Origin of the sequence: Dactylosporangium sp. NPDC050588 (assembly GCF_040654975.1) — a bacterium.
In the GTDB taxonomy this organism is placed as follows: Bacteria; Actinomycetota; Actinomycetes; order Mycobacteriales; family Micromonosporaceae; genus Dactylosporangium; species Dactylosporangium maewongense.
The window spans coordinates 1-52,844 of record NZ_JBFAJA010000094.1 but is presented as its reverse complement, the minus strand read 5'-3'; the positions used below and the strand labels follow the sequence as shown (position 1 = coordinate 52,844).

Below are 52,844 nucleotides of genomic sequence, written 5' to 3'. Positions count from 1 at the left end.
TCGGCGACGATGCGGTGGTGGCAGGCGAGCGCGATCTCCAGGCCGCCGCCGAGCGCGGAGCCGTTGATCGCGGCGACGACCGGCCGGCCGAGCGTCTCGAGGCGGCGCAGCGCCTGCTTGAGCCGGCGCGTGTCGGCGTCGAGCGCCGCGGCGTCGGTGACCCGCACCAGCGACTCGAGGTCGCCGCCGGCGAAGAACGTCTGCTTGGCGGAGGTGAGCACGACGCCGGTGATGTCGTCGCGCTCCCGTTCCAGCCGGTCCACGGTGGCGACGAGGCTCTCGCCGAACTCGTCGTTCATCACGTTCGCGGAGCGTCCCGGGTGGTCGAGGGTCAGCAGGACGATCCCGTCCTCGCCGCGCTCCCAGCGGATGGTGTCAGCCATGTCTGTGTCCCCCTACAGGCGTTCGATGACGGTTGCGATGCCCATGCCGCCGCCGACGCAGAGCGTGGCGAGGCCGTAGCGGCCGCCGCGCCGCTCCAGCTCGTCGGTGAGGGTGCCGAGGATCATGGCGCCGGTCGCGCCGAGCGGGTGGCCCATGGCGATGGCGCCCCCGTTGACGTTGACGATGTCCATGCTGAGTCCCAGGTCGGCGACGAACCGCAGTACCACGGCCGCGAACGCCTCGTTGATCTCGACGAGATCCAGGTCGTCGACGCCGAGGCCCGCCTTCGCGAGGGCCTTGCGGGCGGCGGGCGCGGGGCCGGTGAGCATGATGGTCGGGTCGGCGCCGCTGACGGCGGTGGCGACGATGCGGGCGCGGGGCGTCAGGCCGGCGGCGGCGCCGACCGCCTCGTTGCCGATGACGACGAGCGACGCGCCGTCGACGATGCCGGAGGAGTTGCCGGCAGTGTGCACGTGCTCGATCCGCTCGACCCAGTGGTACCGCTGCAACGCCACCGCGTCGAAGCCGCCCATCTCACCGATCATCGCGAACGACGCCGGCAGCTGCCCGAGACCCTCCAGTGTGGACGCTCGCAGGTGCTCGTCCCGGTCGAGGACGACGAGGCCGTTGCGGTCCCGCACCGGCACGACGGACCGGGCGAAGTAGCCGTTGGCCCAGGCCTTCGCGGCCCTGGTCTGCGACTGCAGCGCGTAGCGGTCGACGTCCTCGCGGCTGTACCCGTCGAGGGTGGCGATCAGGTCGGCGCCGATGCCCTGCGGCACGAAGCCGGTGTCGTAGTTGGTCTCCGGGTCGAGGGCCCACGCGCCGCCGTCGGAGCCCATCGGCACCCGCGACATCGACTCGACGCCGCCGGCGAGGACGAGGTCCTCCCAGCCGGAGCGGACCTTCTGGGCGGCGACGTTCACGGCTTCCAGCCCCGACGCGCAGAACCGGTTGAGCTGCACGCCGGCGACCGTGTCGGGCAGCCCGGCGGTGAGGGCGGCGGTCTTGGCGATGTCGGCGCCCTGGTCGCCGAGCGGTGACACGACGCCGAGCACGACGTCGTCGATGCGGGCCGGGTCCAGGCCTGGCGCCCGGCGCAGCGTCTCCTCGATCAGGCCGCTGATGAGCGACACCGGCTTCACCGAGTGCAGCGCTCCGGTGGGCTTGCCGCGGCCGCGCGGCGTGCGCAGCGCGTCGTAGATGTACGCCTCGGATGCCATGACCACTCCTCGCCTAAACGCTCTCGGATGCGAATCCCGCCTAACTTTCTGTGCCGGTGCGCTCAGTTGTCAAGCGTTGTCGTGGCGGCGTTAACCTGTACCCTGTGCGAACAGCAGCGAACAGCGCGGAGCCCGCCACGCCGGCGAAGCGGCCGAAGGACCGCAAGGACCGCATCGCCCTGGCCGGCGCCGAGCTGTTCTGCGAGCGGGGCTACCACGGGGTGTCCGTCGACGAGATCGCCGCGGTCGTCGGCATCAGCGGACCCGCGGTCTACCGGCACTTCCCGAACAAGTACGCGATCCTCGTGCACGCCACCCGGGACCTCGTCAACGCGCTGCTCGCCGCCACCACCGAGGGCACCCTGGACGAGCTGCTCGCCGCGGTCGCCGGGATCGCCGTGGCCAAGCGCCGCGCCGCCGGGCTGTACCAGTGGGAGCGGCGGTACCTCACCGGGGAGCACCGCCGCGAGTTCGGCGCGGGCCTCACCGAGCTGGTCGGCCGCCTCGCCGGGCCGCTGCGCGCCATGCGGCCCGAGCTGGCCGCGGGCCAGGCGGAGCTGCTGGTCAACGCCGCGCTCAGCGCATTCGGCAGCGTCACCACGCACCGCGTGGCGGCCACCGGCACCGACACCGCGCGGCTGCTGACCCGGGTCGCGTGGACCCTGCTGCGCGCCGACCCGCCGCAGCTGCCGGCGGGCGGCGTGGACGCACCCGCGGTGATCAAGCCCGCGTCGCGCCGCGAGCTGCTGCTCATCGAGGCGATCCGGCTCTTCCACCGGCACGGCTTCCACGCCGTCTCCGTCGAGGACATCGGCCGCGCGGCGGGCATGCAGGCGTCGAGCGTCTACCGGTACTTCCCTAGCAAGGCCGACCTGCTCGCGGCCGCCTACTACCGCGCCACGGACCGGCTCACCGGCGCGACGAGCACGGCGATCGCGGAGGCGAGCGACCCCACCGACGCACTGCGGCGGGTCGTGGCGGCGTATGTCGACTTCGCGTTCGGGCAGAGCGACCTGGTCGCGGTCTACCTCGCGGAGAACAACAACCTGCCCGACGCCGACCGGCACCAGCTGCGCGGGGCGCAGCGCCTGCACGTCGAGGAGTGGGTGCGGCTCGTCGGCGCGGTCCGGCCGGAGCTGCCGGTCGCCGACGCAAGGGTCCTCGTGCACGCGGCGCTCAACGTGGTCACCGACATCGGCCGCCTGGGCGGCTTCGACCGCACCCCCGGCTACTCCTCGCAGACGGCCGGTCTCGCACTGGCGGCTTTGCACGCCTGAATCACGGTTCACGCGCCTGACGTCGGATCTCTTCCCAATAAGTTAATCGGGAGTTACAGTCCCTCCAGAGCTGATCCGTCGGCCGAGGAGGCTGAGTCCGTGACCGCCAACCTGGACCTCGCGACGCGCTGCGCGGACATCGCCGCCGGCACGAGCATTCCCGCACTACTGCACCGCAACGCCACCGAACACCCCGACCTGGTGGCGCTGAGCACCTTCGGCACCGATGACTCCGTCACCTGGCTGGAGCTGCGTGACCGGGTCGCCGCCGTGGCCCGGGGGCTGAGCGCCCTCGGCCTCTCCCCCGGCGACCGCATGATCATGAGCCTGCCGAGCCGCATCGAGCACTGGGTCGCCGACCTGGCCGCCGTGCACCTCGGCGCCGTCCCCTGCACCGCCTACGCCACCCTCAGCGCCGAGCAGCTGCGGTACATCGCCCAGCACAGCGGCGCGAAGGTCATCGTCGTCAACGGCCTGCCCGAGCTGCGACGCTGGCAGGCCGTCCTCGGCGACCTGCCCGCCGTCGAGCACGTCATCGTCGTCGAGGAGGACTCGGTAGAGGCGGGGACGACGGCACTGTCCACAGTGGCCTCCGACGGCGCCGCGCTGCACGCCGCCGACCCGTCGGCGTTCGAGGAGGCGTGGCGGCAGGTGCGCACCGAGCAGCCCGTCACGCTGCTCTACACCTCCGGCACCACCGGCGACCCCAAGGGTGTCCTGCTGTCGCACCGCAACGTCGTCTACCAGTGCGGGGTCCTCGAAGGGGCGGTGGAGGTGCCCGACCACCCGCGCACCCTCGCGTACCTGCCGCTCGCGCACATCGCCGAACGCGTCCTGGGCATCTACAACCTGCTCTACCGCGTCGGGCACGCCACGATCGTCACCGACGGCAAGCAGCTCGTCGCCGCGCTCCGCGCGGTCCGGCCGCACTCGTTCTTCGGCGTCCCCCGCGTCTGGGAGAAGATGGCCGCCGGCGTGCAGGCCCAGCTGGCCACCGCCGACCCGGCGGTCCGGGCCGCGTTCGAGACCGCCAGCGGCCTGGCCCGGGAGAGCTTCCACGCCCGGGCCGACGGGAAGGCCCTGGCCGAGGACCAGGCGGCGCAGCTCGCCGCGCTGGATGCCAAGGTACTGGCACCGATGCGCGCCCTGCTCGGCCTCGACGAGATGCGCTGGGCCGGCAGCGGCGCCGCGCCGATCCCCGTGGACGTGCTGGTGTTCCTGGCCGGCCTCGGCGTCGACGTGCTCGAGGTGTGGGGCATGACGGAGACGACCGGCACCACGACCATCAACACCCCCACGACCTTCCGCCCCGGCACCGTCGGCCGGGCCAACGCCGGCATGGAGGTGCGCCTGCTCGACGACGGCGAGATCCAGGTCCGCGGCCCGCTGGTCTGCCTCGGGTACCTCGACGCCGACGGCTCCACACAGTCCATCGTGGACACCGACGGCTGGCTGTCCACCGGCGACGTCGGCGCCGTCGATGCGGACGGGTTCCTCACCATCACCGACCGCAAGAAGGAGCTCATCATCACGTCCAGCGGGAAGAACATCTCCCCCGCACAGATCGAGAACCTGCTGCGCGTCAGCCCGCTGATCGGCCAGGCCGTCACCATCGGCGACCGGCGCCCGTACATCACCGCGCTCATCGTCCTCGACGAGGAGGTCGCCCCCGTCTGGGCCGCGTCACAGGGCCTCGCGGACGTCGGCCTCGCCGCGCTCGCCGCCGACCCGGCCGTCCACGCGGCGGTGTCGGCGGTGGTCGCCTCGGTCAACGAGCGCCTGTCCCGCCCCGAGCAGATCAAGACCTTCCGCATCATGCCGTCCGCGTGGACCCCCGAGACCGGCGAGCTGACCCCGTCCCTGAAGCTCCGCCGCCGCATCGTCTCCTCGAAGCACGCCACCGTCATCGAGGAGATGTACGCCTGACCCTTGCCCGGCGCGGCGGTGGCGATCACCGTCGCGCCGTAGTGCTTGGCCATCACCACCGCGGCCTGCCCGGTGCCGCCGGCCGCGGCGTGGACCAGGAGGGTCTGGCCCGCGGTGAGGCCGCCCAGCGGCCGGAGCGCGGCCAGGGCGGTCGGCCAGTTCACGAGCAGGCCCAGCGCCTCGTGGTCCTGCCATCCCGGTGGGACGCGCCCGCGGTCAGGACGCGGGGGTGCCGAGGAGGGAGCGGGTGACGGACTCGGCCTGGGAGAGCATCTCGTCGAGGGCGGTGGCGAGGTGGGCGTCGGTGGGGTGGGTGCCCTCCTCGGCGGCGATGAGGACGGCGCGGCGGAGGAGTTCCTTGGCGAACGAGGCGGTGACGCCCGCCGCGGCGGCGGCCGCACGGTCGAGCGCGGGCTCCGTGAAGGGGAGGTTCCGGGCGTACAGGCGCAGCAGGCGGCGACGGGAGGCCTCGTCGGGCAACGGGATCTCCACCGCCAGGTCGACGCGGCCGGGGCGCTGGGCGAGGGCGGGTTCGAGGACGTTGATGCGGTTGGTGGTGAGCAGGAACGCGACGTCGGCGTCGTCGCCGAGGCCGTCGAGGGTCTCCAGGACGGTGAACAGCAGCGGCTGCGGGCCGTGGTGCAGCTCGCGGCTCTCGGCGACCAGGTCGCAGTCCTCCAGGACGACGAGCGCCGGTTGCAGCGCGCGGGCCATCCTGGCCGCCTCCGCGACGAACGCGATCGCCGGGCCGGCCAGCAGGACGACGGTGACGTCCGGCAGGGCGGACAGCAGGTACCGGACGGTGTGGGTCTTGCCGGTGCCGGGCGGGCCGTAGAGCAGCAGGCCGCGCTTGAGGTGCTGGCCGGCGGCGCGCAGGCGGTCACGGTGCTCGGCGATGCCGGCGACGTGCCGGTGGACGCGGGCGAGCACGCCGTCGGGGAGGATGATGTCGGCCTCGGTGACGTCGGGGCGGCGGTGGAACGAGATCTGGCCGACGCCGCGCTCGTACGCCGAGCCGCCCAGCGACAGCACCTGCCCGCGCAGCACCGACCGTTGCAGCATGAGGGTGCCGACCTCTTCGATCAGGCGGGCCGCGACGCCCTCGGCCGCGGTGACGACCTCCATCCGGGCCATCGCCTGGCCGACGCGCATGTCGGGCGAGCGCTGCAGGACGGCGACGGGCGCACCGTCGTACATGAGCAGCCGCAGCCCGAACGACACCGCCTGGCGCGCCGTGTCCGGCCCGGTGGCGACGCTGGCGTAGTCGACGGCGGCCACGCCGAACTGGTTATACCGCCCGGCGTGCTGCAGGATCTCGCTCAGGGACTGGTGCCGGCGCTGCTCGCCGCCGCCGATCCCGATGAGCGCGTGCCGCCCGCCGCGACGCTGCACCTCGTCGAGCGCGATGTCGAGGTCGACGAACTGGTGCCCGGCGAGCTCCTCGGTGACGACGGGCAGCCGCCGCGGGTCGCTGCCGAGGTGATCGGTCAGGACCGGGACGAGCTGCCCGTCGGTGTCCTGCCGCTCCCGGTGGTCGCTGACGACCTCCTCCAGGAACGCCTTGAATGCCGTGACGAAGTCCCCCGCGCGTTCATCCACCGCCGCATTCTCCCCCATCAGGAGCCGCGGCGGGGCGTTCAGCTCGTGGCGCGGTGCAGTTCTTCGCGGCCGACGTGCAGCTCGACGACGTCGTCGGTCACCCCGCTGATCTGGTTGCCGGCGGCGTAGACGTCGTTGGAGAGGAATCCGGTGCCGTCGATGCGCGCGTACCCGGTGCCCATCAGGTGCTCGGCGATCCCGGCGATCGTGTCGGGGCGGATGTCGGTCCCCGGCCCCTGCACCGCCGCCACGACGCCGATCTGCTCCCCGGCCTCGTCGACGACCGGCATGCCCACACCCACCCGCAGGAACGGCTGGGTGTCAATGACGATCTCGTCTCCCGCTGACGCACCTGGCTGCATGCACCAGATGTTCCCCACCAGGATGATCCGAAACACCGGACATCGAAATCCTCGACAGGGTTAGTATACTGAGTATTATACGGGGCATGATATCGAGGAAGTCGATCCGATGAGCGTCCGGCACGCGCTGCTGGCGCTGCTCAGCGAGGGTCCGAAGTACGGGCTGCAGCTGCGCGAGGAGTTCGAGGCGCGCACCGGTGAGGTGTGGCCGCTCAACGTCGGGCAGGTCTACACGACCCTGCAGCGGCTGGAGCGGGACGGGCTCGTGGAATCCGACGGCGACGCCGAGCCCGGGCCGCAGCGGGGGTTCCGGATCACCGACGACGGGGCGGAGGAGCTCGCCGGGTGGCTGCGCACCCCGCCCAACCTGGAGTCGCCGCCGCGCGACGAGCTGGTCATCAAGGTGCTCGTCGCGGTCCGCCTGCCGGGCGTCGACGTGCACGAGGTCATCCAGACGCACCGGCGGTACCTGGTCGAGCTGATGCAGCAGTGGACCCGGCTCAAGGAGGAGGAGGCCGACCTCGACCTCGGGCTCGCGCTCGTCGTGGACGCCGAGCTGTACCGGCTCGACTCGGTCGTGCAGTGGCTGGACACCGCCGACGGCCGACTGAAGCGCGCCGCGCTCGAGCCACCCAGGGAGCGGCCCGCGACACCGCTGATCCGGCGCCGGACGGGGGTCCGTCGATGAGCGACGTGCTGCGCCTGGACGGCGTGTCGAAGACGTACCTCGACGGCAGCGACGAGGTCCACGCCCTGCGCGAGGTGTCACTGACGGTCGAGGCCGGCAAGATGGTCGCGGTGATGGGGCCCAGCGGCTCGGGCAAGAGCACCCTGCTCACGATCGCCGGGGCGCTGGAGTCGCCGACGAGCGGCGAGGTGCACGTCGCGGGGCAGCCGCTGAGTGGGATGTCGCGCGACGACAGGAGCCGGCTGCGGCGGCGCGCCATCGGGTACGTCTTCCAGGACTTCAACCTGCTGCCCGGCCTGACCGCGGCCGAGAACGTGGCGCTGCCGCTGGAGCTCGACGGCGTCCCGGCGGGCAAGGCCCGCGCCGCCGGCCAGCGGGCGCTCGACGACCTGGGGCTCGCGGACCGGGCGGCCCGCTTCCCCGACCAGCTGTCCGGTGGGGAGCGGCAGCGGGTCGCGATCGCGCGGGCCGTCGTCGGTGACCGGCGGCTGCTGCTCGCCGACGAACCCACCGGCGCCCTCGACTCGGCGACCGGCGAGACGGTCATGCGGATGATGCTGGCCGCCTGCAAGCGCGGGCTGGCCGCGGTCATCGTGACCCACGACGCGCAGCTCGCCTCGTGGGCGGACCGGGTCGTGTTCATCCGCGACGGGCGCATCGTCGACCGGACGGCGCCGCGCCCCGGGCCCGAGTCCCTGCTGGCCGGCGAGGCGGCCCGATGAGCCCGACGAGCGCTGTCGTGGCGGAGCGGCCGCCGCCGGTGCTGGGCAAGGGCCACGGCGGCATGCCCGCGCGCCGAGCGGTCGTGCGCTGGGCGTGGCGGCTGTTCCGCCGGGAGTGGCGCCAGCAGTCGCTCGTCCTGGTGCTGCTGGTGATCGCCGTCGCCGCGACCACGGCCGGGCTCGGCTACGCCGGCTCCGCCGGCGATCCGCAGGCCGCGACGTTCGGCACCGCCAACCGCCTGGCCACGATCGGCAGCACCGGCGCCCAGGCCGACGCCGACCTCGCCACGCTGCGGACCTCGTTCGGCACCATCGAGGTCATCAACCATCAGAAGATCCCGGTGCCCGGCTCGGCCACCGCGTACGACCTGCGCGCCCAGGACCCGGACGGCCCCTACGGACGCTCGATGCTGCGCCTCACCGCCGGCCGCTACCCGCAGGGCGCGGACGAGGTCGCGGTGACCCCGCGGGTGGCGAAGACGTTCGACCTGCGCGTCGGCGGCACCTGGGACCAGGGCGGCCGGCGTCGCACGGTGGTCGGCCTGGTCGAGAACCCGCTCAACCTGCTCGACCACTTCGCGCTCGTCGCGCCCGGTCAGGCCGGCGCCGACGCGCAGACCGCCGTGCTGATCCGCTCGACCGAGCAGCAGTTCCGCGACGCCCGCAAGCCGGACGGGATGTCGGCCCAGTTCCGCGGCACACAGACGGACCCGGGCACCATCACGGTCCTCGTGCTCGCCACCATCGGCCTGCTGTTCGTGGGCCTGCTCGCCGTGGCCGGGTTCACCGTGCTGGCCCAGCGGCGGATGCGGGCGCTCGGCATGCTCGGCGCGATCGGCGCGAGCCACCGGCACATCCGGCTGGTGCTGGTCGCGAACGGCGCCGTCATCGGCGCGACCGGCGCGCTCATCGGCGCGGTGGCCGGGCTCGCCGGATGGACCGCCTTCAGCCACCGGCTGGAGCCGCTGATCGGGCGCCGCATCGACCGCTTCGACCTGCCCTGGTCCGCGTTCGCCGCCATGCTGCTGCTGGCGGTCCTCACCGCCGTGGGTGCCGCCTGGTGGCCGGCCCGGGCCGCCGCCCGCGTCCCGGTCGTCGCCGCGCTGTCGGCGCGTCCGGTGCCGCCCCGGCCGGCGCACCGCTTCGCGCTGGCCGGCCTGGCGCTGCTCGCCGCCGGGCTCGGTGCGCTCTTCACGTCGCACCACGAGGAGCCCCCGTACCTCATCGGCGGCGTCCTCGGCGTCGCCACCGGCCTGCTCCTGCTCGCCCCGCTGGGCGTGGCCGCAGCCGGCCGGCTGGCGCGGTTCGCCCCGCTGGCGCCCCGGCTGGCGCTGCGCGACCTGGCCCGCTACCGGGCCCGCTCCAGCGCCGCGGTCGCCGCGATCACGCTCGCCGTCGGCATCGCGGCCGCCCTCGCGCTCGCCGCCGCCGTGTCCGTCGCCAAGGCGGCCGCGCCGGCCGGCGGCAACCTGCCGGCCGACCAGCTCGTCGTGTGGCTCGGGCCGTCCGGCCTCGACGGACCCGTGCCGACGACGACACCGGACCAGGAGGCCGCCGCCCGGCATCAGGTCGACGCGATCGCCGCCGCGCTGCACGCCACATCGGTGCTCCCGCTCCAAGCGGCGATGGACCCGAACGGGCCGCGGGCCGGCGACTCCGGCGGCGGGCGTCCGGTGTCGCAGATGGGCATCCCCCGCCACGAGACGGTCGGCGGGCGCACGAGGACCCATTACAGCAGCGACGAGGCCGACCCGCTGGTCGTGGCGACGCCGGAGGTGCTGCGCCACTACGGGATCGACCCGGCGAGCATCGCCGCCGACACCGACATCGTCACCTTCCGCGCCAGCTACGACGGGTACGACCTGTTCCCCACCGACCAGCACGACTGGCGCCCGAAGGTGCAGCACGCGGACCTGCCGGCGTACCCGTCGCTGCCCGGCTCGCTGATCACCGGCCACGCCATGGCCACGCTGCGGTTGCAGGCGGTCCCGGGCGGCTGGCTGGTCCGCGCCCCGCGGCCGCTCACCCAGGCCCAGATCGACCGGGCCGAGGAGACGGCCGAGCGGTCCGGGCTCACCGTGGAGACCCGCCCGACGGGCGCGGACGTGGCCCGGGTGGCGCTGTTCGCGACCGCCATCGGGATCGCGGTCGCACTCGGCGTGCTCGCCGTGACGGTCGGCCTGATCCGCAGCGAAACCGCCCGCGACCTGCGCACCCTGACCGCGACGGGCGCGCCGCGCCGCACCCGCCGGGCGCTGACCGCCGCGACCGCCGGTGCGCTCGCCCTGCTCGGCGCGCTGCTCGGCACGGCCGGCGCCTACCTGGCGCTGCTCTCCTGGCACCACCGGGCGCTGCACTGGCTGGGCCACCCGCCGTCGGTCGCGCTCGCGACGATCCTGGTCGGGCTGCCGGCGGTCGCGTACGCCGGCGGCTGGCTCCTGGCCGGGAAGGAGGCCCCGGCCCTGTCCCGCCAGGCACTCGACTGACGCTCCGCCGGCCCGCCTCCGAGGCGCTCTAACGGGCGGCGGTGACGGCGCCGACGAGGCGGGCGGCGGTGACGGCGAGGCGGTGGCCCTGGTGGCGGGCGGCGGCGAGGGTGGCGGCGCTCGGGGCGCTCTCGGCACCGGGGTGGGCGATGCCGTAGGGGTTGCCGCGGGCCGCGTGGATGGCCGGGTCGGTGTAGCCGGGCGGCACGATGAACGCGCCCCAGTGGTAGAAGGTGTTGTACAGCGCGAGCAGCGTCGACTCGTTGCCACCGTGCGGGTTGGCGGCGCTGGTGAAGGCGGTCGCGGCCTTGTCCTGCAGCCGGCCCGCCGCCCACAGCCCGCCGGTGGTGTCGATGAACTGCTTGAGCTGGGCGGCGATGTTGCCGTAGCGGGTCGGCGAGCCGAAGGCGCATGCGTCGGCCCAGATCAGGTCGTCGTGGGTGGCGACCTCGACGTGCCTGGTGGCGTCGAGGTGCGCCCGCCAGGCGGGGTTGGCGTCGACCGCCGTGTCCGGGGCCAGCTCCGGCACGCGCCGCAGGCGCACCTCGGCGCCGGCGTCGGCCGCGCCGGCCGCGATGGCCTCGGCGAGCGTGTGGACGTTACCGGTGGCGGAGTAGTAGACGACGGCGACCTTGGCACCCATGACGGTCCTCCAAGTGGAATGTTTTCCGCTTACGGTCACGAGACTAAGCGGAATGAGTTCCACTTACAAGGGATGGGAGGATCGTCACGTGCACCCACTGCCCATGGCCGGCCAGCCGCCCGCGGAGCGCGCCGACGCCGCCCGCAACCGGCAGCGGCTCGTCGACGCCGCGCTGCGGATCGTCGCGGCCAAGGGCGTCGCCGGGCTGGCGCTCGACGAGGTCGCCCGCGAGGCCGGCGTGGGCGTGGGCACCGCGTACCGGCGCTTCGGGGATCTGAGCGGCCTCGCGTACACCTTGATGGAGGGCCACGAGGTCCGCTTCCAGGAAGCGTTCCTCGACGGTCCCCCACCCCTCGGCCCGGGCGCGCCCCCCGCCGCCCGCATCCGCGCGTTCCTGCACGCGCTGCTGGACCTGCAGCGCGACCAGTGGGAGCTGCGGCTGCTCGCCACGAGCACGGCGCAGGGGTGGGGCAGCGGCCCGTACAAGACCTATCATCTGCACCTGGTCACCCTGCTCGACGAGCTGGACCCGGCCCGCGACGCCGCCTACACCGCCAGCGTCCTGCTGGCACTGCTGCAGCCCGCCGTCCTCGACCACCAGCAGCGGGTGCTCGGCCTGACCCCCGACCGCATCAGATCCGGCCTGGACACCGTCCTGGACGCCCTCCTCGGCCACGGGTGACGCCGCCGGCGGCACCGGGATCGGCGCGGGTGACGCCGCCGGCGGCACCGGGATCGGTCTCGAAACGTCGCTGAGGACCTTCTGACGCCGGCCCCACGATCCGACCCGATGCCACGGCATGCAGCCGGAAGGATGGACGACCTGTGTGGACGATGCCCACGGTGACCGCCGGGCCCGAACGGCTCCTGCTGGAGCACATGCTCGACCGCGCCCGGCAGGCGCTCATCGACACCGCGCGCGGGCTGACCGAGGACCAGGCGCGGCAGCGACTCGTGGCGTCGCTGACGACGCCGATCGGACTGGTCAAGCACGCCGCGACCGCCGAACGCATCTGGTTCCAGCGGGTGCTGCTCGGCCTGGACGCGGCCGAGTGCGACGGGCCCGCCGCCGGCGGTGACGGCAGCTTCGTCGTCGCCGGCGACGAGACCCTGGCGGACGTGATCGCCGAGTTCGAGCGGGCGAGCGACCGCTCCCGCGCGATCGCCGCCGGCTTCGAGCTCGACGACACCAGACCCCACCCCGTCGCCGGCGACGTCAGCCTCCGGTTCGTCTACCTGCTGCTGATCGAGGACCTCGCCCGCCACGCCGGCCACGGCGACATCCTCCGCGAGCAGCTCACGCGGTCCGCAGCGCGTCCGTCGGGTTGAGGCGGGCGGCTCTGACCGCCGGGTAGACGCCCGCGACCACGCCGATCAGCAGCGTCGCGGCGAAGCCACCGCCGACCGCCGACAGCGGCACGAGCGGGTGCCAGCCACGGTACGCGGCGACGGCGTGGGTGACGGCCGCGCCGAGGATGACGCCGGTGAGGCCGCCCAGCAGGGACAGCAGGAGGGACTCGGTCATGAACTGGACGGTGATGTGGCGGCGGGCGGCGCCCAGAGCACGGCGCAGGCCGATCTCGGTGCGGCGCTCCAGGACCGAGATGACCATGACGTTGGCGACGCCGACGCCGCCGACGAGCAGGGTCACCGCGCCGAGGCCGAGCAGCAGTGACGTGATGGAGTCCGCGACGAGCAGCCGGGAGGCCAGGGCGTCGGAGGGGCGGCTCACGTTGACGCTGTTCGGTTCGGCGGGGTTGACGGCGCGGGCCAGCATCCCCGCGACCGGGACCGTCCGGGCGGTGTCCGCGCGGACGTACAGGCGCGTCGGGTGGCCGTCGTAGCCGAAGTACGACGCGGCCACCGGCAGGCCGATCAGCGCGGCCCGGTCGATCTCGGGAGCGAGCTCGAACGGGCGCAGCACCCCCGCGACGGTGAACCAGTGCTCGCCCAGCCAGACGCGCGTGCCGGCGTCGACCTGGGCGATGCCGAGCGCCGTCGCCGCATCGTGGCCCAAGACCACGACGGGATACCGGGCGGTGGCGTCGTTGAGGAAGACGCCGGTGGCCAGGCGGCCGTCGAGCGTGTCCAGCAGCGACGGTTCGGTGGCGCGGACCTCGACGCCGCCGCCGCGGTAGGCGGGCACCAAGTCGGTGCGGAACACCTGCAGGCGCGGCACGCCCGCGGTCGCCGTCACCTTCAGCACGCCGTCGGTCCGGGCGGCGCCGGTCGCCGAGGACGTGGGCAGCTTCGCCTCGTCGCCGCCGATGCGGGTGCCGTTGGCGACGGTGAGCAGGTTGGTGCCGAGATGGTCGATGCGGGCGAGGAGGTCGGCCTGGCTGGAGCGGGTGATGCCGAGGACCCCGACGATGGCGGCGACGCCGATCGCGATGCCCAATGTGGACAGTGCGGCGCGCGTGGGGCGGCTGCGCATGCCGATGCTCGCGAGCGGGAGCAGGTCGGCGGCGCGTACACGGGATCTCATCCGGACCGTCCAGTCAGCGTGTCGGCGACGATCCGGCCGTCGCGGAGGTCGACCCGGCGCGGGCAGGCCTCCGCGACGACGGCGTCGTGGGTGATGACGAGCAGCGTCACGCCGTCCGCGTGCAGTTGCCGCAGCAGCACGAGGATCTGCCCACCGGTCCTGCTGTCGAGGTTGCCGGTGGGCTCGTCGGCGAGGACCAGCGCGGGACGGCCGACGAGCGCGCGGGCGATCGCGACGCGCTGCCGTTCGCCGCCGGACAGCTTGCCGGCTGGGTGGTCGACGCGGTGCGCGAGGCCGACCCGGTCGAGGGCGTCGGCCGCCGCCCGCCGTCGCGACGACGCGCGCACGCCGCGGTACAGCAGCCCGTCGGCCACGTTGTCGGCCGCGGACCGGTGGTCCATCAGGAAGAACTGCTGGAACACGACGCCGAGCGTGTGCGCCCGCAGGCCGGACAGCTGCCCGTCCGTCAGGTCCTCCACGGCGTGCCCCGCGAGGCGCACCGAGCCGCTCGTCGGCCGGTCCAGCCCGGCGGCGAGGTTCAGCAGCGTGGTCTTGCCGGAGCCCGACGGTCCGACCACGGCGACCATCTCCCCGGCGGCGACGGTCAGGTCCACGCCCCGCAACGACTCGACGGGCGGGGTGCCGGGGTACGTGCGCGCTGCCTGTACCAGAGCCAGAACGGCATCGGTCATGTCACAGGCACCTCGACGCGCATGCCTTCGGTGAGCTCGCCGCCGGTGATCTCGACCATGCCGGCGTTCTCGTCGAAGAGCCCGGTCGTGACCGTGATCAGGCGCCGGCCGGACCCGTCGACGACCGCGACCCGGTAGCCGCCGTCGGCGGCGGCGAGCAGCGCGGTGACCGGCAGCCGCAGCACGTTCCTGCGCTGCGACCCGGTGATCGACACCTGGACGGGTGCCTGGTCGAGCGCGGGCGCGCCGGACGGCATGGTCACGGTGACCACCATCGACACGGTGGCCGGCCCCGGCGGGCCGTTGTTGCCCTGCTCGGGCGCGGTCGCGACGGTGCCGACCTCGCGGACGGTCCCCGGGACGGGGGCGTCCAGTCCGGGCACGTTGACGGTGACCGGGTCGCCGGCGTGGACGCTGCCCTGCCGGCCGGCGCTCAGCGCGACGCGGACCACGCGGGCGGTCGTCGTCGCCGACAGCATCGGCTCGCCCGGCCCGGCGGACGCGCCGACCTGGACGAGGGCCGCGCCGACCCGCACCGCGCCGGGCAGAAACGCGACCTGCCCGAGCGGCAGCCGGCCGGTGCGCTGCGCGACGGGCAGGCCGCGGGCCGCCTGCCAGCGCCGGACCGCGGTCGCGGTGGCGTCGCTGAAGTGCCGGTCGACGGTGATGCCGTGACCGGGGTCCAGGCCGAGGGCGACCAGGTTCTGCTCCAGCTGGAGCACGTCGACGCCGTCGCTCATGCCCGCGGCCAGCTCCCGGTACGCCGGCACGGCGCCGTAGAGCAGCGTCGCCGGGACGCCGGCCACCGCGTAGAGGTCGGCGCCGCGGACGACAGCGGTCCCGGGCGCCGGCACGGCGGTGACGACGCCGCCCGGCAACTGGTTCACGACGGTGTACGCGCCGTCGAAGCCCAGCACGCCGGCGACCTGGACGCGGGCGGCGACGTCGCCGCGGGTCACCGGTGCCGTCGTCGTGCGCACCTGGGGCGCCGCGACGGTTTCGGGCTTCTGCGGGCGGGTCATCGCCCAGCCGGCCACGCCCGCCGCCAGCAGCGCGCTGCCGGCCGCTACCACTCGTGCCCTCATGAGATCGCGATCTTCTTGTCGTAGATGCTCTTGCAGGCGTCCAACGCGGTCAGGACCCGCTCGCTCTTGCCCTCGTTCTCCAGCGGCGTGCCGACGAGCGGGAACGTGCCGTCCGCCTTCGGGTCGGGGAAGCCGTCGATGCCGTGGTCCCGCATGCACTTGGCGAACGCCTTGAGCTTCTCCATGTCCGCGGCGCTGGGCGGCTCGGCGGAGCGGGGCGTGCCGAGCGCCGCCATCTCGTCCATGATCGCCTTGCACTCGGGGACCTGCTCGCTGAGCGCCCTCAGCTGCTCCTTGACGTCCCGGCCGTCGCCCGGCCAGGCGAGGCGGTCGCCTTCCATCACCGGGTCCGGCATGTCGGGGTACCCGTGGTCGCGGGCGCACTGGGCGAGGCGACGACCCACGTCGAGGGCCTGCTGGGTGTTGATCACGGTGGGGTCCTGCTTCTCGGCCGCCGGTGAGCAGCCGGCCAGGAGCGCCACCAGTACCAGCGCCAGGAACGGTCTCGATGTCATGTGCTCACGGTCGCCGTTCACCGGCATCACCCGCGTCTGGCCGCAGACCGATCTTCGGGGTCTGTCGTGCGACAGATCCGCGACCGCCGCGACGCACGTACGCTCGGACGATGCAACGCCTGCTGGACGCGTCGCTCATCGCTGTGCTGGTCGCCGCCACGTTGCTGTGGAGCGACGCGCTCCTGCTGTTCGGTGAGCCGGACTTCAAGGTGCTCGCCACGTTCGGCACCGTCGCCGCCTGGCGGCTGCACACGCTCTGGTGGAGCCTCGCCGCGATCCCGTCCGCGGTCGCGATCGTCCTGCGGCACCGCTGGCCCCTCACCGCGACGATCCTGGCGATCTGCGCGGCCGAGGTGCACCTCCTCGACCCGGTCCTCAAGTCGCCGCCGACCGACGTCGCGGTCTTGATCACGATGTACGCCCTGACCAGCTCCGACCACCGCCGCCAGACGGTCCTGGCGGCCCTGGTCGCGACCGAGGCGCTGCTGCTGTCCGGCGCGCTGGCGCAGGGGATCGGCCTCGCGCCGGACCCCGCCCGCCCGCTGACGTCCGTGGCCGACCACCTCGGCCGGGCATCGAAGGCCTTGTACGCCGCCGTCCACGGCGACGCGCTGCCCATGCTGGTGCGCGCGCTGCAGTCCGCGGCCGTGCCCGCGCTGCTGCTCGCCGCCACCTGGGCCGTCGCCGACAGCGCCCGCACCCGGCGGCTGCACGTCGCGGTCCTGCAGGCCCGCGCCGACGACCTGGAACGCGAGCAGGAGCAGCGCACCGCCCTCGCCGTCGCCTCCGAACGCGGCCGCATCACCCGCGAGCTGCACGACGTCGTCGCGCACGGCCTGTCGGTGATGGTCGTGCAGGCCCAGGGCGCCAAGGCTCAGCTGCACCGCTCCCCCGAGCGCTGCGACGCCGCGCTCACCACGATCGTCACCACCGGCCGCGCCTCCCTCGCCGAGATGCGCCGCCTGCTCAACCTGGTCCGCGCCCCCGCCTCCCTGTCCCCGCAGCCCGGCCTCGCCACGCTCCCCGAACTGATCGACCGCGTCCGAGCCAGCGGCGTGCCGGTCACCTTCAGCGTGTCCGGCGCCCCGGCGACCCTGCCCGCCGTGATCGAACTGGCGGCCTACCGGATCGTCCAGGAGGCTCTGACGAACACGCTCAAACACGCCACGCCGGGCGCCTCCTGTACGGTGGAGCTCACCTTCGACCCCTCCGGCCTGCGGATCCTCGTCTGCGACGACGGCCGCTTCATCGCACCCCTGACGCCCGGCAACGGCCTGCGGGGCATCACGGAGCGGGTCACCGCCCTCAACGGCGTCCTGACCGCCGGCCCGTCCCCCGACGGCGGCTTCGAGGTGTCGGCGTTCCTGCCCCTGGCGCTCGTCGCATGATCCGCGTCCTGCTCGCCGACGACCAGTCCCTCGTCCGCGCCGGCTTCCGCATGATCCTCGACGGCACCGACGACCTGGTCGTGGTCGGCGAGGCCGCGGACGGCCTGCAGGCCCTGTCGGTCGCCGCGTCGGTGTCCCCGGACGTGATCCTGATGGACGTCCGCATGCCCGGCGTCGACGGCATCGAGGCCACCCGCCGTCTCCGGACCGCCCTCCCCCCGTCCGCCCACCTCACGTGATCATCCTGACCACGTTCGACCTCGACGAGTACGTCTACGCGGGCCTCCGCGCGGGCGCCGCCGGCTTCCTGCTGAAGGACGCCCTCGACACCGAACTGACGCAGGCGGTCCGCGCCGTCGCCGGCGGCCACAACGTCGCCGCCCCGACGGTGACCCGCCGCCTGGTCCAGCACTTCGTCTCCACCGACCCCCGCCCGTCCGACCTCGTCCCCATCGACGTCCTGACCGCCCGCGAACGCGACGTCCTGCACCTGATCGCCGAGGGCATGTCCAACCAGGAGATCGCCACCCGCCTCACCATCTCCGAAGGCACGGTCAAGACCCACGTGAGCCGCATCCTCGCCAAACTCGGCCTCCGCGACCGCATCCACGCCGTCATCTACGCCCACCGCACCGGCGCCGCCTGACCCTTGCGTACGCTCGAAGGCCAGCGCAGGGCGGTCCCATCCCTCACCAGCCCGCCTTCGCCAGTGCGGCTGACAGTCGCGGGGCGATCAGGTCCGTGTCGGCCAGGGCTCCGATGTGGTCGTGGCCGTCGAGTTCGATGAGCTCGAAGCCGGCTCGACGCAGCTCGTCGGCGTGGTTGCGGATGTTGCGGGCGATGGCAGCCCCGCCCACGAAGTCGTACATGCGGCAGTCCGGTTCGCAGTCGCGGCTGCCGTACCAGAGGATCTTGGGTCCGGTCATGGCGGTCAGCGCGACCGTGTCGTCGCGTCTGCCCCATTCTCGGTAGAGCAGCCGGCCGAGGTGGTGGTCGGCGGCGCTGTCGGGAAGTCCGGCCTGGATGAGCGCGGCGCGCGCTCCTTCCTCGAACCCGAGCCAGTAGTCGCAGCTGGCGAGGAGCGGGAAACCCCCGATCATGAGGCCGATGACGCGGTCGCTGATCGGCCCGAGGAAGGCAGCCAGAGCAGCCATGCCGGAATAGCCGGCGAGCACGAAGTCCGTCACGCCGGCCGCGTCGGCGACCGCGTGCAGGTCGGCGATCTCGGCGTCCAAAGGGTACTGGGCCCAGGATGCCGGCTCCCACTGGCCGCCGGCCTCCGGCTCGGGCTCCATGACACCGACGACCTGCCGTGGCTTGTACCGGACGACTCGGTGCTGGTCGCTCAGCGCCGCGCCGAGAGCCGCGAACTCGTTCCGAAGCCTGGCCGGCATGATGATGGCAGGACCGTCGCCCGCCACGTCATACCACAGCTTGTATCCGTCATGGGCGGCGGCGATCGGCACTGGGCCCTCCGGCATAGGTTTCGCGGATCAGGCGATCAGGCTAGTGCTGGGAAGCTGACGCGGTCCATGTCAAGACGGGATTCGGTGAAGGGTCGAAGTCGTCAATCTGCGTCAGCGGACCACGGCGTGAGCCATCACCCAGTGTCAGCCGATACCTGCCTGAGCTTGATCTTCAACCTTGGGCCGATTGGCATCGACCCTGGCTGATCATAGGCCGGTGCGGTCGTTGCCGGCGTTGTCGCTGGTCGCGGAGCACCGGCGTGGTCACAGTGCGCTGTATGACGCGCTCGCGGCCGGGCGGGTGGACGTGCAGCGACTGCGGACCGCGGTGGCGTCGGTGCCGTTGCCGCGCGGCTGATGGCCGGATCGTGCTCGCGGTGGATGTCACGTGCTGGCTTCGGCCGGAAGCTCAATTTCGGCACCTCCGCGCGACAAGCACCTGTCCCGCGAACGCACCGAAACCCACCCAGGCAGGACCCGGACGGCCACCCGGCCAACCGAACCGCCAACCCACCCACCGCTACGACGTCCACACCGTCACCAGCAACGGACCCGGCAAACCGAAACCCGGAAAGAAGAAGTCGACCATCCCTCGGCCACACCGCACAGGTCAAAGCTCAGGTTAGGTCCACCACAAACCCACATCGAAGGACCACCGACATTCGCGAACGCGCCGGAAAGACTGAAGCCCGTCAACGAAACGAGAAGGGCTTCGAATCATGAACCAGGCAGTCGTGCGTCGCGTCACCGGGCTCTGCGGGATCCTCACGGCGATCGCGCTCATCGTCGAGGTGCCCCTGTACTTCATCTACGACGGCCCGCCGCCGGACTGGAACGTGCTGACGCGCATCCTCATCGGGATCCTCGCGTTCGTCGCGTTCACGGGCCTCGTCACCGGCCTGCGCGAACTGGTCCGCCGGGCCGCGCCCGATCACGAATGGGCGGCGTCGCTCGTATCGGCGGCAGGCCTGATGTACATCACGGTCACGCTCGTCTCCATGGGCCTCGAGGCCGGTGCAGTCATCGCCGCTGACACGGCCATCGACCCGACGATCGACGTGTCCGGCACGTACATCCTGTATGGCACAATCGGCCGCACCACCCTGGCGCTGTTCCTGGCCGCGCTCGGCTCGCTCGTCCTGCGTACCGGCATCCTGCCCCGCTGGACTGGCGTCACCGCCGTGACGCTCGCCGTCGTCAGCGCCGCCTTCATCCCGTCCATCTACTTCGGCAACGACCCGGCGAACTTCTACGCCGCCAACGGTTGGGGGAGCACCGCCACCGTCGGCGCACTGCTGAGCTACTGGCTGCTCGCCTTCGGCATCAGCGTCACGCGCAGCGCGCGCCGGTAAGCCGGACACGCGGAGAACGACCGTTGCGCCAGCCGCAACGGTCGTCGCGTTCGTCGTCTGCGGCGGGCGGCACCGGCGGGGCTCCCGGCGTGCTCCGGCGGCGTCGGTCAGGCGTCGATGTTGCGGCGGCGCTCACCTTCTACGAGTCCGTCGTCGGGCTCGACGCCGTCCAATCGCGACGACGTCTCGGTCGCCCTGCGGTCCGTGCGACCAGACCGACGATTTTGGTCGGGCGGCTTGCCGACAGCGCGTCGCGTTGACCCGGGCGTAGTCGGTGCACAGAGTGCCGGCAACAGGTTCGCTCATGCTGCGGCGTGCTCCACCAGGGCGGTCACTGCCGGATGCCACAGCCGGTCGATGGCGCCACGGAGCACCAGCCGCCGGGCCAGGACCGGCCGCAGCGGTACCAGCACCAGTCGCGGGTCGAGCATGGCGGCGGCGAGCCCGGGCACGATCGACACACCGATCCCGGCCCGAACCATCGCGAACAGGGTGCCCAGTTCCCGCACCTGGTGCGTCGGCGCGAACGGGACGCCGCTGCGGCGGTGCGCCTCGCGGACGTGCCGCTCGCAGCCGCCGCGCGAGAGCAGGAACGCGTCGTCCTGCAGATCGGCGACGCCGACGGCGTGCTCGCCGGCGAGGGGATGGTCGCGACGCAGTACCGCATGGAACGTATCCTCCGCGAGGACATGACCTGGTCCGGGTGGTGGGTCCACGACGACGGCCAGATCGACGGTGTGGTCGGCGAGCCATTCGGCGACCTCGTCGTCCTCACCCTCGAACAGTGCCACGTCGACGCCGGGCAGTTCGTCCCGCCAGCGGGCCAGCAGCCCCGGCATGAGGCCCTGGCACACCGTCGGTGGCGCGGCGAGCTTGATCGAGCCGGCCGGTCGGCCGTCACGCTGGGCGGCCAGCATCCCGATCGCCGCTGCGGCAACCACCGCCGCTCGGGCGTGTCCGGCGATCTCCGCACCGAAGGCGGTCGCACGAACCCCACCCTGCCGGATCAGCACCGGATGGCCGAGGGTCCGCTCGAGCGTGGCGATCGTGTGCGACACCGCTGACTGGCTGATGCCGAGCGTCGCCGCGGCGCCGCTGAAACTGCCGTCGTCGAGGACCGCGACGAAGGCGCGGAGCTGTGCCAGATTCATGAGCACTCCTCATAGTGCACTGCGTGCCACTTGTTGGACTCATGATGTGGCGCGGACGCATGATCCGTCCATGCGCAACGTCCGCTGGCTGCCCTCATTCCTGGCGCTCTCCCTGATCTGGGGGTCTAGTTTCCTGTTCATCAAGGTCGCGGTCACCGCCGGCGTCGAGCCGGTGTGGCTCGCGTTCTGGCGCTGTGCCTTCGGAGCCATGGCCCTGGCGGTGTGCTGCCTGGTCCTGCGGGCGCCACTGTCCCGGGACCCTGTCGTGTGGGGCCATGCCTTCGTCGTCGCCGCGCTGCTCAACGCCGTGCCGTTCGCGCTGTTCGCGTACGGGCAGACGCAGGTCACCACCGTGCTCGCCGGCGTGTTCAACGCCACGACCCCGCTGACGACGTTCGTCTTCGCGCTGGTGCTGGTCCCCGCGGAGCGGCCGACCACCCGCCGCATGATCGGCCTGGTCGCGGCGTTTGCGGGAGTGCTCGTCGTGCTCGGCGTCTGGGACGGGCTCGACGGGGCACCGCTGCTCGGCACGCTCGCCTGCCTCGGCGGGACCGTCTGCTACGGCGCCGGGTTCGCGTACACGCGCCGATTCCTCTCCGGCCGGGCGGAGTCGGCAGCGACGCTGTCGGTGATGCAGATCGGCACCGCGACACTCCAGCTGGCGCTGGTAGCCCCGCTCGTCGGCGGCGCGCCCAGCTGGCCCGGCCCGCAGGCGGCCCTCGGGCTCGTGACGCTGGGGGCGGTCGGCACCGGTGTCGCCTACATCCTGAACCTGCGCATCATCCAGGCCGCCGGCCCGACCGTGGCGGCGTCCGTCACATATCTCGTCCCGCTATGGTCGACGCTGTTCGGCGCGGTCCTGCTCGGCGAGCCGGTCGGGCCCACGATCCTCGCGGGCGCGGCCCTGGTGATCGGCGGCGCGATGCTGACGGCCGCACGGAGGGACACCCCATCCACGGTCGGCGCCGACCAGGAGGCCCCTCCTCACCACGTGCCACCTCCGACGCCCGCTCCCGCCACGTCCCCCGCACGGCCGTGACGGGTGCTGCTTCAGCAGTGTCGGTGATCTGCTCGATGGCGTCGATCTGTTCGATCAGGGCGGTCAACGCGGCCAGGGCGGCCAGGTAGGCGCGGTCCGCCGACCGGGGAACGGGCCGCTCGACATCGAGGGGTGTCAGCAGATCGGCGATCACCGTGTTCTCGCCGCGTGTGCCGGGGACCTGGCGTTGGCCCAGGGCCACCCCGTGGTCGTGAGTGACCGCTGCGACGAGGAACACCTGCCCGGCCAGGGTGCGGGTGCCGTGCAACAGCTTCCCGTCGATCGCGGCGGCGGGCAGCAGCCCAGCCGGGCCGGGTGGGTCACCGCTCGCGTGGCGGCGCGGCGTTGCTCACGCTCGACCGGCACGCGGCTGATCTACCCCTTGTGGAAGGCAAGCAGACCGCGTTCGACCATGATGTCGTCGTGCCGCTGGTGATCGCCGGCCCCAACGTCCCTGCCGGCACGAGCCGCCCCCAGATCCTGGGACGGGGGCCGTGACGCGGCTTCCGGACCGTGCCGACCGTCGCCGTGGGCGGCAACACCGTCGGTGACCTGTTGCACCGGCAGCTGCTGCCGGTCACCGACGACCTCACCGGCGAGCTCGTCGCCCGCAGCGGCCACCTCGTCCCCCTGGACCGGCCCGACGCCGTAGCGGAGCTGATCCTCAGAGAGCCGCCAGGAGCTTCCTGGTGATGTCGTCGAGGCGGGCGGCGTCGCCGGGGTCGGCCGCGAACGGGATGCGCCTGCCCTCCAGCACCGCCGTGAGCCCGGCGGGCGGTGCGTCGAGGAACGGCAGGATCTGCGCGACCGCCTCGGCGACCGGCTTGCCCGAGTTCCGGAGCCCTTCGACGTGGGCCGCGGTGGCCGCGTCGTACTCGCCGGCGAAGCTGGTGGCGACGACCCCTGGATGGTTCAGCACGTAGGGGATGCCGTACTCCTCGGCGAACCGCGCCCCGAGAAGGTCACAGAGGGCGGCACTGTGGCCGAGGGCGCCGGTGCCGGGATAGTCGTGGCGCAGCTGCAGGTCGTCCCAGCGGACCGGGCCGGTGAGGCCGACGCCGCCGAAGTTCAGCACGACCGGCTGCTCGGCGCGTTGCAGCAGCCCGGCCAGGCCGTGGCTCAGCAGGTACCGGCTGAGGTAGTAGAGCGCGAAGTTGCTCTCGAGGCCGTCCGCGGTCTCGACACGGGTCGAGCGGTGAAACCGTGCCCCGAGGATCAGCACGTCGATCGCCGCGTACCGCTCGGTGATCCGGTCGATGACGCCGCGGTTGCCGGCGACCAGGCTCAGGTCGGCGCGCAGGAACATCACCCTGTCACCGGCGCCGGCCTCGTCCGCGGCCCGCAGGAACGCCGTGCCCTTCTCCTGATTGGTCCCGATGGCCACGACGTGGTGGCCGCGGCCGAGGTACGTCCCGGCGAGCGCCCGCCCGATCCCGTCGGTGCCGCCCGTGATCACCGTGGTGGCGGTGCGAACGGGCCGCAGGACCTTCTCGAAGCAGAACGAGTACGTCTGCGTCTCGTACGGCGGGAAGATCGGGATACGGGTGTAGCCGGTCTTCTCGTAGAGGCGGACCGCCTCCGGCTGGCGGTCGCCGGTCTGCAGCAGGAGCCGGCGCCCGCCGAGCCGCACAGCGGCCTCCTCGACGGCCGCGAGCAACGCGGTCGACACGCCCGTGCCGCGGTGCGCGGGGACGATGTACATGCGCTTGAGCTCGAGGTCCTCGCCGAGGCGGCGCAGCGCCGCGTGCCCGACCGGCTGTCCGTCGGCGGTGTAGACGACGCCCGTGTAGACGACGTCGCCCGCGTCGACCCCGTTGCGGTCGTTGAACCGGTCGGGATAGCGCAGCGCGACCTCCTCGGCCATTGCCTCGCGCAACGCCACCGCGGCCGCGTCGTCCCAGTCGACGCTCTCGATGTGCACCGTCCGATCTTGCCACGAGAGCGACGTAATTTACTAGTTAACCCATAGGCTTTGACGCCAATCTGGCCGGCGCCTACGCTGCGCCTGTGACCGTCGCAGACACGCAGGCCGCGCCGGCGCGGATGGGACGGTCCGACCTCGGGCTCCTCGCGTGCTGCGCCGGCGCCGGGTTCGCGACACTGCTCGACTCGGTGGTCGTCACCTACGCGGTGCCGTTGCTCGGCACCACCCTCGACGCGCCGACCAGCGGCGTGCAGTGGTTTCTGTCCATCTACTCGCTGACGTTCGGCCTCGGCCTGGTGCCCGGCGGGCGGCTCGGCGACGCGCACGGCCGGCGCACGCTGTTCATCGTCGGACTCGTCGTGTTCGCGGCCGGCGCGCTCGCCGCCGCGGCCGCGCCCGGCATCTGGTGGGCCGTCGCCGGGCGCGCCGTGCAGGGCCTGGGCGCCGGGATCGTCAGCGCCCAGGTGCTCGGCATCGTCCAGGACCGGTTCACCGGGCTGCGGCGGGTCCGGGCCCTCGCGGCCTACAGCGCCGCGGGCGCCGTCGCCGCAGTGATCGGGCCGCTCGGCGCCGCGCTCGCGCTCGGCGTGCTCCCCGACCGCCTCGCGTGGCGGGCGGTGCTGGCGCTGAACCTGCCGTTCGTCGCCGCCGTCATCGCGCTCACCATCCGGTTCCTGCCGCGCCGGCCGCCCGCGGCGCAGCGGATCAGTCTCGACCTGCCCGCGATCGTCCTCGTCGGCGCGTTCGTCGTGCTGGTCACCGTGCCCGTCATCGACCCGGGCATCGACGGCGGCCGGCTCTGGACCGTCGTCGGCGCGTGCGCCGGCCTGGCCGTCGCGACCGTCGCCTGGGAACGCCGCTACGCCGCCCGCGGGCGCACGCCGCTGTTCGTCCCGGAGCTGCTGGCGTCCCGCGGCTTCGTGGCCGGTAACCTGATCGCGCTGCTCTGGTTCGGCGGGCTGCTCGCCCATTCGACGGTGCTCGCGGTGTACCTGCTGCAGGGGCTGGGCTGGAGCCCCTCGTCGTCGCCGCGGTGCTGGTCCCCGGGGCGCTCGCACGGGTCGCGGCGTCCTCGGTCACGTCCCGCGTCTATGCCCGGCTCGGGGCCCGTACCCTGCCGATCGCGCTCGTCGTCCAGGCCTCCGGCACAGCCGTCCTCGCCTCGATCAGCACCGCCGTCACGGGCACCGGGCTCGTCGTCGCGATCGTCGCGGTCGAGCTGCTCATCAGCGGTGCGTCGGCAGTGTTCGAGCCGCCGCTGCGGGCGATCACACTCAGCTTTGCGCCGCCGACGCACCACGGCGTCGCGGCCGCCTTCCTCCAACTGACGCAGCGCCTGTCGGCGACGTTCTGCATCGCCCTCGTCACCGGGGTCGCCCTCGCCGGCGACCTGCGCACCGCCACCGCCACCGGCCTGCGCCAGGGCCTGCTCATCTGCTTCGGCCTCGTCCTCGCCGCCTGCGTGCTGTCCTTCAGTCCGGCCCTCCGAAACACCCCGAAGGTCCACGACGCCCCGGCCGAGTCCACCAATCCCGGCACCATGCACGAATGACCACGCCGGGCGCTCTGTGTCGCCTCAGCGCACGGCGGCCACCGGTTCGAGGGACGGGATCCAGCCGAGTGCCGGGGCCACCGTCCGTGCCAGGTCGGTGAGCAGGCGGACGTTGTCGGCGAGGCCGAACGCGGGTGGCAGGAACAGCACCAGTTCGTCCGCCGCCGACAGGCCTGGATCGGCAAGGACCGCGGCGGTCACCGTGTCGGGGTCGCCGTGGTACACCGGGCTCATCGCCATCCCGGGCGGCAGGTCCGCGGACAGTGACGGCGGCAGGGCGCCCGCGGGACGGGACGCGGCGGGGCCCTGCGTTCGCCGCTGCCGGTCGTAGGCGGCGTAGGTGTCGCGTAGCGCCGCGGTCGAGCCGGGCAGGACCGAGGCGGCGACCGCGACCGGCGGCGCGGGCGTGCCGTGCGCGGCGGTCCACGCCTCACGGTAGGCGCCGATCAGCCGCGCTTGGTGGTCGGGGAACGTCTCGCCGGCCGGGACGTCGTGCAGGATCGTGCCGGTGATGAGCCGCAGCCGCTGCCGGGCGGCGGTGACGGCGGAGGCGATGCTGCCGGAGCCGTACCAGATCCGGTCCCGCAGCCCAGGATCCGGCGGGGTCACCCGCAGCTCGGTGCCGACCGGCGGGCCGGCAAGGCCGTGGCGTTCCGTGACGGTGTGCAGGGTGTCCCCCGACACGGCGGCCAGGAACCGGGCGAGCCGACGCTGGCCCTCGGTGCGCGCGTCGGTGTCGACCGCGCCGAACACGGCGTCCCACACGTCGGTGCCGCTGGAGAACGCGAGCTGCAGCCGCCCGCCGATCAGCAGGTCCGCGGTGCAGGCGGCCTCGGCGAGCAGGACTGGCTCCTGGTAGCGGGCGGGGATGACGGCGCTGCCGAGGGTGATGCGGCTGGTGTGCTGGCCGGCGGCGGCGAAGAACGGGATCGGTGAGGACAGGTAGTTGTCGAAGTGCCGCTGGTAGGCCCAGCCCGACTGGTATCCGAGCGCCTCCGCCGCCTGGAAGAGCTCGATGCCCTCCCGGAGGCCGCGAGCCGCCTCGCCGGTGGGGAACGACACGCGGGTGTTGAAGCCGAGCCTGGTCATGGGTTTCCTCCAGTGCTGTGCCACGCCGCGACGAGGTCGGCGTACGGGCCGGGCCGCCCGGCGAGGTCGGTGTGGTGGCCGGACTCGACGAGGCGCCCGGCGGCGAAGACGAGAACCCGGTCGGCGGTCTCGGCGGTGATCATGCGGTGGGCGATCGAGACGGTGGTCCGGCCGCGGGTCAGGACGGCGAGGGCGCGCTGCACCGCCACGTCGGTGGCCGGGTCGACGCCGGACGTCGCCTCGTCGAGCACCACCAGGTCCGGGTCGACGAGGGCCGTGCGGGCCAGGGCGACGAGCTGCCGTTCGCCGACGGAGAGGCGTTCACCGCGCAGGCCGACCTGGGTGTCGAGACCGTCGGGCAGGGTGCCGAACCAGTCGGCGAGGCCGAGGTCGCGCAGGATGCGCACCGCGTCGGCGTCGGTCGCGGCGGGCGCGCCGAGCCGGATGTTCTGCCCGAGGGTGCCGTCGAACAGGAACGGGTCCTGCGGGACGATGACGACCCGGCCGGCCAGGGAAGCGGCGGCGAGCCGGGGCAGCGGCACCCCGCCGAGCCGGATCGTCCCACCGGCCGTCTCCAGGCGGCGGGTGAGCAGCTTCGCGAACGTGGACTTGCCCGATCCGGTGCGGCCGACGACGGCGACGTGCTCGCCCGGTGCGATGCGGGCCGTCACGTCGCGCAGGACGAGGGGGCCGTCGCCGTACCGGGCCGACACCTCCTCGACACACACCCCGACCGGGCCGGGAGGCAGCGCGACGCCGCCGGCGACCTCGGCGCTCGGCGTGCTCACCAGCTCCAGTGCCCGTCGCCAGCCGGTGAGAGCGTTCTGCGCCTCGCCGAGGCTCTGCACGAGGAACTGCAACGGCCGGACGAAGAAACCGACGAGGAACACCATCGCCACGACCTGCCCGGCGGTGAGGCGCGGCTGCGCCGGGGAGCCGGCGAGGGCCCACCAGACGCCGCCGAGCAGGACCGCCACGGTCATCGTGGAGATCGCCAGCTCCCCCAGCGACGTGTTGCTGTGCAACGGCACCAGGGTCCGCACGAGGCTGTCCCGGGCGCGGTCGACGGCCTCGTCGAGCTTGCCCCGGGCGCGGGCCGCGGTGCCGGTGGAGCGGATCACGGGCGCGCCGAGCACGGCCTCGTTCACCGCGGTCTGCAGGCGCGACAAGTCGGTGCGGGCGCGGTCGTACCGGCGGGCGATCACCCGCTGCATGCCGAGCATCGCCCCGAACGCGAGCGCCGCCAGGACCAACACGGGCAGCGCCAGCAGCGGGCTGTAGGCGAGCATCGCGGCGGTCGCGACGAGCAGCTGGGCGGCGCTGGTGAGGAACTGGATGCCACCGCCCTGCAGGAACGTGGTCACCTGGTCGACGTCGCTGGTGAGCCGGGCCGTCAGGTCGGCGGCGGGCACCCGGTCGGCGGTGCTGGCGGCCATCTCGTGGACCCGGCGCAGCCCGGCCCGCCGCACGTCGGCGAGGGCACCTTCGACGTGGTCGTGCAGCCGCCGGTTGAGCAGGACGGAGGACGTGCCGGCGACCAGCACGGCGCCCGCGCCGACGGCGACCGCCGGCCCGACGGTGTGCGGCGCGAGGCCGGCATCGATCGCGTGCTGCACGGTCAGCGGCGCGATGACCCGCCCAGCGCCCGCGAGCAGCGCCAGCAGGCCGGTGAGGGCGAGGCCCTTGCGCAGCCGCGGCGAGACGCGCACGGCGGCGGCGATCAGGGCCCGCGGCCCGGCGTTCGCGAGGCTGGCGAGCTCAGCCGACATGGGAACGGTCCTCGTAGGCGGTGACGATGCGGCGGTATTCCGGCACGTCCAGCAGCGCGGTGTGCTCACCGGCCGCGGCGACTCCGCCGGCGTGCAGGAGGACCACCCGGTCGGCGAGGGTGACCGCGGCGGGGCGGCTGGTGGCGAGCAGCACCGTCGGCCGGTCCGGGCCGTCCCAGGCGGCGGCGAGCCCGGCGAGGACCTGGCGTTCGACGCGCGGGTCGAGCGCCGACATGGCGTCGTCGAGCACCAGCAGCCGCGGCTCACGCAGGACGGCGCGGGCGAGGCAGATCCGCTGCCGCTGGCCGCCGGACAGGGTCGCGCCGCGCTCACCGACGACGGTGTCGAGCCCGTCGGGCAGATCCCGGACGATGTCGTCCGCCGCGGCGATGCGCAGGGCCCGCCAAAGCTCCTGTTCCGTGTACGGGCGGCGCCGCCACGGGTGGCCGGCGAGGCTCAGGTTGTCACGGACGGACTCCGCGAACAGGAACGACGTCTGCGACACGACCGCGACGTGCTCCGCGACCGCGTCCCGGCCGAGATCGCGCACGTCGACGCCGTCGAAGCACACCGTGCCGGCGGTCGGGTGGTCCTGACCGCCGGCGACGTCGAGCAGGGTGCTCTTGCCGGAGCCGACGGCACCGACGACGACGGTGACGGTGCCCGGCTCGAGGTCCAGGTCGACGCCGCCGAGGAGCCGGTGCCCGTCGACGGTGACGCCGGCGCCGCGCAGCCGCACCCGCAGCGCCCGCCCGGCGGTCAGTCGCCGCTCACCCGTGGGCGCGGCGACCGGGTGCTGCAGCACCGCCTCGACGCGGGCCCGGCCGGCGCCCGACATCGGCAGCATCGACAGGAACCGGCTGATGACGTTGAGCGGGATGGAGATCGTGATGAGCAGGTACACGACACCGACCAGGTCACCGACGGTGAGACCACCGGCCGCGGCCTGCGGCGCCCCGACGGCGAGGACCGCGAGGACCGCGACGGTCGGCAGCAGCTCCAGCACCGGGTCGAACACCGAGCTGACGGAAGCGATGCGCAGGTCCGCGGCGCGCAGACCGTCGACGGCGGGCGCGAACCGGGCGTCCTCGGACGCGGCGAGACCCAGGCTGCGGACGACCGGACCGCCCTCGATCGACTCGTGGGCGACGCCGCTGACGGCGCCGCGGGCCGCCTGCGCGGCGCGGGCACGCGGGGCGAGGAGCCGCCGGTAGCCGATGTTGACGCCGAGGACGAGCACGACGAGCGCCAGCCCGACCAGCCCGAGGGCGAGGTCGCGGGCGAACAGCTCCGTGAGGGCGAGCAGCAGCATGAAGACCATGCCGGCGGCGAAGTACGCGAACTGCATCGGCGACCACAGCGCGTCCACGTCGGACACGGCGTGCGCGAGGAGCCGGCCCGGCGGGTGGCGGCGGTGCCAGCCGGGGTCGAGCTCCAGGTAGCGGTGCACGACGGCACGGCGGGTCTCGGCCTGCGCACGGTGCTGGACCCGGCCGGTGGCGATGCCACGGATGAAGATGGTGACCCACCGCAGTGCCGAGGTGCCGAGGATGAGCAACGCGCTGACCCACCACGCCGACGCCGGCACGACACGGCCCGACAGGGCGGGCACCACGAGGTGGTCGGTGGCCCAGCCGACGGCGGACGCGCCGAACACCATCGTGGCGCCGTTGAGCAGCCCGGTGACGGTGGCGACGGCCGCCGGTCCCGGGTTGGCTCGCGCCCCGGCGAACTGGGCCACGAGCGCCGACTGCCGCCGGGTGTCCGGAACTGGCGGACGTCGCTCCATGGAACGTTCAGCCATGCACATCCGCCGTCGGCCGCTCGGCTGAAGGCGTAGCCGGTGTGTCCGCTGCCGGCCGGTCCGTCCCTTCCAGATGCGCCGGCGTCGGCCGGTCGGCCGCCGCACGGCCGGGGACGGCATCGATGAGCTCCCGGGTGTGCGGCGACCGCGGGTTGGTGAAGACCTCCGCGACCGGCCCCTGCTCGACGACCTTGCCGCCGCTCATCACCGACACCGTGTGCGAGATCTCGGCGACGACGCCCAGGTCGTGCGACACGAACAGGTACGACAGCCCGAGCCGCTCCTGCAGGTCGACCAGCAGCCGCAGGATCTGGTCCTGGACGAGCACGTCGAGCGCCGACACCGGCTCGTCCAGCATCAGCAGCTGCGGGCTCAGCGCGAGCGCCCGCGCGATCGCGACCCGCTGCCGCTGCCCGCCGGACAGCTCGCTGGGCAGCCGGTCCAGGTACGCGACCGGCAGCGCCACCTGGTCGAGCAGCTCCCGGGCGCGGGCCTCGCGGCTGCGCCGGTCGCCGACCTTGAACGACACCAGCGGCTCGGTGATCGACTGCCGGACCGTGAACTTCGGGTCGAGCGCCGCGAACGGGTCCTGGTGCACCAGCTGCGCCTTGCGCCGCAACGGCCGCAGCTGGCTCCAGCTGCGCCCGGCGACCTCGGTGCCGTCCAGGAGGATCGAGCCGCTCGTCGCCGGCTCCAGGCCCAGCGCGACGCGCAGGGTCGTCGTCTTGCCGCAGCCGGACTCCCCGACGATCGCGTGGGTCTGCCCCCGGCCCACGGTCAGGCTGACCTTGTCGACGGCGTTGAAGCCGCGGGCGCCGCGCCGCAGGTCGTTGCTGGCGAAGGTCTTGCTCACGTCGGTGAGGGTCAGGATCGGCTCGGGCTGCACCTGCTCGCGCACGTCGAAGCGGGGCACGACCCGGCCGCCGTGGGCGAGGCGCGGCGCGGCGGCGATGAGCCGGCGGGTGTACTCCTCCCGCGGCGCGGTCAGGATCGTGCCGGGGAGGCCCTCCTCGACCTTGCGGCCGTCATGCATGACGACGACCCGGTCGGCACGGTCCGCGGCGACGGCGAGGTCGTGCGTGATGATGAGCAGCGAGATGCCCTGCTCGCGGACGAGCCCGCCGAGGTGGTCGAGGATGCGGCGCTGGACGGTGACGTCGAGGGCGCTGGTGGGCTCGTCGGCGATGATGAGCTTCGGCTTGCCGGCGAGCGCGATCGCGATCAGGACCCGCTGGCGCAGCCCGCCGGACAGCTCGTGCGGGTACTGCCGGATGCGGCGCTCCGGGTCGGGCACGCCGGCCTGGTCCAGGTAGCGCACCGCTTCGGCCTGCGCCGCCGCGCCGTGGATCCCGCGCAGGTGCACGACCTCGGTGAGCTGCGCGCCGATGCGCATGGTCGGGTTGAGCCCCACCATCGGGTCCTGCGGGATGAGTCCCACGACGGAGCCGCGCAGCCGGCGCAGGACGCGTTCCTTCGCGCCGGCGATCTGCACGCCGTCCACGACCGCCGAGCCGGCCGTGATCCGCCCGTTGGGCGGCAGCAGCCCGATGACCGCGTTGGCGATGGTGGTCTTGCCCGACCCGGACTCACCGACGACCGCGACCACCTCGGCCGCGTTGACCGTCAGGTCGAGGCCGCTGACCGCCGGGGTGGTCTTCCGGTGCCGGGTGTACCCGATGTCGAGTCCCGTGATCCGCACGAGCGCTTCGGCCGTCATCGCGAAAGCTCCTGGAGGGTCTTGGAGATGTGGTTCAGGCTGAGCACGAGCAGCGCCACGAACAGGCCCGGCAGCAGGCTCAGCCACCAGGCGGTGATGAGGTAGTTGCGGCCGTCGGCGATGAGCGTGCCCCACTCGGCGGCGGGCGGTGCCGCGCCGAAGCCGAGGAAACTCAGCGAGGCGATGGCGATGATCGCCACGCCCGCGTCGAGCACGGCGAGGACCGCGACCGGGCCCCACGAGTTGGGCAGGATGTGCCGCAGCAGCACCCGACCCCAGCTCGCGCCGGAGGAGCGGGCCGCCTCGACGTAGGGCAGCGTCTTGACCCGCAGCACCTCTGCGCGGGTGGTGCGGGCGAAGCCGGGCACGATGCCGACCCCGACGGCGACCGCGACCGGGATGGTGCCGTAGCCGAGCGCGGTGACGATCGACAGCGCCAGCAACAGCCCCGGGATCGCGAGCAGCACGTCGACGATGCGCATCAGCAGCGCGTCGGCGGGGCCGCCGAAGAAGCCGGAGACGATGCCGAGGCTGAGGCCGGCGACGAGGGCGATGCCGAGGGCGAGCGCGGTGGCCTGGATGGTCAGCGGCGAGCCGTAGAGCACGCGGGTCCACAGGTCCCGGCCGTAGTTGTCGGTGCCGAAGAGGTGGTCCAGGCTCGGCGGCAGGATCGCCAGCTCGGGCTGGGTGTCGAACGGGCCCGCCGAGGTGAACAGGCGCGGCCAGAAGGCCGAGACGCCGACGAAGAGCACGTAGAGCAGCGCGACGAGGAACACGGGCCTGCGGACCAGCTGTCCGGTCGCGCCCCACACGTTGGTCACAGGGTGCCTCCTTCGGTGGCGGCGACCGCCGGTGGGCGGACCCTGCCCCCGCCGGTGTAGGAGATCCGCGGGTCCAGCAGCGGGTAGAGCAGATCGACGACGAGGTTCACGAGCACGAAGATGCTCGCGGCGATGGTCACGACGGCGAGCACGACGGGCACGTCCTGGGCGAGCACCGACTGCTGGGCGAGGTTGCCCATGCCCTCGCGGGTGAAGACCGTCTCCACGACGATGGAGCTGGTCACGGTGAGCCCGACGATGACACCGAGGATCGTCATCGCGGGCAGTGCCGCGTTGCGCAGGGCGTGCCGCAGGTGCACCGCGGAGCGCGACAGCCCCTTGGCGCGGGCGGTCACGATGTACGGCAGCCGCAGCGTCTCGTCGAACGTCTTGACGAGCACCTGCGCCAGTACCGACGACGTGAGCACCGCGATGGTCGCCACCGGCATCACGAGTGACGCGGCGCCCTCGGTGCCGTTGGCCGGGAACCAGCCGAGCTGGAAGGAGAAGAACTGGATGAGGAACAGGGCGACGAAGAACTGCGGGAACGACGCGCCGAGCGCCGGCAGCCGGGTCAGCAGCAGCCGCAGCGGGTGCCACCGCGCGAACGTCGCCAGGTAGGCCAGGGTCGTGCCGGCCAGCAGTGACACCGTCGCCGCCGACACGCTCAGCAGCAGCGTCTGCCCGATCCGGGCGCCGATGAGATCGCCGACCGGGACGCCCTGGGTGAGCGAGGTGCCGAAGTCACCGCGCACCACTCCGGACAGGTGATGCCAGTACTGCGTCCAGATCGGCTGGTCGAGGCCGAAGCGGTGCCGCATCCCGGCGAACTGCTCCGGGGTGAGGCTGTCCTCCTGGATGCCGGCCGCGGCGAGCTGCAGCTGCATCGGGTCGCTGGGCAGCAGGTAGAGGATCGCGAACGTCAGCGTGAACGCCGCCCACAGCACGACGACGGCCTGGCTGATGCGTCCCACGATGTACCGGGTCATCGGGGTTCCGCCTTTCTGATCGGAGAACCGTGGGGCCGCCGGGCCCGCCCAGGTGTGCGGGCGGGCGCGGCGGCTGCGCCGGTCAGTCCTTCCACACGTCGTTGAGCTTGAGGAAGCTCTCGGAGGTGAAGGCGAAACCGTGGACCTTGTTGCTGACGCCGGCCTTCTGCACCCGCTCGAACAGCGGGAACGTGACGCCCTCGGCGATGAGGTAGTCCTGAAGGTCGGCGTAGGCCTGCTTGCTCTGGGCCGCGTCGGTGGTCTGCAGCGCCTTCGTGAACAGGGTCTGCACCTGGGTGATCCCGGCCGGCGGCGCGGAGGCCCGGGCGAGCGCCTTGGAGTTCGCGACGTCGGGATTGAGGATGAACTGCAGCGCGCCTGGGTCGGCGCGGGTGAAGTATGTGCCGGTCAGGTCGTATTCACCGTTGTTCACGTAGGTGGCCTGCTGCGCCTGGGTGAGGGTGCGCAGGCTCAGGTCGATGCCGACCTTCTTCAGCTGCGCCTGCAGCAGCTCCGAGCCGGCGCTGAACTGCGTCGTCGGGTAGTCGATGGTGAGCTTGGCGCCGTCCTTGAACCGGTAGCCGTCCTTGCCGACCGTCCAGCCGGCCGCGTCGAGGGCCTTCGCGGCGCCGTCGGGGTCGTAGCCGAGCTTGTCCGACTGGGACTTGAAGAACGGCGTGGTCGCGTTGAACGCGCCCTGGACCACCGGGTAGTTCGCGCCGAACACCGTCGTGGCGTAGGTCTTGCGGTCGATGGCCTTGTTCAGCGCCAGCCGCACCTGCGCGTCGCCGAGGACATGACCGGCGGACGTGTTGGCGAACAGCGTGTAGGACACGCCCGGCAGGGACCGCTGCTCGATCTTGTCGCCGGAGCGCTGGATGAGCTGCTCGTCCTGCGGCGTGAACGGGTTGCGGGGCCAGGAGATGTCGGTGGCGCCGCTGATGAGGTTGCCGGTGCGGACGCTGTCCTCGGCGATGTAGTTGAAGACGACCTTGTCCAGGTAGGCCTCGCCACGGTTCTTCGACAGCGACGAACCCCACTGGTAGCCGGTCCGCTTGGTGAGGACCGTCTCGACCTTCGCCGTGTAGTGGTCCAGGACGAACTGCCCGGACCCGACGACGCCCTTGCCGGTGCAGCGTTCCGCCGGGGTCTGCTGGTACTCGGCCGGGTCGGTGATCGCCAGGTTCGTGGTCGACGTCGCCTGCAGGAACGACGAGTTCGGCTTGCTGAGCGTGAACTCGACCGTGCTCGCGTCGACGGCCTTCGCACCGGTGAGGCCCTGCACGTAGGACGCACCGAACGCGGCGCCGTTGGTCGCCTTCACCGTGGCGATCCAGCCGGTGGCGTTGTCGGCGACGGCCTGCGCGTCGAGCTTCTTGCCGTTGCTGAAGGTCACGCCGTCGCGGAGTTTGAAGGTGTACGTGAGGCCGTCCTGGCTGATCTGCCAGCTGGACGCGAGCCACGGCACGATCTCACCGGTCTGCGGGTCCTGGTCGGTGAGCGAGTCGGCGAAGTTCCGGATGATCGACCGGCTCTCGATCCAGTACACCTGGAACGGGTCGATGCAGGCCAGGTTGGGGTTGTCGGGGAAGTACGAGACCTTCAGCGTGCCGCCGCGCTTGGGCGTGCCGCCGTCACCGCCGCTGCTGGCGGCCGGCGTCCCGCCGGCGCATCCGGCCAGGGCGAGCAGCGCGGCGCCGGCCGCGATAAATCGGAATGTGTGCATGGGTGGTTTCCTTCTCGGAAGTCGACTTCAGACGCCGAGGATCCGGCGGCCGCTCGCCACCAGGACGGCGTCGTCCTGCGGTGGGTGGACTCGAATGCAGAGCGCGTCGCGCAGGTGCCGCTCCAGCGGGTGGTGCCGGGACAGGCCCGGGTTGCCCAGCGCGGCCACGGCCGCCTGGGTCGCGGCGATCACCGAGCGGGCGATGGCTACCTTGACGGCGGACAGTTCGGGCAGGATCGACGTGTCGCCGCTCTCGACCCGCAGCAGCGCGCCGTGCAGCAGGGTCTCGGCCTGCACGATCTGCAGGTCGATCTCGCCGGCGACCGACTGGATGCGTTCGGTCTGCGCGATCGCCCGGCCCAGCGCGGTCGGCACCCGCTCCCGGGCGAACGTCACGAACGCCGCCCGCGCGGCCCGGGCCACGCCCAGGTAGAGGGCCGGGTGGCCGAAGCTGCCCGGTCCGGCCATGGCGGCCGGGTCGCGGTACACGCCGTCGGCACCGCGCGGGATCTCGGTGAACGCGTCGGCCGGGATCGTCACGTCCTCGTACACGACGTCGTGGGTGTTGGAGGCGCGCAGCCCCAGGTGGTCCCACGTGTCGACCCAGGTGATCCCGGGCGCGTCACCGGGAACGACGAGGTGCCCGACCCGGGGCCGGTCCGGGTCGCCGTCCGGTTCGTCGGCGACCGCCCACACGACGTGGTAGGCGAGGCCGCTGCCGCCGGTGGCGTACGCCTTGCGCCCGTTGAGCACCCAGCCGTCGGCGGTGCGGGTCGCGGTCGTGCGCGGCAGCCCGCCTCGGGCGGGGGCGCCGAGCTCAGGCTCCGCACGGATCGCGTTGACGAGGGCCGGGCCGTCCTGCGACTGCCGGAGCAGGTCGTGGTACCGCTCGGCCGGCCAGCTCGGCCGGGCCGCCTGCGCGGCGTGGGTCAGCAGCGTGTTGGCGGCGAGCAGCCCGACGGACGCGTCGCCCTCGCCGAGGGCGGTCAGGATGCGCGCGATGTCGCGCGGACCGGCGCCGGGCCCACCGAACTGCGTGCCGACGGCCGCGGTGAGCAGCCCCGCCTCGTGCGCGGCCCGCACCCCCGCCCACGGCAGGGCGCCGGTGCGGTCGTACTCGGCGGCGGTCTCGGCGACCCGCGCGGTGACGGCGGCAAGGGCCGCGTCGGACAGGTCGGGCGTGGTGAAGGTCAGCGGGGGCGCCGCGGCGCTGGTCATCGCTGCCCCGCCGTGGCGAACCGCGCGTAGGCCGGGTCGTAGTTGCCGAGGTGCTCGGCCTGCAGGGTGCCGCGCTGCCCGGTCTCCCGGCGGTGCGCGAGCTCCTGCCGCACCAGGGGCAGGACGTGCTTGCCGTAGTCGACGGCGTCGGCGAGGGTGTCGTAGCCGCGGATCGACACCAGCGACGCGCCGTGGTCGACATAGTCGAGGATCGCGGCGGCAACGGTCTCGGGCGAGCCGACCAGGGCCGTCGAGGCACCCGCCGCGTTGGTGACCGCCGCGGTGCGGGTCCACAGCGCCCGGTCGTAGAGCTCGGAACGCTCCGCGAAGGCGAGAGCCCGCTGCGAGCCGACGTTCTGCGGGGCGCCCTGGCGGTACAGCTGCGCCGGGCCGGGCTTCTGCCAGGTCTCGGCGAGCTTCGCCACGTACTGCTGCGCCTTCTGCCACGCCAGCTCGTCGGTGCGGGCGATGATCGGGCGGAACGTGACCCAGATCCGCGGCAGCGTGGTGCGGCCGGCGGCCCGGGCGATGGCGTGCACCCGGTCGATCTCGCTGCGCAGGTCCGCCAGGGGCTCGCCCCAGAAGCTGAAGATGTCGCCCTTCTCGCCGCCGATCGCGAACGCCTCGTCGGACTGGCCGCCGATCGAGATCGGGATCGGGCCGTCGTAGGGGGCGAAGCCGGGGCCGAAGTTGTCGAACTTGTAGAACTCGCCGTCGTGGCTGAACGCTGCCGGCTCCGTCCACGAGCGGCGCAGGATGTCGACGTACTCGGAGGTCCGCGCGTACCGTCGCCCCTTCGGCAGGTAGTCGCCCTGCCGGGCCTGCTCGGCGTCGTTGCCGCCGGAGATGAGGTGGACGACGGCCCGCCCCTCGGTGAGCTGGTCCAGGGTCGCGAGCTTCTGCGCGCCGACGGTGGGAAACGTGGTGTTGGGCCGCAGCGCGACGATCGGTCGGATCCGCTCGGTGAGCTGGCCGACAGCGCTGGCCACGACGAACGAGTCCGCGCTGCCGGCGCCGTAGGGCAGCAGCGTGTAGTCGTAACCGGCGTCCTCCAGAGCGCGCACGTAGCGGCGGAAGAACGGCAGGTCGATGCCGCGGCTCGGGACCGGGTTCAGCTCCGTCGACGGGTTGAGGTGCGACAGGCTGATGAACTCGACCGCCGGTGCTGCGGTCTGGGGAATCGTGGAGTCGAACGTCAGCGCGTCGCTCATGCGTGTTCCTCCCTCTCTGCTTCGATCTCCTAGTTCACCTATCAGTTTGGTAGGAGATTGACCTGTTGTCCAATACGAATCCGGACTCGGCACCGACCGCGATTCACGATCGGTCGAACTCTTGCCAACTCCTATGTCACCGGTATGAAAATGGAGACGTGTCGTCCAACGGAGCAAGCATGAGCGCGGTTGAGCTGCGCCGGGTCTTCAGCGCCTTCCCCAGCGGGGTCACTGCGGTGGCGGCGCTGATCGACGGCGCGCCCGTCGGGCTGGCCGCGAGCTCGTTCACCTCGGTGTCCCTGGACCCGCCACTGGTGTCGATCTGCATCGCGAAGACCTCCAGCACGTGGCGCGCCCTGCGGCAGGCAAGGCGGCTCGGCGTCAGCGTCCTCGCCGCCCACCAGGAGCACCTCGGGCGGCAGCTCGGCAGCCGCGGCGGTGACCGCTTCGCCGGCGCGACCTGGCGCACGACCCGCAACGGCGAGATCCTGCTCGACGGCGCCTGCGCCTGGCTGGACTGCAGCATCGAGAGCGAGATCCCGGCCGGCGACCACGACATCATCCTGCTGCGGGTGCACGCCCTCGACGCGGACCGTGGCGTCCCGCCGCTGGTCTTCCACCAGAGCACGTTCAGCAGGCTGCACCGCGCCGCCTGAGGCTTCCTTTCGACGGCGCGGTGCGGCCCCGGGTTGTCAGTTCTCCGGTGCGACGGTCGGGAGTCCGGCCTCGGCCCAGGCGGTGAAGCCGCCGTCGACGTGCACGACGTTCGTGAAGCCGCGGGCCTGCAGCTCCGCGGCGACCGGCCCGGATCCCACGATCGAGCCGCACACCACCACGATCGGCGTGTCCAGGGACACGATCGGCGCGTGCCGCTCCGGGGAGTCCAGGCCGAACTCGGCGGCGATGCGCTTACGGTCGGCGATGATCGCGCCCGGGACGGTGCCGTCGGTGGCGCGCCGCGGCGCGCTCCGCACGTCGATGAGGACCGCGCCGTCCGTGACCCGCCGCCCGGCCTCCGCCGCGTCGACCAGCGGCGCCGGCGGGTACGGGTCGGCGCCGGTCACGGCCGGCCGGTCCGGCAGCGCCGCCCACTGCGACCACGACCCCGGGTACAGCACGACGTCGTCGATGCCGGCGAGGCTCAGCGCGGCGATCTGGTGCGCGGCGGTGACCCCGGAGCCGCAGTAGACGCCGACGGGGCGGCCGGGCGTGATCCCGAGCGCGGCGAACCGCTCGGCGAGCTCGGCCGGGTCGCGGAACGTGCCGCCGTCGGTGAGGTTGTCCGAGGTGGGTGCGCTGACGGCGCCCGGGATGTGCCCCGGCCGCGGGTCGTAGGGGTTGGGTTCGCCGCGGTACCGGTCGGTGGCGCGCGCGTCCAGCAGCACGCCGCCGTCGGTGACCAGACGGGCGACGCCGTCCGGGTCCGTCGACGGCAGCGCCCCGGCGGTGAGCGTCACGTCACCCTGCTCCGGCTTCTCCTCGCCGGTGGCGAGGGGATGCCCGGCCGCCCTCCACGCGGCGAGGCCACCGTCGAGCAGCCGGACGTCGGCGACGCCGGCCCAGCGCAGCAGCCACCACGCCCTGGCCGCGGCGAGGTTGCCGTTGTCGTCATAGGCGACCACGGTGTCACCCGCGTTGATGCCCCAGCGCCGCGCGGCGGCCTGCAGGTCGGCGACGTCCGGCAGCGGGTGGCGGCCCGTGCCCTCGCCGGCGGGTGCGGCGAGGTCCGTGTCGAGGTCGGCGTAGACGGCGCCGGGGATGTGGCGGTCGAGGTACTGCGCGTGCCCGGCCGGGTCACCGAGACGCCAGCGCACGTCGAGCAGCCGCACGGTGCCGGACTGCGGATCGGCTTCGGGGAGGATGCGCTCGGCGAGCTCGGCGACGCTCACGAGCACGGGTGTCTGGGACATCAAATGGCCTTTCCTGGGTTGAGGATGCCGGCGGGGTCGAAGAGCTGCTTGATACGGCGCTGCAGGGCGAGGACGCCCGGGCCGAGCTCGCGCTCCAGCCACGGGTGCTTGAGCAGGCCGACGCCGTGCTCGGCGCTGACCGTGCCGCCGAGGGCGAGCGCGAGGGCGAAGATCTCGTCCGCGGCGCGGTGCGCGGCCGCGGGGTCACCGGGTGGCAGCAGGATGATCGGGTGGAGATTGCCGTCGCCCGCGTGCGCGAACACGAAGATGTCGGTGCCGGTGGCGTCGGCGATCTTGTGTACGCCGTCGACGGCCTCGGCGAGCCGCGACCGGGGCACCGCGATGTCCTCGATCAGGACCCGGCCTTTCGCCTCGATGGCCGGCAGCGCGTCGCGGCGGGCCGCGGCGAGGTCGGCGGCGACCGCCGGGTCCTCTGTGGTCTGGACACCACGGGCGGTGCGGGCCAGCACCTCCGCGACGACAGCGATCTCCTCCCCCGCGCCGAAGCCGTCGGTCTGCACGAGCAACAGTGCCCCACCCTGCCCGGCGTGGCCGCTGCCGCGCAGGTCGTCAATGGCGGCGAGGGTCGGCCCGTCCACGAGTTCGAGCACGGCGGGGCGGACACCGGCGGTACCCAGGGCGACCGACGCCTCGGCGGCCTCCGTCACCGTGGCGAAGTACGCGACCGCGGTCGCCACCCGCACGGGCCTCGGCAGCAGCCGCACGGTCGCGCCGACGACGACGCCGAGGGTGCCCTCGGAGCCGACGAACAGGCTGACGAGGTCGAGCCCGACGACGCCCTTCACGGTGTCGTGCCCGACGTGCAGCAAGGTGCCGTCGGCGAGCACGACGTCGAGGGCCAGGACGCTGTCACGGGTGACGCCGTACTTCGCACCGCGCAGCCCGCCCGCGTTGGTGGCGACGTTGCCGCCGACAGTGCAGATCGCGACGCTGCCGGGGTCGGGCGCGTACATCAGGCCGTGCGCGGCGGCGGCGCGGTCGAGGTCGGCGGTGATGACGCCCGGCTCGACGCGCGCGATCCCGTCGGCCGCGTCGATGCCGAGGAGCCGGTCGAGCCCCGACACGTCGAGCACGATCGCGTCGCGGCCGGTGACGGCGCCGCCCGCCAGCCCGGTGCCCGCGCCGCGGGTGACGACGGGCGTGCCGGTGCGGCTCGCCTCGGCGAGGGTCCGCTGCACGTCGGCGACGGTCCGGGCCCGCACGACGGCGCGCGGCGGGCCGTCGGGCACGAACCCGGACCGGTCGGTGAAGACCGCGGTGTCAGGCACCGGCATCCGCCGTCACTGTCAGCAGGTCTCTCACCCGGTTCGTCCCCGGCGGCAGCCCGGCGGCGGCCTGCGCGCCGAGCAGGCGCTGGAGCCGCTCGTTGACCGGGGTCGCGACGCCGTGCCGGCGGCCGAGCCGGACGATCTCGCCGTTGAGGTGGTCGACCTCGCTGGACGTGCCCCGGGCGAAGCTCTGCCACGTCGACAGCCGCCCCGGCACGTGCCCCGGTACCGGCGCGAACGTCAGGCCGGCCCCGACCCGCATCGCGTCCGCAGCGGCCGGGACGATCCCGGCGGCGGCGTACGCGGCCTCGGCCTCCGAGACGAGCAGCGCACCGGCGCGGGCCTTCTCCTCGTCGGAGCCGTCGAGGAGGTCGAGGCCGTTGCGAACGTTGCCGAGCAGCTTGCGGGCCTTCCACGCGGAGATGTCGGGGACGCTGTGCACGCCGAACCCGGCCGCGGTCAGGTCACGGGCGAAGCGCTCCTGGTCCTCGTCGCCGGCCCGGTCCGGGAACCGGCCGAGCCAGACCACCCCGACGACCGGGAACGACGGGTTGACCACCTCGCCGGCGACCAGGTAGCTCGCTGCCACGGCGACCGTGACGCCGTAGACGCGGCCGAAGCGGCGCAGCGCGTCGTCCTCGGTCGTCAGCCCGTTCTGCACGGTGAGGATCGGCAGGTCGGCGCCGAGGCCGTTGGGTATCCCGTCGTCGTCGTGCACGGGGCGCCAGGCCCAGTCGATGAGCGCCGCCTCGGCGTCCTGCGCCTTCGTCGCCAGCACCAGCACGTCGTCGGTGGTCAGCCGCACCTCGTCGGGGCCGCCGGCGACCGTGAGGGGCACCACGTCGTCGCCGTGCGGCCGCCGGATCCGTAGCCCGTGCTCCCTGATCGCGGCGAGCTGGGCACCGCGGGCGACTAGGACCGACGCGACGCCGGCCAGCTCGAGCTGCGCGGCGAGCAGCCCGCCGACGGCGCCCCCGCCGATCACCACATACCTGGTCATGCGGCACCCACCGTCTCGGCCTCCGGGGTGAGCGGCGGCTGGGCGACGACCTGGCCGCGGCGGCCGGTCGCGGCGCGGTGCGCGAGCTCCTGCCGGACCAGCGGGATGATGTACTTGCCGTAGTCGATCGCGTCGTCGAGGTTGTCGTAGCCGCGGATCGAGATCAGGTCGGCGCCGAGGTCGACGTAGTCGAGGATCGCCGCGGCGACCGTCTCGTAGCTGCCGACCAGCGCGGTCGATGCTCCGGCCGCGCCCGTCGCGGTGGCCGTCGGGGTCCACAGCGCCCGGTCGTGCACGTCCTTGCGGCCGGCGATCTCCAGCAGGCGCTGCGAGCCGACGTTGGCAGGTCCGTCCGTGCCGCTCCAGCGTGCCTTCCACGGCCCGGCGGCGCGCCGGCCCTGGAGGATCTCCAGGATCCGGTGCGCCTTGTCCCAGGCGAGGGCGTCGGTGGCGGCGACGATCGGGCGGAACGTGACCCAGGTGCGCGGGGTGTCCTCGCGGCCGGCCCGGCGGGCCTCGGCGGCGACCCGGTCGATCTGCTGCTTCGTGTCGGCGAGCGGCTCGCCCCAGAGGCCGAAGATGTCGCCGAGCGCGCCACCGACCCGGTACGCCTCGTCCGACGAACCGCCGACGGACACCGGGATCGTGCCGTTGACGGGCCGCACGACCGACACGAAGTCCTCGAACGAGTAGTACGTTCCGGCGTGGCTGAACGGCTCGGTCGACGTCCAGACCCGGCGCAGGATGCGGATGTACTCCTCCTGCCGCTCGTAGCGCTGCGCCTTGGCCAGCCGGTCGCCCTCCCGGGCCTGCTCGGCGTCGCTGCCGCCGGCGATGAAGTGCACGACGGCCCGCCCGCCCGACAGCTGGTCGAGGGTGGCGAGGGCCTTGGCGGCGACGGTCGGATACATCGTGTTGGGCCGCAGCGCGATGATCGGCTTGATCCGCTCGGTGAACTGCGTCAGCGCCGCCGCCACGGTGAACGGGTCGTGGAACGTCGAGTTGTAGGGCACCAGTGTGTAGTCGAACCCGCCGTCCTCCAGGACGTGGGCGTAGCGGCGCAGAAACCCGATGTCGACGGCCGGATCGGCGCGCCCGTTGACCTCGTTGCTGGCGTTGACGTTGATGGCACTGATGAACTCGACCGGCATGGGGTCGCACTCCTCGGTAAGGACGGCGCGGCGCCGAACGGCCGAGCCGCGTCACGGCAATAGCCTACTTACCCGATGGGATTACATCCAATTCGGTTCGATGTCCGGCACCGATCGGCAGACGCGATCGATGCGGGGTTCAGGCGACGCTGCGCAGGTGTGCGCGGGTCGCGAAGAACTCCCGGCTCACCTCGCACGCCATCCGCTCGAGCTCCGGGTCGATGCCCCGGCGGGCCGCGAGGTGCAGCCCGATCGTGCCGACCTCCGGCAGCTCGCGCCGCACCACCAGCCCGGCGGGCGTCCGCCCGGTGCTCGGCAGCAGCGCGACCCCCAGGCCGCCCCGGACCGCCGCGACCACGCCGTCCAGGCTGGTCGACTCGGCGATGATGGCGGCCACACGGCCGTCCGTCTCCAGGGCCTGCAGCGCCCGCTGCCGCAGCCCGCACGGCTCCTCGAACGCCACCACCGGCCACGCCTGACCGGCCGGCGGCGGCGTGAACTGGGCCGCCGAGTACCAGTGCAACGGCAACTCGGTGACCGGCGTGCCGATCGGTTCGGACCCGGCGAGAACCACCGCGAGGTCCAGCGCGCCGCGGGTCACGGCCCGCGCCAGCTGCGTGGACCGGTCGATGCGGAAGCGCACCGTCCGCCCTGGAAACCCGTGCCGCATCACGGCGAGCAGCTGGGGCAGCATCTGGTCGGCCGCGTGCTCCGTGCACCCGACGAGGATCACCTTCTCGGCGACGACCTCGAGCCGGCGCAGCGACTCGTCGTGCACCGCCAGGATCCGCCGCGCCTCGACCAGCAGTGCCTCGCCGTGCACGGTGAGGCGCATCCCGCGCCCCGCCTTCTCGACGAGGGGCTCCTTGAGCCGTCGCTCCAGCAGCCGCACGTGCTGGCTGACCGTGGACTGGCTCATCCGCAGCGCGGCCGCGGCCCGGTGAAACCCACCGCAGTCGGCGATGGCCACCAGTGTGCGCAAGTGGACCAGGTCGAGCGGGTCAGCCACGACGCCCAGCTCCCCAAATCGAAGCGTCCGGCATCATGCGCCCGATAATGCGGACAATCGGCGCCGCCTGTCAATCGCCTCCCATCGTGAGCTCGCGGGCCAGGGTCACTGCGTTGTGGGATAGCTGCTGGTCACGGTGGTGAAGAGGTGCGATCCGTGGCCAAAGCGGCGATTGGCGAGGGCAGGCCGGCCAGCCGTTCCGGGTCGTTGTCGACGCCACGACACGGTGGCCCCGCTCGGCGAAGAGCTCGACGACCGCGCGGCCGATGCCGCTGCCGGCGGCGGTCACCACGACCACCCGGACGGGTTCCGCCATGCCACTATTCCGATCTGCTTTATAGGTTTATGGTTCAGGCATGAGCGTAACCGATGAGCTGCTGGCCAACGCCGAGCGGTACGCCGCCGGCTTCGCCAAGGGCGACCTGCCGCTGCCGCCGGCGAAGCAGATCGCGATCGTCGCGTGCATGGACGCGCGGCTCAACCCCTACGGCCTGCTCGGCCTGCAGGAGGGCGACGCGCACGTCATCCGCAACGCCGGGGGCGTCATCACCGCCGACGAGCTGCGCAGCCTCGCGATCAGCCAGCGCCTGCTGGGCACTCGCGAGATCGTGCTCGTCCACCACACCGATTGCGGGATGCTGACCTTCACCGACGACGGCTTCAAGGCCGGCATCCTGGCCGATGTGGGCGTCAAGCCGGCCTGGTCGGCCGAGGCGTTCAGCGACCTCGACGACGACGTGCGCCAGTCGGCCCGGCGTATCCTCGACGACCCGTTCATCCCGCACAAGGACTCGGTGCGTGGCTTCGTGTACGACGTGGCGACCGGGAAGCTGCGGGAGGTACCGACTGGGAGATAGTCAGCAGCGAAGGGCGTGGCGGCGATGGGTGGCCCGCGACACCAGCGAGGCCGTGAGCAGCCGCCGCGGCGGGAAGACCACCGGCGCGTTACTGCCCGACAGGTCCAGCGCTCGAAGGCGGCAGGCATGCCATGGCAGAGTCGGGACCAGCGAGGCCGCGGCGGCGCAACGCTCGGCGGTAGTGCCTGGCGGATCTGCTGACCGATCAGCTCACTCACCACGGATCCGAGGCCGACACCGACCACGATTCGCGATCGGTCGAGCACTTGGCCATATCCTATTATTTTGATAGGAATATGACATGGACATCGTTCCACACCCCACCGAGCTGCGCCGGGTCTTCGGTGCCTTTCCGAGCGGCGTCACGGCCGTGGCCGCCCTGGTCGACGGTGTGCCGGTGGGCCTGGCGGCCAGCTCCTTCACCTCGGTGTCGCTCGAGCCGCCGCTGGTGTCGATCTGCATCGCCCGCACCTCGAGCACCTGGCCCCGGCTGCGCCGCGCCGGGCGGCTCGGCGTCAGCGTGCTCTCCGCCCGCCAGGCGCACCTTGGCCGCCAGCTCTCCGCCCGCGGCGGCGACCGCTTCGCCGGAGTGACCTGGCGCGCGACCCACGGCGGGGAGATCCTGCTCGACGGCGCCTGCGCGTGGCTCGACTGCAGCATCGACCGCGAGATCGAGGCCGGCGACCACGACATCGTCCTGCTGCGGGTGCATGCGCTCGACGCCGATCGCGGCGTACCGCCGCTGGTGTTCCACCAGAGCAGGTTCGGCCAGCTGGACTCGGCAGCCTGAAACAGCCGACCGACGCTCAGCCCGTCAGGACGTCCGATGGCCGGATCAGTGGTCCCAGTCGCCGTCAGCACGTTCTGGCGGCTGCGGCAGGTCGGACCGGGCGGCGAGGACATCGGACCACCATCGCCGGGCCACCCGAGGGTGGGAACGCAGCCAGCCGATGAGCGCCTTCTCACCGTACGCAGCCAGCAGCGGGTTGTTCGGATTGCTACTGATCCCGCGGGCCTTGGCCGCCAGCTCAGGCGGCAACGGGATCGGCTGGACCACCGCGTCGAGTCTGGGGCCGAGAAAGAACGGCACCGAGTACCGGTCCACATCGGATGGTGGACTCACCACGCGGTGGACGGTGGCCCGCAGGTATCCCGCGGTGGCGACCTCCAGCAGCTCACCGATGTTGCAGACGAGCGCGCCACCGGCTGCGATGCCCCCGGCCGGACTCAGCTGCCGGCCAGGAACCTGGTCAGCACACGGGTGCCGAACTCGAGGCCGTCGACCGGGACTCGCTCATCGACGCCGTGGAAGAGCGCGGTGAAGTCCAGGTCCGGGGGCAGGCGCAGGGGCGCGAAGCCGAAGTTTCGGATGCCGAGCAGCTGGAACGACTTGGCGTCGGTACCCGCCGACAACATGTAGGGCAGCAACCTGGCCCCCGGGTCCTCGACCGTGATCGCCGCCGTCATCGCCTCGACCAGGTGCCCGTCGAACGAGGTCTCCACCGGTGGCAACTGGTCCCAGTCCAGCTCGACGTCCGGCCCAAGCACCTCCGCGAGCGTCTTGGCGAACACGTCCTCCCGGCCCGGCAGCATCCGCCCGTCGACGGTCGCCGTGGCCACGGACGGCACCACGTTCGTCTTGTACCCGGCGTTGAACATCGTCACGTTCGCCGTGTCCCGCAGTGTCGCGCCGATCAGCCGCGCGAGCGAGCCGAGCCGGGCCACCGCCGCTTCCGGGTCATCGGGGTCGAACGCCACCCCGGTCAGCTCGGCCACGCCCTCCAGGAACTCGCGGGTCGCACCGGTCAGCACGATCGGGAACCGGTGCGCGTCGAGCCGGGCCACGGCGGCGGCGAGCTTCGCCACGGCGTTGTCGGTGTGCACCATGGAGCCGTGCCCGGCGGCGCCGCGGGCCTTGAGCCGCAGCCACATGATGCCCTTCTGCGCCGTCTCCACGAGATACGCCCGCACGTCGTCGCCGAGGGTCACCGAGAAACCGCCCACCTCGCTCACCGCCTCAGTGACGCCCTCGAAAAGCTCTGGCCGGTGCTGCACCAGCCACCGGGCACCGTTGAAGCCGCCGGCCTCCTCGTCGGCCAGAAACGCGAAGACAAGATCCCGCGGCGGTAGCGTCCCGTCGCGCTTGAACTGGCGGGCGACCGCGAGGCTCATGGCGACCATGTGCTTCATGTCGATCGCCCCGCGCCCCCACACGTAGCCGTCGCGGATCTCCCCGGAGAACGGGTGCACGCTCCACTCGGCCGGGTCGGCCGGCACGACGTCCAGATGCCCGTGGACGAGCAGTGCGCCCCGGCTCGAGTCGGCCCCGGCCAGTCGCACTACGACATTCCCGCGGCCAGGCCCGGACTCGACGTACTGCGGCTCATAGCCGACCTCGGCCAGCTTCTCCGCCACGTATTCGGCCGCGACCCGCTCACCGGCCAGGGTCGCAGGATCGCCGGTGTTCGTCGTGTCGATCCGGATCAGGTCGCTCGTCAGCCCGGCCACCTCGTCCGCAGCGCTGCGCGTCATGCCGTAACCCTACATGCCAGGTAGGAAATACGACGACGGCCCCGCCGCGGCCGCTGTCAGTCGGGCAGCTCGGCGATCGTGCGGGCCCAGTCACGCAACGGCGAGTCGACCGCCGCCGCGACGTACCGCCGGAACTGCTCCCGGCTCTCGCCCCGACGGATGCCGCCGAACACGGCCGGCGCCTGATGCCAGCGGGAGCCGGCGCCGGGTTGCCAGGTCGCGGCGATCCGGGCGGCGCCGTCATCGGGCGACTCGACGCCGTAATACACCTCTCGCACGCCGAGGGCCATCGCCGCGCCGAGACACATGACACACGGCTCGAGGTTGACACCCAGCCGCAACGGCCGCTCGTGCTCGACCCAGCCGAACCGCTCATCGGCCTCCATCATGGCTAGCAGCCCAGCGTGCACCAGCCGCCGGCCGTGCCCCCGCTCATGGGTGTAGGCCCAGCCGACCACGTCGTCACCAGCCAGCACGACCGCACCGATGGGCAGCTCGCCGACCTTCAGGCCGGCCGCTGCCGCCTCGATGGCGGCGCCGACGATCTCCTCTGGAGTCACTCCCCCATCCTGAACGGCACCCGGCCCGGACGCCATATCACCGAACCGTCCATGTACAGCGGCACGGACGGTTGGACTGGCCTCGTCAGAGCCGGCTGATCCGGCCGGGCGGACGCTCTGTTCGAGCTGACCGAGGCGGTGTTGTGCGCCGACGGGCCGGTCGGCAGTCTGGCCGGGCTGAGTCTGGCCGCCGAGCATCGCCAGGGCCATGGGGCGTTGTACGACGCGGTCAACCAGGGCCGGGTCGAGCTGGGCCGGCCGATCGACCATTGCCGCGGCCGGGGTCGCGTCCAGGGTCGCGTCCGGATGGTGGCTGGCGCTGGTCGAGCACCACAGCCAGACCGGTTTCGCGGTTGCGCCGGAGGGCAGCCGGGTCACGTCGAGGCGGATCAGGGTGCCTTCCAGGATCGGCAGGTCGGGGCAGTCGGCCCAGGCGGCGCGGCGGGTCAGGCGCGGGTGCAGCCGGTGCCAGGCGCGGGCTGTGGCGGTGCCGTAGAGACGGGTCTCGGTCACCGTGGTCACGTCCGGTTCGCCCCAGCTGGCCGGGTCACCGAAGATGAACTCGCCGCCGTGCCGGCGGGGCCGCCCCAGGACACCCGGCTGTCGGGGTGGGATGGGCCGGCGCAGTACCCGGTCCGAGCGCAGCCGGGCCAGCACCCGCACCGGCAGATCCCTCAGCAGCCAGGCCAGGCGGGCGACGTCGTAGCCGGCGTCCATCACGACCCACATCTGCGGGTCGCCGGGCCGCCAGTGCCCGGCGGTGATCAGCCGGGCGAGCACGTCACGGATCTGCCCCGCGGTGACCGCTGCCAGATCAGCGCCCGGCGCCAGGCGCACCGCGTCCAGCGCTGTGCACATCCACGTCTCCGCCGGCGGAGAGGGACAAACAGTTGTCGGGCATCTACATCGCGCAGTTGTCTCGCACTGGTTCGTCCGGGCGCATGTGACGCCGGTTGACTGATCACGCCACCCCACCACGTAGATGAAGTCCTAACCGACCACTTCATCCCCCACAGCCGGACCGCTCATGCCGGTCGGTGCACGTCGGCCGCTGGCGTGGGCGGTATGGTCGAGCCAGTGCTGGGCGAGGCCGGTGTCGCCGGTCGCGACAGCTCAACGAATCGACGCGCCGACGCGAACGTGTGCGTGCCATCCAATGCCCGCGGATGGCACGCGGCAAAGCCCGTCGCGCGGCTGGTCGATCACCATGGGCCGGGCTACCACTCGGCGCGCTCGGCATCTCGAGGCGTGGCGACTTCGGACTCCGGGTCGGTCGGCAGTTCGTCAGGTTCGTCCGTGTCCGTGTCGAGTGGCGGGACGGGTGCGGGCTTTCGCGGCGGTACAGACTGCCAGGAGAAGGCCAAAGAGCCGCCGAGCAGGCCGAGGAGCAGACCGATCAGGAAGCCGCCCAGGTTGGACGTGACCCAGGAGGCGAGGGCCATGAGCAGGGCCAGGATCGAGTAGAAGGTGCGGTTCTCCGGGCTGAACCAGAGCAGGACCCCGCACAGCAGCATGATGATGGGCACGAGGTAGCCGGCCAGGCCCTGCATGCCGATGTGGAGCACCACCGGCAGCGGGGCCTTGACCGTCAGGAAGATCTCGACGGCGGCGACGACGATGAACAGGCCGCCCCAGAAGGGGCGGCTGCGTCGCCAGCGGCGGAAGGAGCGGCGCAACTCAGCAGCCCTCGTCGCTGAAGCTCATGTGCAGGTTGGGCAGGATGAAGGTGGCGGCCGTGGTGGCGTAGTTGTTCTGCCGCAGGTGCTGGATGCGCACGGTCTCGGCCTGCTGGCCGAAGATGCCGATCCCGCCGGTGGCGCCGGGCACGCGGGTCAGCGTGCTGGCGTCCTGGCCGATGTCGATCGAGGTGAAGCTGGCGTCGCCGGAGATGAGGTCCGAGTCGACGATGAGCTTGGTGGCGGTGACGGGGTGCTGGGCGTCGCCCGCGGTCAGCTTCAGGTTCGTCCCGCCCAGGTTGATGCTCTGACACAGATTGGTCAGCTTGGCGTTGTCGACCGCCGAGACGATGAGGATCAGCTGGCCCCCGGTGTCGCCCTCGTTGGGGCTGCCGGGCTCCATCGTGTCGAGCACCGCATACTGCTCGAAGCCCGTGCCCTGCAGCTCGTCCGCGGTCACCACGAACGGCAGCCCGGACACCGAGAAGGACGCGGCGATGACGCCTTGACCGGTGAGCACCACGAGCCCGGCGGTAACCGCCGTGGAAATGCCCATCGTCAATGCGAATCGGCGCCAGCGGGTCTTTCCCTGCGGCTGTTCTTCCTGATCTTCGGCCTGGGTCATGGCGGGACCTCCACGCACTCGACGGACGGCGGTCACCCGGAAGTTACTCGCGGGTATTGATCAGGTCAACCCTGGTTGCCCGTATTTCACCGGTTGAAAACTCCGGCGGTTTTCGATCTCTGTGGACAGATCATCGCCGAACGCATTCTTGACGTTAGATACTCGACGGGTTTACAACTCGTCACACCCCGCCGAAATCCAGCAGGAGGTTCCATGCGCTCCAAACGTGTGTCCGCCGCGACCGCGGTGATGGCCGCCGGCATCCTCGCGGTCTTCGGCACCCCCGCAAGTGCACAACCGGCGGCGGCCGCGAAGCCGACCGGCATCTACGCCGGGATGGGCAACTGCCCGCTGTCCAGCCCGGTCCTCGCCGACCCGGGCAACCAGCAGGTCGGCTGCGTCATCTCGGTGACCCGCGGCGGCAGCGTCACGATCGGCTCCACCACGGTCGCGCTCACCCAGCCGATCACGCTGCAGTTCGGCGTGTACTGGCCGGCGAGCGGTCCGACGGTCGAGTTCCCGGACGGCACCGTCGCCAACGTGTTCAGCACCGTGCCGTCCGCCGACGGCAAGACGCTGACGTCGTCGCCGCTGCAGGTCCCGATCCCGGGGCTGGCCAACTTCCTGCCCGGCGTCACCAGCGCGTTCGCCCAGGTCGAGCTGGCCGGTCCGATCACCGAGTTCATCCCGCTCGCCACCGGCGAGCCCGCCCCGGTGTTCCGCCTGCCGATCAAGCTCCACCTGTTCAACGCGCTCTTCGGGCTGCGCTGCTACATCGGCTCGAACAGCAGCCCGATCGTGCTCGGCCCGACCACCGGCACGACCAGCCCGCCGCCGCCCAACGTCCCGATCACCGGGGACGCCGGCGTCATCGACCTCGCCTCGGACCCGAACGGCTTCGGCGCCTTCGTCGTGTCGTTCTCCGGCGCGACGCTGGTGGACAACAGCGTCAGGGTGCCGGTGGCCAACGGCTGCGGCATCGGCGGCTCGCTGGACTGGGTCATCAACACCGTGTTCGGCCTGCCCGCCGCGGCCGGACGCAACACCGTCGTGTTCAGCCAGACGGACACGTCGCTGGCCGTCGACTCGAGCCTCGGCGACCTCAAGCAGGCCATCGCCGCGTCCGCGCACTGAACGGCCGCGGAACCCCGCACGAGAAAGGCTCCTCCATGCGCAAGCTCTGGACCCTGTCCGCCGCCGCGCTCACCGCGGTCCTGGCGGCCGGGCTGCTCCCCGCCGCGGCGCACGCCGCGACCGTCAACGTGCTGACCACCGTCAGCGTCGGCGGCCCCAACGTGGCCAACGGCGACGCGGTCTCCGCGCCGCTGAAGACCGGCACCACGGCCACGTTCTACAGCACGCCGGGCAGCTCCAGCTTCATCACGTGCACGGTGTCGAACTTCGGCGCCACCGTGACGAGCAACGTGCCCGCGCCCGGCACCGCCGGCGAGTCGCTGACCCTGCAGAACTTCTCGTCGTGCACACCGACGGGCATCCCGACCGTCACCGCGGTGCAGAGCATCGTGGTGAACAACCTGCCGTACGCCACCACCGTGACCTCGCCGCCGAGCAACCAGGTCAAGGTGACCGGCACCGCCACCCTGCCGATCCAGACGACCATGAAGCTCACGTCGGGCCTCGGCACCATCACCTGCGTCTACCGCGCCGACCTCAACCAGGTGGTCGGCGTGGCGAACAACGTCGGCCAGTCCATCACGTTCACGAACCAGAAGTTCAACCGCTTCTCAGGCCCGTCCGCGTGCTTCCCGAACGGCTACTTCAGCGCCGCCTACGGCCCGGTGAAGGACACCACCGTCGCCGGCAGCCCGCTGGTGTTCGTCAACTGAAGCCCGCCGCGGGGTGAGAAGGCGCGGCCACCGGCGCCCGGCCGCATGCCTCCAGCAGGGCGGTGACGTGCGCGAGCGCGCCCCT

At 72.7% G+C, this 52,844-nt stretch carries 49 protein-coding genes and 5 pseudogenes; 22 read left to right on the top strand and 32 right to left on the bottom strand.

Features of this window, described 5'->3' with window-relative positions; all coding sequences use genetic code 11:
• Together AB0I21_RS46865 and AB0I21_RS46860 are read right to left on the bottom strand one after the other, a co-directional pair.
• Nucleotides 1–383 (bottom strand): enoyl-CoA hydratase-related protein (locus tag AB0I21_RS46865; protein WP_360570848.1); only part of this gene is annotated, 383 nt, incomplete at its 3' end.
• 12 nt (nt 384–395) lie between these two features.
• On the bottom strand, nt 396–1,607 hold the full coding sequence (locus AB0I21_RS46860) for an acetyl-CoA C-acetyltransferase (RefSeq protein ID WP_360570846.1): 1,212 nt from the start codon (nt 1,605–1,607) through the stop codon (nt 396–398).
• A gap of 104 nt (nt 1,608–1,711) precedes the next feature.
• On the opposite strand from AB0I21_RS46860, the gene AB0I21_RS46855 reads away from it, so the two are divergent.
• Nucleotides 1,712–2,884, top strand: coding sequence for a TetR family transcriptional regulator (locus AB0I21_RS46855; RefSeq protein WP_360570844.1), 1,173 nt, complete (start codon nt 1,712–1,714; stop codon nt 2,882–2,884).
• A gap of 99 nt (nt 2,885–2,983) precedes the next feature.
• Complete coding sequence (locus AB0I21_RS46850; protein ID WP_360570842.1) at nt 2,984–4,810, top strand: AMP-binding protein; 1,827 nt, start codon at nt 2,984–2,986, stop codon at nt 4,808–4,810.
• A gap of 216 nt (nt 4,811–5,026) precedes the next feature.
• Here the strand turns inward: AB0I21_RS46850 and AB0I21_RS46845 are convergent, their stop codons facing one another.
• Complete coding sequence (locus AB0I21_RS46845; RefSeq protein WP_360570840.1) at nt 5,027–6,409, bottom strand: AAA family ATPase; 1,383 nt, start codon at nt 6,407–6,409, stop codon at nt 5,027–5,029.
• A gap of 38 nt (nt 6,410–6,447) precedes the next feature.
• Nucleotides 6,448–6,771: a hypothetical protein gene (locus AB0I21_RS46840; RefSeq protein ID WP_360570838.1), complete on the bottom strand. Its 324-nt coding sequence runs from the start codon at nt 6,769–6,771 to the stop codon at nt 6,448–6,450.
• 109 nt (nt 6,772–6,880) lie between these two features.
• Between AB0I21_RS46840 and AB0I21_RS46835 the strand changes: the two genes are divergently transcribed.
• Genes AB0I21_RS46835 through AB0I21_RS46825 form a run of 3 tightly spaced genes read left to right on the top strand, consistent with a single transcriptional unit; the run spans nt 6,881 to nt 10,667 of the window.
• The gene (locus AB0I21_RS46835) at nt 6,881–7,459 is read left to right on the top strand and encodes a PadR family transcriptional regulator (RefSeq protein ID WP_360570836.1); all 579 of its coding nucleotides are present in this window, start codon (nt 6,881–6,883) and stop codon (nt 7,457–7,459) included.
• Nucleotides 7,456–8,181: an ABC transporter ATP-binding protein gene (locus AB0I21_RS46830; protein ID WP_360570834.1), complete on the top strand. Its 726-nt coding sequence runs from the start codon at nt 7,456–7,458 to the stop codon at nt 8,179–8,181. The genes AB0I21_RS46835 and AB0I21_RS46830 overlap by 4 nt, the downstream gene beginning before the upstream one ends.
• Nucleotides 8,178–10,667 carry an FtsX-like permease family protein gene (locus AB0I21_RS46825; protein ID WP_360570832.1) on the top strand — a complete coding sequence of 830 codons (2,490 nt, stop codon included), beginning with the start codon at nt 8,178–8,180 and terminating at the stop codon, nt 10,665–10,667. Before AB0I21_RS46830 ends, AB0I21_RS46825 begins: the two co-directional genes overlap by 4 nt.
• 28 nt (nt 10,668–10,695) lie before the next feature.
• Here AB0I21_RS46825 and wrbA read toward each other — a convergent pair whose 3' ends face one another.
• A complete protein-coding gene (gene wrbA / locus AB0I21_RS46820) occupies nt 10,696–11,310 on the bottom strand; it encodes an NAD(P)H:quinone oxidoreductase (RefSeq protein WP_360570830.1) in 615 nt (204 codons plus the stop codon).
• An 88-nt stretch (nt 11,311–11,398) separates the two neighbouring features.
• On the opposite strand from wrbA, the gene AB0I21_RS46815 reads away from it, so the two are divergent.
• The gene (locus tag AB0I21_RS46815) at nt 11,399–11,992 is read left to right on the top strand and encodes a TetR/AcrR family transcriptional regulator (RefSeq protein WP_360570828.1); all 594 of its coding nucleotides are present in this window, start codon (nt 11,399–11,401) and stop codon (nt 11,990–11,992) included.
• Between the two features lie 161 nt (nt 11,993–12,153).
• Nucleotides 12,154–12,639: a DinB family protein gene (locus tag AB0I21_RS46810; protein ID WP_360570826.1), complete on the top strand. Its 486-nt coding sequence runs from the start codon at nt 12,154–12,156 to the stop codon at nt 12,637–12,639.
• On the opposite strand, the gene AB0I21_RS46805 is transcribed toward AB0I21_RS46810, so the two are convergent.
• The 4 genes from AB0I21_RS46805 to AB0I21_RS46790 are packed head-to-tail and all read right to left on the bottom strand — an operon-like array spanning nt 12,608 to nt 16,087.
• A complete protein-coding gene (locus tag AB0I21_RS46805) occupies nt 12,608–13,795 on the bottom strand; it encodes an ABC transporter permease (RefSeq protein WP_360570824.1) in 1,188 nt (395 codons plus the stop codon). The two genes, AB0I21_RS46810 and AB0I21_RS46805, sit on opposite strands and share 32 nt — an antisense overlap.
• Nucleotides 13,792–14,487, bottom strand: a complete 696-nt coding sequence (locus AB0I21_RS46800) for an ABC transporter ATP-binding protein (RefSeq protein WP_360570822.1) — start codon at nt 14,485–14,487, stop codon at nt 13,792–13,794. Before AB0I21_RS46800 ends, AB0I21_RS46805 begins: the two co-directional genes overlap by 4 nt.
• On the bottom strand, nt 14,484–15,572 hold the full coding sequence (locus AB0I21_RS46795; protein ID WP_360570820.1) for a peptidoglycan-binding protein: 1,089 nt from the start codon (nt 15,570–15,572) through the stop codon (nt 14,484–14,486). The genes AB0I21_RS46800 and AB0I21_RS46795 overlap by 4 nt, the downstream gene beginning before the upstream one ends.
• On the bottom strand, nt 15,569–16,087 hold the full coding sequence (locus tag AB0I21_RS46790; protein ID WP_360570818.1) for a hypothetical protein: 519 nt from the start codon (nt 16,085–16,087) through the stop codon (nt 15,569–15,571). The genes AB0I21_RS46795 and AB0I21_RS46790 overlap by 4 nt, the downstream gene beginning before the upstream one ends.
• Nucleotides 16,088–16,197: 110 nt before the next feature.
• Between AB0I21_RS46790 and AB0I21_RS46785 the strand changes: the two genes are divergently transcribed.
• A complete protein-coding gene (locus AB0I21_RS46785) occupies nt 16,198–17,475 on the top strand; it encodes a histidine kinase (RefSeq protein ID WP_360570816.1) in 1,278 nt (425 codons plus the stop codon).
• A pseudogene (locus AB0I21_RS46780) lies at nt 17,472–18,121 on the top strand (response regulator transcription factor). Before AB0I21_RS46785 ends, AB0I21_RS46780 begins: the two are co-directional and overlap by 4 nt.
• 43 nt (nt 18,122–18,164) lie before the next feature.
• On the opposite strand, the gene AB0I21_RS46775 reads toward AB0I21_RS46780, so the two are convergent.
• A complete protein-coding gene (locus AB0I21_RS46775) occupies nt 18,165–18,941 on the bottom strand; it encodes a hypothetical protein (RefSeq protein ID WP_360570814.1) in 777 nt (258 codons plus the stop codon).
• Nucleotides 18,942–19,155: 214 nt separating this feature from the next.
• Between AB0I21_RS46775 and AB0I21_RS46770 the strand changes: the two are divergent.
• Nucleotides 19,156–19,351: pseudogene (locus tag AB0I21_RS46770) on the top strand (transposase); the annotation flags it as partial.
• 309 nt (nt 19,352–19,660) lie between these two features.
• Entirely contained in the window at nt 19,661–20,293 is a 633-nt protein-coding gene (locus tag AB0I21_RS46765) for a hypothetical protein (RefSeq protein WP_344510798.1), read from the top strand.
• 302 nt (nt 20,294–20,595) lie between these two features.
• Here the strand turns inward: AB0I21_RS46765 and AB0I21_RS46760 are convergent, their stop codons facing one another.
• Nucleotides 20,596–21,444 (bottom strand): LysR family transcriptional regulator, encoded by an 849-nt coding sequence (locus AB0I21_RS46760; RefSeq protein ID WP_360570812.1) that lies wholly within the window; start codon nt 21,442–21,444, stop codon nt 20,596–20,598.
• Nucleotides 21,445–21,514: 70 nt separating this feature from the next.
• Here AB0I21_RS46760 and AB0I21_RS46755 point away from each other — a divergent pair, with 70 nt between their 5' ends.
• The 3 genes from AB0I21_RS46755 (at nt 21,515) to AB0I21_RS46745 (ending at nt 23,176) form a co-directional block, all read left to right on the top strand.
• Nucleotides 21,515–22,483 (top strand): DMT family transporter, encoded by a 969-nt coding sequence (locus AB0I21_RS46755; protein ID WP_360570810.1) that lies wholly within the window; start codon nt 21,515–21,517, stop codon nt 22,481–22,483.
• Nucleotides 22,484–22,828: 345 nt separating this feature from the next.
• Nucleotides 22,829–22,981 carry a hypothetical protein gene (locus AB0I21_RS46750; protein WP_360570808.1) on the top strand — a complete coding sequence of 51 codons (153 nt, stop codon included), beginning with the start codon at nt 22,829–22,831 and terminating at the stop codon, nt 22,979–22,981.
• Nucleotides 22,982–22,996: 15 nt separating this feature from the next.
• Nucleotides 22,997–23,176 carry a hypothetical protein gene (locus AB0I21_RS46745; protein ID WP_360570806.1) on the top strand — a complete coding sequence of 60 codons (180 nt, stop codon included), beginning with the start codon at nt 22,997–22,999 and terminating at the stop codon, nt 23,174–23,176.
• Here the strand turns inward: AB0I21_RS46745 and AB0I21_RS46740 are convergent.
• Complete coding sequence (locus AB0I21_RS46740) at nt 23,148–24,404, bottom strand: GNAT family N-acetyltransferase (protein WP_360570804.1); 1,257 nt, start codon at nt 24,402–24,404, stop codon at nt 23,148–23,150. The genes AB0I21_RS46745 and AB0I21_RS46740 overlap by 29 nt on opposite strands.
• An 86-nt stretch (nt 24,405–24,490) precedes the next feature.
• On the opposite strand from AB0I21_RS46740, the gene AB0I21_RS46735 reads away from it, so the two are divergent.
• Both AB0I21_RS46735 and AB0I21_RS46730 read left to right on the top strand, forming a co-directional pair.
• A complete protein-coding gene (locus tag AB0I21_RS46735) occupies nt 24,491–25,735 on the top strand; it encodes an MFS transporter (protein ID WP_360570802.1) in 1,245 nt (414 codons plus the stop codon).
• On the top strand, nt 25,651–25,959 hold the full coding sequence (locus tag AB0I21_RS46730) for a hypothetical protein (RefSeq protein ID WP_360570800.1): 309 nt from the start codon (nt 25,651–25,653) through the stop codon (nt 25,957–25,959). The genes AB0I21_RS46735 and AB0I21_RS46730 overlap by 85 nt, the downstream gene beginning before the upstream one ends.
• A 24-nt stretch (nt 25,960–25,983) precedes the next feature.
• Here AB0I21_RS46730 and AB0I21_RS46725 read toward each other — a convergent pair whose 3' ends face one another.
• The 9 genes from AB0I21_RS46725 to AB0I21_RS46685 all read right to left on the bottom strand — a co-directional run bounded on the left by AB0I21_RS46725 (nt 25,984) and on the right by AB0I21_RS46685 (nt 38,303).
• Entirely contained in the window at nt 25,984–27,048 is a 1,065-nt protein-coding gene (locus AB0I21_RS46725) for an LLM class flavin-dependent oxidoreductase (RefSeq protein WP_360570798.1), read from the bottom strand.
• Nucleotides 27,045–28,817: an ABC transporter ATP-binding protein gene (locus AB0I21_RS46720; RefSeq protein ID WP_360570796.1), complete on the bottom strand. Its 1,773-nt coding sequence runs from the start codon at nt 28,815–28,817 to the stop codon at nt 27,045–27,047. The genes AB0I21_RS46725 and AB0I21_RS46720 overlap by 4 nt, the downstream gene beginning before the upstream one ends.
• Nucleotides 28,807–30,621 (bottom strand): ABC transporter ATP-binding protein, encoded by a 1,815-nt coding sequence (locus tag AB0I21_RS46715; RefSeq protein ID WP_360570794.1) that lies wholly within the window; start codon nt 30,619–30,621, stop codon nt 28,807–28,809. The genes AB0I21_RS46720 and AB0I21_RS46715 overlap by 11 nt, the downstream gene beginning before the upstream one ends.
• Nucleotides 30,614–32,338 (bottom strand): ABC transporter ATP-binding protein, encoded by a 1,725-nt coding sequence (locus tag AB0I21_RS46710; protein WP_360570792.1) that lies wholly within the window; start codon nt 32,336–32,338, stop codon nt 30,614–30,616. The genes AB0I21_RS46715 and AB0I21_RS46710 overlap by 8 nt, the downstream gene beginning before the upstream one ends.
• A complete protein-coding gene (locus tag AB0I21_RS46705; RefSeq protein WP_360570790.1) occupies nt 32,335–33,159 on the bottom strand; it encodes an ABC transporter permease in 825 nt (274 codons plus the stop codon). The genes AB0I21_RS46710 and AB0I21_RS46705 overlap by 4 nt, the downstream gene beginning before the upstream one ends.
• Nucleotides 33,156–34,148 carry an ABC transporter permease gene (locus AB0I21_RS46700; RefSeq protein WP_360570788.1) on the bottom strand — a complete coding sequence of 331 codons (993 nt, stop codon included), beginning with the start codon at nt 34,146–34,148 and terminating at the stop codon, nt 33,156–33,158. Before AB0I21_RS46700 ends, AB0I21_RS46705 begins: the two co-directional genes overlap by 4 nt.
• A gap of 82 nt (nt 34,149–34,230) precedes the next feature.
• Complete coding sequence (locus AB0I21_RS46695; RefSeq protein ID WP_360570786.1) at nt 34,231–35,874, bottom strand: ABC transporter substrate-binding protein; 1,644 nt, start codon at nt 35,872–35,874, stop codon at nt 34,231–34,233.
• 27 nt (nt 35,875–35,901) lie between these two features.
• Nucleotides 35,902–37,092, bottom strand: a complete 1,191-nt coding sequence (locus AB0I21_RS46690; protein ID WP_360570784.1) for an acyl-CoA dehydrogenase family protein — start codon at nt 37,090–37,092, stop codon at nt 35,902–35,904.
• The gene (locus AB0I21_RS46685; protein WP_360570782.1) at nt 37,089–38,303 is read right to left on the bottom strand and encodes an LLM class flavin-dependent oxidoreductase; all 1,215 of its coding nucleotides are present in this window, start codon (nt 38,301–38,303) and stop codon (nt 37,089–37,091) included. The genes AB0I21_RS46690 and AB0I21_RS46685 overlap by 4 nt, the downstream gene beginning before the upstream one ends.
• Before the next feature lie 179 nt (nt 38,304–38,482).
• On the opposite strand from AB0I21_RS46685, the gene AB0I21_RS46680 reads away from it, so the two are divergent.
• A complete protein-coding gene (locus AB0I21_RS46680) occupies nt 38,483–38,959 on the top strand; it encodes a flavin reductase family protein (protein ID WP_360570780.1) in 477 nt (158 codons plus the stop codon).
• A gap of 36 nt (nt 38,960–38,995) precedes the next feature.
• On the opposite strand, the gene AB0I21_RS46675 is transcribed toward AB0I21_RS46680, so the two are convergent.
• The 5 genes from AB0I21_RS46675 to AB0I21_RS46655 all read right to left on the bottom strand — a co-directional run bounded on the left by AB0I21_RS46675 (nt 38,996) and on the right by AB0I21_RS46655 (nt 44,662).
• Complete coding sequence (locus AB0I21_RS46675; RefSeq protein ID WP_360570778.1) at nt 38,996–40,213, bottom strand: rhodanese-like domain-containing protein; 1,218 nt, start codon at nt 40,211–40,213, stop codon at nt 38,996–38,998.
• Entirely contained in the window at nt 40,213–41,508 is a 1,296-nt protein-coding gene (locus AB0I21_RS46670) for an FAD-linked oxidase C-terminal domain-containing protein (RefSeq protein ID WP_360570776.1), read from the bottom strand. The genes AB0I21_RS46675 and AB0I21_RS46670 overlap by 1 nt, the downstream gene beginning before the upstream one ends.
• Complete coding sequence (locus AB0I21_RS46665; protein WP_360570774.1) at nt 41,495–42,502, bottom strand: 2-dehydropantoate 2-reductase N-terminal domain-containing protein; 1,008 nt, start codon at nt 42,500–42,502, stop codon at nt 41,495–41,497. Before AB0I21_RS46665 ends, AB0I21_RS46670 begins: the two co-directional genes overlap by 14 nt.
• Complete coding sequence (locus AB0I21_RS46660; protein ID WP_360570772.1) at nt 42,499–43,653, bottom strand: LLM class flavin-dependent oxidoreductase; 1,155 nt, start codon at nt 43,651–43,653, stop codon at nt 42,499–42,501. The genes AB0I21_RS46665 and AB0I21_RS46660 overlap by 4 nt, the downstream gene beginning before the upstream one ends.
• A gap of 139 nt (nt 43,654–43,792) precedes the next feature.
• Nucleotides 43,793–44,662: a LysR substrate-binding domain-containing protein gene (locus AB0I21_RS46655; RefSeq protein ID WP_360570770.1), complete on the bottom strand. Its 870-nt coding sequence runs from the start codon at nt 44,660–44,662 to the stop codon at nt 43,793–43,795.
• A 356-nt stretch (nt 44,663–45,018) separates the two neighbouring features.
• On the opposite strand from AB0I21_RS46655, the gene AB0I21_RS46650 reads away from it, so the two are divergent.
• Nucleotides 45,019–45,519, top strand: coding sequence for a carbonic anhydrase (locus AB0I21_RS46650; RefSeq protein WP_360570768.1), 501 nt, complete (start codon nt 45,019–45,021; stop codon nt 45,517–45,519).
• Nucleotides 45,520–45,820: 301 nt separating this feature from the next.
• Nucleotides 45,821–46,309, top strand: coding sequence for a flavin reductase family protein (locus AB0I21_RS46645; RefSeq protein ID WP_360570766.1), 489 nt, complete (start codon nt 45,821–45,823; stop codon nt 46,307–46,309).
• A 45-nt stretch (nt 46,310–46,354) separates the two neighbouring features.
• Here AB0I21_RS46645 and AB0I21_RS46640 read toward each other — a convergent pair whose 3' ends face one another.
• The 3 genes and pseudogenes from AB0I21_RS46640 to AB0I21_RS46630 all read right to left on the bottom strand — a co-directional run.
• Nucleotides 46,355–46,732 (bottom strand): 2OG-Fe(II) oxygenase family protein, encoded by a 378-nt coding sequence (locus AB0I21_RS46640; protein WP_360570850.1) that lies wholly within the window; start codon nt 46,730–46,732, stop codon nt 46,355–46,357.
• Between the two features lie 14 nt (nt 46,733–46,746).
• Nucleotides 46,747–48,051, bottom strand: a complete 1,305-nt coding sequence (locus AB0I21_RS46635; protein ID WP_360570764.1) for a M20/M25/M40 family metallo-hydrolase — start codon at nt 48,049–48,051, stop codon at nt 46,747–46,749.
• 56 nt (nt 48,052–48,107) lie between these two features.
• Nucleotides 48,108–48,587, bottom strand: a pseudogene (locus AB0I21_RS46630) (deaminase); the annotation flags it as partial.
• A 129-nt stretch (nt 48,588–48,716) separates the two neighbouring features.
• Here AB0I21_RS46630 and AB0I21_RS46625 point away from each other — a divergent pair.
• Nucleotides 48,717–48,869: pseudogene (locus AB0I21_RS46625) on the top strand (transposase); the annotation flags it as partial.
• Nucleotides 48,870–48,935: 66 nt separating this feature from the next.
• Here the strand turns inward: AB0I21_RS46625 and AB0I21_RS46620 are convergent.
• The 3 genes and pseudogenes from AB0I21_RS46620 to AB0I21_RS46610 form a co-directional block, all read right to left on the bottom strand.
• Nucleotides 48,936–49,457 (bottom strand): annotated as a pseudogene (locus AB0I21_RS46620) (transposase); the annotation flags it as partial.
• Between the two features lie 371 nt (nt 49,458–49,828).
• Nucleotides 49,829–50,287, bottom strand: coding sequence for a DUF6114 domain-containing protein (locus AB0I21_RS46615; RefSeq protein WP_360570762.1), 459 nt, complete (start codon nt 50,285–50,287; stop codon nt 49,829–49,831).
• A gap of 1 nt (nt 50,288) precedes the next feature.
• On the bottom strand, nt 50,289–50,912 hold the full coding sequence (locus AB0I21_RS46610) for a DUF6230 family protein (RefSeq protein ID WP_344505510.1): 624 nt from the start codon (nt 50,910–50,912) through the stop codon (nt 50,289–50,291).
• A 213-nt stretch (nt 50,913–51,125) separates the two neighbouring features.
• On the opposite strand from AB0I21_RS46610, the gene AB0I21_RS46605 reads away from it, so the two are divergent.
• Nucleotides 51,126–52,046 carry a hypothetical protein gene (locus tag AB0I21_RS46605; RefSeq protein ID WP_344505512.1) on the top strand — a complete coding sequence of 307 codons (921 nt, stop codon included), beginning with the start codon at nt 51,126–51,128 and terminating at the stop codon, nt 52,044–52,046.
• 35 nt (nt 52,047–52,081) lie between these two features.
• Entirely contained in the window at nt 52,082–52,759 is a 678-nt protein-coding gene (locus tag AB0I21_RS46600) for a Tat pathway signal sequence domain protein (RefSeq protein WP_344505513.1), read from the top strand.
• The last annotated feature ends 85 nt before the right edge of the window (nt 52,760–52,844 follow it).

Coding starts and splice junctions, on each gene's coding strand:
- AB0I21_RS46860 (WP_360570846.1), bottom strand. CDS start 1,607: ATGGCATCCGAGGCGTACATCTACGACGCGCTGCGCACGCCGCGCGGC.
- AB0I21_RS46840 (WP_360570838.1), bottom strand. CDS start 6,771: ATGCAGCCAGGTGCGTCAGCGGGAGACGAGATCGTCATTGACACCCAG.
- AB0I21_RS46835 (WP_360570836.1), top strand. CDS start 6,881: ATGAGCGTCCGGCACGCGCTGCTGGCGCTGCTCAGCGAGGGTCCGAAG.
- AB0I21_RS46830 (WP_360570834.1), top strand. CDS start 7,456: ATGAGCGACGTGCTGCGCCTGGACGGCGTGTCGAAGACGTACCTCGAC.
- AB0I21_RS46825 (WP_360570832.1), top strand. CDS start 8,178: ATGAGCCCGACGAGCGCTGTCGTGGCGGAGCGGCCGCCGCCGGTGCTG.
- wrbA (WP_360570830.1), bottom strand. CDS start 11,310: ATGGGTGCCAAGGTCGCCGTCGTCTACTACTCCGCCACCGGTAACGTC.
- AB0I21_RS46805 (WP_360570824.1), bottom strand. CDS start 13,795: ATGAGATCCCGTGTACGCGCCGCCGACCTGCTCCCGCTCGCGAGCATC.
- AB0I21_RS46800 (WP_360570822.1), bottom strand. CDS start 14,487: ATGACCGATGCCGTTCTGGCTCTGGTACAGGCAGCGCGCACGTACCCC.
- AB0I21_RS46795 (WP_360570820.1), bottom strand. CDS start 15,572: ATGAGGGCACGAGTGGTAGCGGCCGGCAGCGCGCTGCTGGCGGCGGGC.
- AB0I21_RS46790 (WP_360570818.1), bottom strand. CDS start 16,087: ATGACATCGAGACCGTTCCTGGCGCTGGTACTGGTGGCGCTCCTGGCC.
- AB0I21_RS46785 (WP_360570816.1), top strand. CDS start 16,198: ATGCAACGCCTGCTGGACGCGTCGCTCATCGCTGTGCTGGTCGCCGCC.
- AB0I21_RS46765 (WP_344510798.1), top strand. CDS start 19,661: ATGAACCAGGCAGTCGTGCGTCGCGTCACCGGGCTCTGCGGGATCCTC.
- AB0I21_RS46760 (WP_360570812.1), bottom strand. CDS start 21,444: ATGAATCTGGCACAGCTCCGCGCCTTCGTCGCGGTCCTCGACGACGGC.
- AB0I21_RS46755 (WP_360570810.1), top strand. CDS start 21,515: ATGCGCAACGTCCGCTGGCTGCCCTCATTCCTGGCGCTCTCCCTGATC.
- AB0I21_RS46725 (WP_360570798.1), bottom strand. CDS start 27,048: ATGACCAGGCTCGGCTTCAACACCCGCGTGTCGTTCCCCACCGGCGAG.
- AB0I21_RS46720 (WP_360570796.1), bottom strand. CDS start 28,817: ATGTCGGCTGAGCTCGCCAGCCTCGCGAACGCCGGGCCGCGGGCCCTG.
- AB0I21_RS46715 (WP_360570794.1), bottom strand. CDS start 30,621: ATGGCTGAACGTTCCATGGAGCGACGTCCGCCAGTTCCGGACACCCGG.
- AB0I21_RS46710 (WP_360570792.1), bottom strand. CDS start 32,338: ATGACGGCCGAAGCGCTCGTGCGGATCACGGGACTCGACATCGGGTAC.
- AB0I21_RS46700 (WP_360570788.1), bottom strand. CDS start 34,148: ATGACCCGGTACATCGTGGGACGCATCAGCCAGGCCGTCGTCGTGCTG.
- AB0I21_RS46695 (WP_360570786.1), bottom strand. CDS start 35,874: ATGCACACATTCCGATTTATCGCGGCCGGCGCCGCGCTGCTCGCCCTG.
- AB0I21_RS46690 (WP_360570784.1), bottom strand. CDS start 37,092: ATGACCAGCGCCGCGGCGCCCCCGCTGACCTTCACCACGCCCGACCTG.
- AB0I21_RS46685 (WP_360570782.1), bottom strand. CDS start 38,303: ATGAGCGACGCGCTGACGTTCGACTCCACGATTCCCCAGACCGCAGCA.
- AB0I21_RS46680 (WP_360570780.1), top strand. CDS start 38,483: ATGAGCGCGGTTGAGCTGCGCCGGGTCTTCAGCGCCTTCCCCAGCGGG.
- AB0I21_RS46675 (WP_360570778.1), bottom strand. CDS start 40,213: ATGTCCCAGACACCCGTGCTCGTGAGCGTCGCCGAGCTCGCCGAGCGC.
- AB0I21_RS46670 (WP_360570776.1), bottom strand. CDS start 41,508: ATGCCGGTGCCTGACACCGCGGTCTTCACCGACCGGTCCGGGTTCGTG.
- AB0I21_RS46665 (WP_360570774.1), bottom strand. CDS start 42,502: ATGACCAGGTATGTGGTGATCGGCGGGGGCGCCGTCGGCGGGCTGCTC.
- AB0I21_RS46660 (WP_360570772.1), bottom strand. CDS start 43,653: ATGCCGGTCGAGTTCATCAGTGCCATCAACGTCAACGCCAGCAACGAG.
- AB0I21_RS46650 (WP_360570768.1), top strand. CDS start 45,019: ATGAGCGTAACCGATGAGCTGCTGGCCAACGCCGAGCGGTACGCCGCC.
- AB0I21_RS46645 (WP_360570766.1), top strand. CDS start 45,821: ATGGACATCGTTCCACACCCCACCGAGCTGCGCCGGGTCTTCGGTGCC.
- AB0I21_RS46635 (WP_360570764.1), bottom strand. CDS start 48,051: ATGACGCGCAGCGCTGCGGACGAGGTGGCCGGGCTGACGAGCGACCTG.
- AB0I21_RS46610 (WP_344505510.1), bottom strand. CDS start 50,912: ATGACCCAGGCCGAAGATCAGGAAGAACAGCCGCAGGGAAAGACCCGC.
- AB0I21_RS46605 (WP_344505512.1), top strand. CDS start 51,126: ATGCGCTCCAAACGTGTGTCCGCCGCGACCGCGGTGATGGCCGCCGGC.
- AB0I21_RS46600 (WP_344505513.1), top strand. CDS start 52,082: ATGCGCAAGCTCTGGACCCTGTCCGCCGCCGCGCTCACCGCGGTCCTG.